Here is a 53,268-nt window from a genome sequence, read left to right as displayed (position 1 = left end):
ATGAATATGAGGAACAATATCTTGAAAACATCGAGGAGAATGCAATAAAAATAGCAAGTTAAACTTCGCTCAGAACAGAGAAAATTGGTTACATTTAATTTGTACTTTTTCTTGACATAGGACCAAGGTTGTTACCGACCTCCGTATGATATTCGTCAATAAAGCGGCAGGTGTATTCCCGTTTTTCGCCCCAAGCGGTCGTTACCATAATCTTCCCACCGTCTGGGATACGGAACAGTTCTTTATACTGCGTATCAATAAAACGGATGCCCTGCTCAGCTTTTTCCATATGCTGATTCAGCCATTCCTTCACATAGCAATAACAGTAAAAGTTATAATCGCCTTTGGTGGGATTGCACCGAAATAGAAAAGCGTGCTTTCCTGTGTCCACACGAAAACCATATTCCGTACAATAATTCCCTTGCATCGCACTTTCAGGATATTTCCTTGCAAAAGCACCCATATCATAACGGTTGTGCAAAAGTCCCTTATCCTCCCGCAAAGCATTGATGACGGTATCAAGGTCTGCCTTAAATTCGTCCGTTTTCCATTGGGGTCTGGTATCAAACCAAGTGGTATAAAAGCCATAGCCTGTTGTTGCAAAATCTCCACGCAGATGTCCGATTGTACCTGTCTGCCCCTCAATCTGCATACTTTGGGCATAAGTGTATTTCTGTTCTGTCGGGGTTAATGGTCGTATCTCCATATCAGCGTTCCTCCCGACTGTGCGTTTTTTTCTCTTTCTGCTGTACTTTCAGTTTTGTGAGAGCTTCCTTTGCCCACTCTGGCATTTTTTCTGGCTTGATTTCCCCAAGCACATCATATCTTTCCCATCTGCCACGCTCACCTGTGGCAAGGCAAGTGCCAAACACCGCCTGCCCTCTGCCGCCTGTTGCACCGTGTCCACCGTCTGCCAATACAAGCTGATAGGCAGCGTGCTGATATTCATATCGTTTCGGCTCGGCGTTGATAACCACCACCTTGCCGACGATATTCGAGCTGTGATTATCGGGAATACAGTCGGAAACAGTAAACGGTGTTTTATCAAAGCGGTATTGTTCCTGCTCCGTTTTTACAAGCTCGATCTGTGCCTGTACTCGGTCTGTAAACACCTGCATCGCTTCCAGATAATCGTCCGTACCAATAGCTTCCGTACACCACGGGGCAGACAGGGGATTGTTATAAGAACAGTAACAGACCATAAAGGGATATTCTTCCGCCTTATTTACCCCAAACAGCACTTCCTTTTCGCCGATATAAATGCTCTGCTCAATCTCATAAGAGCCTGCCATTCGTTTTTCCTTACTCATTCCCATCCTCCTGTCGCTGTTTTTCTTTCTTCCTGTCTAAAATCTTCTGCATACATACATCGCAGAAAATAACCGTCCCTTCCTTATAGCGGGGATAAGGGCAGGTCGCACAATCATATTTTTTCTTAGCGTTCTCGGTCATTGTGATTCCTCTGTTTCTTTTCTGGTTGGTTATAGGGCATCCTGCACTCGTTCTGATAGCGCTCATTCAGCTTATCCCTTGCTTCGGAAAGCTGATTGCAATAATACCCCCAGAAATAATCTGATCCGTCCTTACAGTACCAACACACATAAGGGTTCGGGGCTTTGGAGTTATGCCCGATAACAAGCTCTGTACGCCCGATTTGACAGCTCTCAATAATTTCATAACCGCCGTTCATTCGTTTTTCTTCGTTCATAAGCCACCTCTCATTCTTTGGCGTAACGCCTGTAATTCTGTTCCTGCTTGGCACGGAGTTTCTGGATACGGACGCTGCCTAAAAGCTCTGGATGTTCTGCCTGCAGCTTTCGGCGTGTCCTTCCTACGCTCTCAAAGCTCGGCAGTCCCAGATAACGGTACTGCGACATCACTTCCGCAAAGGGCATCGCCCCTGCGTCCTTAAAATAGCTGTTACATACTTTCAGATACAGCACCATATCGTCATTTCTGGCTTCCTCGTCCTTTTTCAGAATGGCTCGCACCTTATCCTCAATGGTTCTCAATTTTTGCATACATACCTCCGTATATGGAAAGGGGACAGCTCGAAAAGGCTGCCCCCAAACACTTTACTTCTTCTTTCGGTTACGGATGTTCAGCCAGATTGCTCCGCCCACAATAAACATCACAAGCACAATGGCGATCACCGTCTTTGCTTCCATTCCTTAGTCCTCCTTCTTCTTTTTCAGCCCTGCGATCAAGAGCGTACCTGCACCAATGAGGGAGACTGCCGCCAGTCCTCCCCAGAGGAACGGATTGAAGTCATCCCCTGTTTTCGGGGTGTCACGCAGTTCATTGTGCATCTGGACAACCGTAGTTGATCCCACTTTGACCGTGATCTGTTTTTCGGCAGGCAGGATATAGTTTGCCGATGCCTTATCGCTGACCTCGGAAATGGTGTATTCTCCGATACGCAGGTTTTCAATCACGATTTCTCCGTTTTTGTCGGTCTTAAAAGTCTGGTCATATCCATTTGCACCTGTCACTCGGAAAGAGAAGCCTTCCACCTTGCCATCGGAAGATGTTTTGACAATTTTAAGACTGCCTGACTGCGGGGCATTGACAAAGCCTTTGCCTGCTTCATTTTCCACCACATAGGTCTTGCCATTTTCCTCAATGGATACGGTGTAGACATTTTCATCAAGGACAAAGCCCTCTGGTGCTGTCTTTTCACGGACAAAATATTTTCCGTATCGAAGCTCGCTCATCTGGTAGATGCCGCCGCCAAGCTCAGACATTTCGCCAAGCAGCTCATCTTCCTTGTCGTACTCGCCATTTTTGTTGGTATCGGCAAAGACTTCAAAAACTGCACCTGTCAGCTTATTGTCAGGATAATCCTTATCGACTTTGGTAAGCTCAATATTGCCTGTGATAAATTCATTCACAAGCTCGATTTCCACAACTTCATCCACCTTGCCGATCGTAACAGGAATTTCTTCCTCGGACAGTACAAAGCCTTTCGGACTTTCTACCTCTCGGATAATCCAAGAACCATACGGCACTTTGGCAAAAGAAAAACTACCGTCATCCTTTGATGTGGTAGTTAAAATCGCATGTTCTTTTGTAAATTCTTCTGTGCCGGTCTTAAAGATGCCAATGACAGCACCACCTAAGCCCTTGCCGTCCTCATCGGTTTTCTTTCCGCTTACAGAACCATAAATCAGCTTGTTTTCAATGGGTTCGCCGTCATTGACTGCAAGGTGGACGATGGCGGTATCCTGTCCTGCATATTCAAAGTTTACAGGGTATTTCGTATCACTTGTAAGATACGCTTCGTTTGCTGCAATCTCTTTCACATAATAATTGCCCATCGGAAGGTCGGTCTTAACCTTGCCATTTCCGTTCTCGTCAAGAGTAATAATCTCAATCAGTCCGTCAGCAGGAATGACCGTACCATCTGCGGCAGTCAGCTCCTTTTCTGCATACAGCCCAAAGGCAACATCAAAGATTTCCCCGTTATTGCCCACACCAAAATGCTCATCGGTTTCAAGGCTCTTTACAAGGTCGATTTCCACACGCTGACGCTCGTTGTAAAAGCTCGTTTCTGTTTCCGTTACCGAAATTTCCTGTCCTGCATAGACAAGCTCGACGGAGTGAATTTCATCATTCAGCACCATACCATTCGGTGCTGTCACTTCCTTCACTTCATATTTTCCAAGATATAATTCCTTTGATTTTGCCGTACCGTCTGCACCTGTGGTCAGGGTATCTACCACCTCACCTTTTTTTGCTCGGACTGTTCCCTCTAAGGTTACAATATCCTCGGCTGCGGTAATCTCATAAACCGCACCCTCCAGATTTCCTACGGCAAAGTTTGGCTGATACATTCCGTTGTTTTCCGATACACTTGAGAAAATCTCTCCAGACTTTTCTACGGTAATCGTACCTTTTTGTGCCAGATTGGATCGTACTACCTCAATCACGGTAATTCCGCTTTCTTCCTCCGAATTTTCCTGCACCACATCAAAATACACAGGTTCGGAGTCAAGCACATAGCCGTATGGGGCTTGTACTTCCACAAGGGAATAGCCTTTTCCGTATTCTAAAGCCTCTGGTGTGACCAACTCGCCATCTGCGGTCGTATAGAAAGTATCAATGGTTGTCACTTCTGAATAAGTGAAAGTCATCGTCACAAGGTTGCCGTTCGGGTCGTAAATCTGGAAGCCTGCCCCTGCATACGGGATGGTTTTCCCTGTTTCCGCATCTTTCTTCACCACCTTGATATAGCTTTCAAAGTTAGCATTGTTAATAAGATAGCGGTAGGTCTGACCGTCGGAACTGATAAACACATCAAACGGCTTCATCAGCTCACGCCCTTCCCATCCAGAAGTCTGTTTTACCGTATAAATGCCATAAGGCATATCTTTTGTCTGGGCAAAACCGTTCTCATCACAGACGAGCTTGTCACGCTCGCTTTCTTTTGCCTGCTCAAAGCTGCCTGCCGATTTAAGGAATACCTCAAAGACAGCACCTTCTTCTGGCGTTTCGATGCCTGTTTCGCCGTCATCGGTATGCTTGATAATAGCGATATTTCCCTTGATAACCTGCTCATTCACATCATTTTTTGCAGAATTATATTCCACCTCATAAAGTTCTGGTTCTGCACCGACTTTATGAATGGTCGGGTCAAGAAGATACCCCTCGGACGGACTGATTTCTCGGATTGTCCAGTCATCGCCACATACATAATACTTGGTCGTAAACTGACCATTTTCGTCGGTGGTGTAGGTGTCAATCAGTTCCTCGCCCTTGTAAATGCCATAAACCGCACCTGCCAAAGATGCGTCCCCCTGCGGTGTTCCTGTTTCTGCATCGGTCTTAGTTACCGTCACATTGAATTTCTTGAGAATATTTTGGAAACTGCGGTTTGTAACCTTATTCCATTCAATCGGTGCGGTCTGGGATGCAGGAACAACATAGCGGATTGCTGTATCCACTTCCTCAAGCACATACGGGGTGTCGCCGCTGATCAGGACATCCTCAAACTTGGCTACACCTTTTCCATCGGTGACAGCATACTCATCGACTGCAAGTCCGCTAAGAGATGTGCCGTACAAATGGAATTTCACGCCCTCCACCAGATTGTCCTCGGAAGTCTTGACTACTTCAAGGCTGCCACGCTTTAGGGTGTTGTTGAAGTTGACTGTGGTTGTCTTGCCGCCGATGAGTGTTACCGTCTGAGTCTGCTGTGGTTCATAACGGTCAATGGTCTGCTCTGTGATGGTATAAGTGGCAGGGAACAGACCTTCTACTGTGATATTTCCATTTTCATCGGTCGTTACCGTCTTATTGATACCCTCACCCTTGATGGTAAACTGAATGCCTGCTACAACGCCGTCCTCAGAAGTCTTTTTCAGGGCAATCGTGCCTGTCGGTGTTTCCACATTGAGATAGGCAGATACAGGAGAAGCGTTTTCTACACCTGTAATAACATCCTGCAAGTTCGGATCACCATAAGCAATCAGTTTGGCACTCTGACTGACCACAGGCACTCCGTTTCGGGTTGCTGTAATCCTTACAGAACCATGAAAGGCTTTCTTTGATGTGAGCGTGAGCTTATTTCCAGATTTTGCTACGCTGACTGCATCGCTGGAACTTGCAAAGGAATACTCGGACAGCACACCGTTTTTATCTGTCAGCGTTAAACTGTATTTCCCGTCTTTATAGACAAGCTCCTTTGTAATATCGTCTTTCCCGCCTGACATAAAGCTCGGAATGGTATTGTGCTTACTCATCAGCGAAACAATCTGGTCATAGACTTTCTTTGCTCCGCTGTTTGGATAATGAGAACCAAAGTGCAGGCTGTACACGGTGCTGCTTGTCTGGCGGTATGAGCCTGTGGCTTCACGGCATCCCGTAACAAACTCCCATACAAGAGTCTGGGTCGCAAGCCATTTCTCATCGTCTGATCCAGACAGATTTCCTCGGTTTCCCTGATACCCATAGAGCAGGGCAAGCCCAACTGCTTTTTTCTGGCTTCTCGAAAGAGCGTTCCATGCTTCGGAAGATGCTTCTTTCAAGGTGTTGCCCGTTTTTAGCGGCACACCTGGCTGTAAACAAAATGCTGTGTCGCCATCCACAAACATACGGTATTTATAGTTACCCGTACCGCCTGCGATATAACCGTTGATGTTGGCACTTGAATTGTACCTCATTGCATTTCCGTTCCCGTCATAAGTGTGTGAAAAGGAAATCGTACCAACATCTCCTACGGCTGCAAAGGCTGTGGTGGCAGGCAGTACGGAGAATACCGTAACCGCAGCCATCACAACAGCCGCAGCCTTTTGGAATATTTTTTTGAATTTCATCATTTACCTCCTGTTGATATTGAAAATAGATATTGCCTGCTAACCGAAAAAAGCCGCCCTCTGGCAGCTTATTGTTTTTCTTTTCTCGGATAGTAACTGGCAGTATTAAGGGGGAGAGGTGTGGAGAGGGGGAAAGCGAAAAAAAAGGCTATCCCCCCAAGCAGACAGACCTGTCCCTTGATGTGTGGCTATCGTTCCTGTGCCTTGCTTCTTTGCAGATGGCGGTTATAAAACTCCAACGCCTTGACCACAAAATCGGATTCTTTCCCTTTGGGTACAGATTTGGGAATGAGCTTGGTTATCCTTTCATCACGGAAAGCAGGCTTTTCTCTCTGGTTCGGTTTTTCTTCTTCCATAATGGAACTGATCACCCCGTCTGTCAGCTTTCCCTCCTGCATATACTTTTTCATTTTGATAGCCTGTGCAAGTGAGGGCGTGGCGTCATTATATTCCATCGCTTCAAGCAAAGTATATTGCTGTTCCTCGGAAAGATAAGAGATTTCTACCGCAGGACGAAACGCAATCTGACGCTCATCCACCATTTGCAAAATTTCAGGTACAAGCTCAGTTAAGCGGATATAGCGGCGTATCTGTTCACGACTTTCGCCAACTTTGTCGGCAAGTTCCTCGTTTGACCGTGACTTTGACACCATTGGTGTCGAAGTTAAATCTAATCTTTGTCCTTGTCTGTTCATCGCTTCCAACCGCATCTTATAGGCAAACGCCTTTTCACTCGGCAAAATGGTCGTTCTTTGCAGGTTACTTTCCACCATTACAATAATGGCTTCATCACGGGAAAACTCCTTGACCTCACATTTCAGCGTATCAAGCCCCGCAAGCTCACAAGCCTTTTTTCTCCTGTGACCGCTAATCAGCTCATATCTGCCGTCCTCCTTCAAACGGACAGTCGCAGGTGTCATTACACCGTTTCTTTTTATGCTGTCAACAAGCTGTTCCATATCCTCATCCATTAAAACCTTAAAGGGATGGTCTGGAAACTCATCAATTTCAGAAATGGGAATATCCCTTATCTTACTTAATGCCGCTTCTGCACGGCTTTCGTCTGTCTGAAAAAGGTCATCGTATGCAGTCAGCTCGATGCTGCTTTTTCTGCTTCTCGCCAATATGTGCCACCTCCTTTCCAAACTGCTCATAAGCTGCGGCAACCTTACCGCCTTTGTCGTAGGCGAAAATGCTCTTTCCCTCTGCGGTAGCTTCTACTGCACGGATAGAATGTGGTATCTGAGCATCAAAAACTTTGATATTCTGACCGTATGCACTCCTTACCAATGCAGTCACTTCCTTAGAAATGTTCGTGCGTGGCATTACCATTGTCATTAAGATACCGTCAATCCGAAGATGGGGATTGATCTGCCGTCTGACTTTTGACACAGAGCGAAGCAATAACTCCAGACCTTTTGCAGAAAGATAATGCGGCTGTGTCGGGATAACCACGCTGTCAGCCGCCGCCAATGCGTTGATTGTCAGCATACCCAAGCTCGGCATACAATCAATAAGCACATAGTCGTAATTCTTTTTGACCTCGTTAATACAGGTCGTCAGAACACGCTCACGGCTAATTGCATTGATAAGCCTTACTTCCAGACCTGATAACTCAATATTTGAGGGTAACAGATCAACACCCTCGCTGTGATGCAGGATGCCTTTTTGAACATCAAAGGGTTTATCGTCGATGATGTCCTGCATAATCGTCGCAAGGGATATGGGCAAATCATCTGGTCGTGGATAGCCAAGCGACATTGTAAGATTCGCCTGTGCGTCTGCATCCACAAGCAGGACTTTCTTTCCCTGCTTTGATAGACACACGCCCAGATTGACGGCTGTGGTGGTCTTACCCACACCGCCTTTCTGATTGGTCAGAGCGATCACTTTGCAATTTGACATATAGCGTCCTCCTTTCGCTTTTATTTAGCCGCTTTGTCAAAGGCGGCTATGTACTTCGCTCTGAACGCAAGAAAGCCGACTGGCTGTTACACCAATCGGCTATGTATCCATTTCTATATTCAGTTTTCAATTAAGGATAAGGCTTTCTGTATCTGCTCCATATCCCACCTGTCAGGGAAAATGACCGCCATGATACGGAACGCATCATATAAGCCTGCCAAATAGGAATAATCAGAATATTCCAAGCTCTGCCTATCTCTGTAATCTAAAAAAATATCACAGACCTTTCTCTGTTCCATTGTCAAATCAAGATTTTCATAGTTTCGTTCCGCCTTATCCCTTGCGTCGCTTTCTTTTTGATAATCCTCGCTGCGTGTGAGCATTTTATAAACGGTATCTTCTTTTAATTTCTCCGCTGCAATTTTCACAAGCTCGGCAAAATCTTTGTCATACATCACAACCTCCTACACCAATACTTTTAGTTTCTTCACAGGGGCGTTTATGACTTTGACAATCAGCTCGTCAACACAGTCTGTATATCTGCCTTGCTGAATAAGTTGATTTTTCAATTCCACAAGGCTATGTAAAAGGATTGTTCTTTCCTCACTATCCAGATATGCATGGTATTTTGTTTCTCTCATTGTCAGCACCTCCGTTCTTGACTTCATTATATAGAAGAATGGGTAGGGTACTCAAATGTGTAATAGGGGTAAAAAATAAGCGTACCACTATTTCTAATGATACGCTTATCTGCCCTTATACAAATGAATGTCGCCTACATTTTTGTGGCAAGGTGGACACTACATAGATAAATATATTTTAAAAAACCTTTATTTTTCGTTTGTGTTCCCACACCCGATATCTATTACCACCGAAACATCAAAATAGTTTTTTAGGTGTTTATTGCGTGAATTTTTGCCCTCTGAAGTAAAGGTAAAATGTTTCGCAAAGTGCCTAAAATAAAGGATTTCTACGAGTTTTTCTTTTGTATCAACACAATAGTCTCCACATGCACGGTCATCGGAAACTGATCCACCGCCCGCCATTTCTCCAGCCGGTATCCGCCCTCTCCGCAGAGGAACTTCAGATCCCGCGCCAACGTTGCGGAATCACAGCTCACATACACGATCCGCTCCGGTTCCATCTCAACCATCGTCCGAAGAAGCGATTCTTCACAGCCTTTCCGTGGTGGATCTACCACGATCACATCCGCATGGGCATGTTCTCCCGGATGTTCTTTCGCATAATTTTCATAATATTTTGGCAGGACTTCCTCAGCTTTTCCGACATAAAAACGTGCATTCTCAATTCCGTTGATCTCTGCATTCCGGCGCGCATCCTCGATCGCCTGCGGTACAATTTCTACACCCTGTACTTCCCGCGCCTGCTGTGCAAGAAAGAGGGAGATCGTCCCGATTCCACAGTACAGATCCCATACGGTCTCATGTCCGGACAACTGTGCATATTCCAATGCCAGCCCGTAAAGTTTCTCTGTCTGTGCCGGATTCACCTGATAAAAAGAAAGCGGCGAGATCTGGTATCTGACATCTCCGATATAATCCGTGATATATCCCTGTCCCCATAGCGTCTCATAGGTCTCTCCCATAATGACATTGGTCCTGTTCCGGTTTGGACTGATCGTAATACTTGTCATCCCTTTGATCGCCGAAAGTTTTTCCACAAGCACTTCCGCATGCGGGATCTTCTTTCCATTGATCACATAACAGACCATGATCTCCCCGGTTTTAAAACCGTGGCGGATCAGGGCATGCCGGATCAGACCCTCGCCGGTAGTTTCATTATAAGAAGCGATCTTGTACCGCTTCATAAATTCCAACGTCAACTCCAGAATTTCTTTGTTCACGGAAATTCCCAGAGCGCAATCGGTATTTTCAATAATATCATGTGTTCTGCCTGCATAGAAACCGGTGACAGGATTTCCCGCTTTATCTGTTCCGAACGGAAACTGTGCTTTATTTCGATAATAAAACGGCTCGTCCATTCCGACGATCGGATCCATCGTTTTCTCCGTCACTTCCGGTGAAAATCCGCCGATCCGTTCCAGATTGCCTTTCACTTTCGCCTGTTTAAATGCAAGCTGGCGCTCATAGGACATTTCCTGTATCTGACATCCGCCGCATCGCCTTGCATGCGGACATACCGGTTCCACACGGTCTTTGGATGGTGTGATCACACGCATCAGCCGTGCATAACCGTAGTTTTTCTTTGCCTTTGTGACTTTCACTTCCGCCACATCACCGATCACGGCGTCCTTAATAAATAGGGTATAGCCATCAACTCTGCCTATACCCTCTCCATTTACTCCGATATCTTCAATTGTTACGATCGCTGTTTCATTTTTCTGCATTCTTCTGCTCCCACTGCATTACGCATTTGTACTCTGCATCGCACATATATGCTCCGCATTACGCACCCTATGTATTTCTTCTATATAGTTCTTCTATGTATTCCCTTTTGTACACCGACACAATATCTTTCTCATCTACTTTATAAATAGTTTATACTTCGCTGGTCCGTCTCAGATTCGACTCAAAAAGCCGGTTGTATCCAAGCCAGTCCGTTCCTTTTTTATCCTTGAAAATCTCTTTCAATGTCTGCATTTTTGCGTCTGCATTATCTGCGAGGTTCAGCGCCATTGCCTCTGCAAGCGCCGGCTTCTTTGGTGAACCGAACTCCAGCTCTCCGTGATGCGCGATAATGCAGTGTTTCCACTCATTTGCAAGCACCTCCGGGAAATCCGGGATTGTACGGATCGCATCGCTCAGCATCTCCACGCCGATCACAATATGTCCGATCAACTGTCCCTCATCCGTATAGTCATTGTCCGGAAAACTTGACAACTCCTTTGTCTTTCCGATGTCGTGGCAGACTGCCGAGGCGATCAGAAGATCTTTGTTGATGATGTCGTATGCCCCCGCAAAATATTCACACAAATGTACCACGCTCAACGTATGTTCCAAAAGTCCGCCCGCAAATCCGTGATGTACGGTTTTGGCCGCCGAATGTCCTTTGAATTTCTTGATAAACGCTTCATCATTTACAAAATAATATTCCACTGCGCGGCGGAGATACTCATTGGAAATCCCTCTGATATAAGTAAGAAGCTCTTCATACATCATATCCACGCTCTTCTCGGAAGTCGGCATATAATCTGCCGGATTATAATCTCCCTCCGAAGCGATCCGAAGCTGTTTGATGTTCAACTGCAGATTGTTATTGTAAGTGATCACATCTCCGACCACCTCGATAAAGTCTTTCTCGTCGTAATCTGCGATCCCCTGTGAATTCGGATCCCAGATCTTTCCGTCCAAAGTTCCTGTTTTATCCTGAAGAAGCAGGTTATCATACGGTTTTCCGTTGCGTGTCTCCGCAGAACGTTTCCCCTTGCACAGATAAATGCTTCTGATTGTTTCACCCTCGTGTAAATCTTTAATATATTTCATATGCTGTTAAGTCCTCTTTCTGTTTCTGTTTTCATAAAAAATCTCTTGCCGTCCCACCGTTTTTCACTCCCAGCTTCCCACCGTCAGGGTAAACTGGATGTCCACATATCCGGCTGCGCCTCTTCGCTGTCCTGTGATCCCGATCTCTTTTCCCGGTTGACATTCCAGCATCGCTTTTTCATATGCCGCAAATCCGGAAATCGGTTTTCCATCCACTTCCCGGATCACATCGCCATTCTGGATCCCTGCTGCCATCGCCGGCGAATCCGCATCCACCGCCGTGATATACAATCCCTCCGGAAGCCCCTGCTCCTGCGCCGCAGCCGCGGTCACAGTCACGCCATAAATTCCCGCATAAGGTACTTTTTCCCCGTTCAAAAGCAGTTCCATTGTCGATTTCATATCCGAGATCGCAAGCGCATTCGTCGTCACCGAGATTCCGCCCTCTTCGGTCTCCGGACCGATCCCCTGACGTACGATTCCGATGACCGCTCCGTCCTGATTCAAAAGGATACCGCTGCCATCCGCTTCCAATGGAATGTCCGTGGAGATCACCCTGCAGTCTCCATCGGAAAATGTGGTCGACAATGCCGTAGAACTGACCACGCCATATCCGAGTCCATTGTCGTAACCAAACAAATTGCCAAGCGCGATCACGGGATCTCCTTTGCCAATGATATTAGAATTACCGAGATCTGCTACCTGGATCTTTCCCCACGTCTCCTCCGGAACGATACTTCTCACGATAGAAAATACCGCCAGCTTCCGGTTTTGATCCTGCACTTTGAGCGCCGCCGCACAGCGGCTTCCGTCCGCCAGTACGATTTCCCATGTATCCACATCCTTACAGACAGAATTATCCGCAAGGATCAAAAGTTCCTGTCCGTTGTCCGCGGCGATGATCCCTGTCACTCCCGGATCGGAACTGCCCGTTCCCATCCAGTCATCCGATCCGTCCGCGCTGCCAGCATGAACCGACACCACACCTTTTCCTGCCTTCTCCGCCGTCGCAGACAGGCTTTCCATCATTGCCTGATAACTTGCGACGTCCAGAACAGGTGCCTTAGCATCTTCCTGCGCCGCCTGTTCGTCTGCTTCCGCCGCGGCGCCGTCCTCTGCATCCTCGGGGATCGTAACTTTCTGCGGATCTTCCCGAAAAGTCTCTTCCGCCCACGGTTTGAGCGCAAAAAAACTACAACAGGCAAACATTCCAATGATGACGCCATAAATCGCCATCCGCAGCAACTGCATGAAAATCTTTTCCCTGCTGACAGGTTTCGGTTTGATCGTCTCTTTTAAAAAAGAAAAGGAATCTCCGGAACTGGAGTTTTCGTCCTGTTTCGGATCCGGGTTCTGATCGTACAGCATAGCCAAATTCTCCTTCTGTTCTAGTATAACCGATTCCATTTCATTGTTCAATATTTATCCTCTTTTCATTATAGTGTAAATGCGTTAAAATGGTTACAGTCCATACAATAGGAACAGGAACTTATACCGCCGTTTCCGGGCGGAAGAACGGAGATTTTTATGAACCAAAAGACATTATTAAAATTAGAATATAATAAGATCATCACACTTTTAGAAGAACAGGCGGCTTCATTCCGCGGACGGCAGCTTTGCCGCAAATTAAAACCGATGACGGATCTGAAACGGATCGACACCTTTCAGGAACAGACTGCAGCCGCATTTACAAGGATCGTTAAAAAGGGACGTCTCTCTTTCGGCGACGCATTTCCGGTTGAGGAATCTATGAAACGGCTGGAAGTAGGCGCTTCACTCGGAAGCGGAGAACTTCTTCGTATCTGCAAAGTCCTGCAGAATGCCGGACGCGCCAAAGCATACGGACGGCACGACACTCAGGATGAACTTGCGGACTGTCTCGACGCATATTTTGATCAGCTCGAACCGCTGACTCTGCTCAGCAATGAGATCGAACGTTGTATCATCGCAGAAGACGAGATCAGCGACGATGCAAGCCCTGCACTCAAACATATCCGCCGGAGCATAGCCGGGATCAACGACAAAATCCACGCAACGCTGAACAATCTGGTCAACGGAGCCCTCCGCAGCTATCTGCAGGATCCGATCATCACGATGCGCGGCGACCGCTACTGTGTTCCGGTCAAAGCCGAATACAGAAGTCAGGTAAACGGCATGATCCACGACCAGTCGTCCACCGGTTCCACTTTATTTATCGAGCCGATGGCAGTCGTCAAACTGAACAACGATCTCAAAGAGCTCTACGCAAAAGAACAGGAAGAGATCCAGGTGATCCTTGCGCGTCTGAGCGAGGACACTGCCGAATATATTGAAGAGATCCGCACCGATTACCGTGTGCTGACCGATCTCGATTTCATTTTCGCGAGAGGACAGTTGGCGCTTTCCATGAATGCCAGCCGTCCAATCTTGAACAACGAGGGACGGATCCACATCCGGGACGGGAGACATCCGCTTCTGGACGCTCGCAAAGTTGTTCCGATCACGGTCTCATTGGGAGAAGATTTTTCTCTTCTGATCGTAACCGGACCGAATACCGGCGGTAAAACCGTCTCCTTAAAAACCGTAGGTCTGTTCACCTTGATGGGGCAGGCAGGGCTGCATATCCCGGCGGCTGACCGTTCGGAACTTGCCGTATTCCATCAGGTCTATGCGGACATCGGCGACGAGCAGAGTATCGAACAAAGTTTGAGTACCTTTTCCTCCCATATGACCAACATCGTCTCATTTTTAAAAGATGTCGACGAGCAGTCGCTCGTTCTTTTTGACGAGCTGGGAGCCGGTACCGATCCGACCGAGGGAGCGGCGCTTGCCATTGCGATCCTGTCGCATCTGCATAACCGCGGGATCCGCACAATGGCGACAACCCATTACAGTGAACTGAAAGTATTTGCGCTGTCCACCGAGGGAGTGGAAAATGCCTGCTGTGAATTTGACGTGGAGAGCCTGAAACCGACGTACCGGCTTTTGATCGGTATCCCCGGAAAGAGCAACGCATTTGCCATTTCCGGCAAACTGGGGCTTCCGGATTATATTATCGAAGATGCCAAAAACCGGCTGACTGAGCAGGACGTCTCCTTTGAGGACCTGCTGACCGACCTCGAGAACAGCAAACGTATCATCGAAAAGGAACGGGATGAGATCCAGACATACAAACGGGAAGTAGAACGCCTGAAAACACAGACCCGCCAAAAACAGGAAAAACTGGACGAACAGCGGGATCGTATTTTGCGGGAAGCCACTGAAAAAGCCAACGCCATTTTGCGGGAAGCCAAAGAAATGGCAGATGAGACAATGAAAAACTTCCGCAAATTCGGCAAAGAGGGGATTTCCGCCGCCGAAATGGAACGGGAACGCGAACGTCTCCGTAAGAAGATCAAAGATACCGCAGGAAAATCCGCGCTCAAACCGCAGAAACCGAAAAAAACCTACAAACCGTCCGATTTTAAACTCGGTGAATCCGTCAAAGTCCTCAGCATGAACCTGACCGGAACGATCAGTTCGCTTCCGGATTCCCGCGGAAATGTCACCGTGCAGATGGGGATTCTCCGTTCACAGGTCAACATTTCCGATCTGGAGATCATCGAAGAAGCCAATCCATACGCGCCGAAAAATATGCGGCGCACCGGAAGCGGCAAGATCAAGATGAGTAAATCACTCTCCGTCAGACCGGAGATCAATCTGCTTGGAAAGACTGTGGATGAAGCGGTTGCCGAACTGGACAAATATTTGGATGACGCGCTTCTCTCCCACTTAAACACGGTCCGTGTTGTCCACGGAAAGGGAACCGGAGCGCTGCGCAAAGGGATCCACGAATATCTGCGCCGTCAGAAGCATGTGAAATCCTATCATCTGGCAGAATTCGGCGAGGGTGACGCCGGCGTGACGATCGTGGAACTCGGTTAAGCCGCATAACATATCCGGGAAATATATCCGGGAACACCTACATCACAGAACGGACAGAATATAAAGGAGATCATCTTATGAATAAACAAAAAATTCTTATCGTCGATGACGACGAGAATATCGCGGAACTCATTTCGCTGTACCTGACCAAAGAATGTTTCGATACAAAAATGGTCTACAACGGCGAAGACGCTCTGCGCGCATTTGATACCTATCAGCCGAACCTGATCCTTTTGGATCTGATGCTTCCGGGCATCGACGGCTATCAGGTATGCCGCGAAGTACGCGCCAAATCTTCCACGCCGATCATCATGTTATCCGCAAAAGGAGAAGTCTTTGACAAGGTGCTCGGTCTGGAACTGGGCGCCGACGACTATATCATGAAACCATTTGATTCCAAAGAGCTGGTTGCCCGCATCCGTGCCGTGCTGCGCCGTTATCAGCCTGCAAAACCGGAAGCCGCAGCAGCCCAGAGTGCTTCCCGGGAACGGATCAAATGTGTCGAGTACGATGATTTGGAGATCAATCTGACCAACTACTCCGTCGTCTGCGACGGTCATCCCGTGGAAATGCCGCCAAAGGAACTGGAATTACTCTATTTCCTTGCATCTTCCCCCAACCAGGTCTTTACGAGAGAACAGCTTCTGGATCAGATCTGGGGATATGAATACATCGGCGACACCCGCACCGTAGACGTCCATATCAAACGTCTACGCGAAAAGATCAAAGAACATCCGTCATGGCGGCTCAGTACCGTCTGGGGCATCGGCTACAAATTTGAAACCCGGTAACTACGCTGCCGATTTCTGCTTGTACAAATATTTATCTTTCAGGAGGAAACCAACATGAAAAGTACACTTTATCTTAAATTTGCCCTGCTCTATATCGTGTTTGGTTTCCTGAGCCTGTTTACAACCTCGATCCTCGGACAGCAGCTTCTTTTGAACCAGTTGGAGAACAATGCCTCCCAAAGTCTCTACAAGGAAGCAAACGTCATGGCAACCACTTATCTTCCCTCCTATTTTTCCAACAATATGACGTCCTGGTCGGTTCATTCTCAGCTCTCCGCCATGAAAATTTATCTGGAAGCAACGCTTTGGTTTGTGGAAGAGGACGGGACACTGATCACTTCCTCGAACCTCGGGACTGCAACCGCCCCTGCGATGATCGAAGATTTCGATCCGGCGGAGATCGGAAACAGCCAGTATATTGTCGGTCGCTATCACGGGTATTTTGACGAAGACGTCATCACGATCATGGCGCCGGTCATTCAGGGATTTCAGACCGAGGGCTATCTCCTGATCCACAAACCGGTCTCCACACTGGAAGAAACTTGCAACCAGCTTATGACAACCGTTCACATTATCCTTGGCGCAGTTTATGTGCTGGCATTTTTGATCCTGATCGGATTTCATTTTTTTGTCTTCCGACCGCTCCGCAAGATCACCGAAGCCGCCACACAGTACGCTTCCGGAAATCTGGATTACGAAATCCCGGTTTACACGCAGGATGAAATAGGCTACCTCTCCGCTTCCCTCAACTACATGTCGGCGCAGTTGAAAGACATGGAAGACTATCAGAAAAAGATCGTTGCCAATGTTTCCCATGATTTCCGCTCGCCGCTGACTTCAATCAAAGGCTATGTGGAAGCGATGACGGACGGAACGATCCCTCCGGAACTTCATGAAAAGTATTTGAAGATCATTTTATTTGAGACGGAGCGCTTAACCGATCTGACCAAAGATCTTCTCACATTAAATGAATTTGATACAAAAGAACTGCTGCTCGACAAGACACGCTTTGATATTCAGGAGATGATCAAAAATACGGCGGCATCTTTCGAGGGCATCTGCACCGTAAAGCATGTTTCGATCGAACTGCTCCTGCTTCCGCAGGATGTGTTCGTCTTCGCCGACGCGCGAAAGATCCATCAGGTTTTCTACAATCTTCTGGACAATGCGATCAAATTCAGTGAGCATGATTCTTCCGTCACTGTGGAAGTGACCCGCCGCAATGACAAGATCTTTGTATCGATCAAAGACCACGGGATCGGGATTCCGAAAAAAGAACTCAACAAGATCTGGGAACGATTTTACAAATCCGACCTTTCCCGCGGCAAAGATAAAAAAGGCACCGGACTCGGGCTCGCGATCGTCAAAGAAGCGATCCAGGCACATGATGAACATATCAACGTCGTCAGCACCGAAGGGGTCGGGACCGAATTTATTTTCTCTCTGACACGCGTAGACTGATGAAACCGACACATCCCGGCATTGAGGACAGACATTGCCGCAGTGTATGAGAAAAAGAGCAAGGTATGCTTCTTCCTAAGAAACTTCCCTGCTCTTTTTCTATGCTTTCCTATATCCTTATTCTGTTTTCCCGCGGTTGTTATCTCTTTCCTGTCCGGACTTTATTCATACAGCATTTTCCGGATCGATTCGGACTCCATATTCTCTTTCGTCACCCACACATAACCTGTGTTGACTTCCGCTTCATTTCCTGCCTGCAGTACCGTTCTCGCAGCCGCGATCACCGACGCATAACCGATTCCAAACGGATTCTGCACGACCAGTCCGGAAATCTCGCCATTTTTCAACGCGTCAAGCTGCGCTTTTCCGGCGTCAAATCCCATCAGAAGAATCTCATCTTCCTGCTCGTTCTCTGCTTTGTCGGCTTTATCCGTATCTTCCGCCTTTTCTGCATTTTCCGTTTTCTCTGTATTCCCGGAATGATCCGCTTTCTTTTCTGCCAGCGCGGAAACTCCAAGCTGTGTAGCCATATCATTTGTTCCAAACATTCCTTTTACATTTGGATATTTTTCCAGATAATACAAGATCACATCTTCATCCGTCAGTTCCGCACTTTTCGCCGCAAGCTCTTCCGCCGATATCTGTGTCTCTGCTGTATCGGACTCTACTGTACCGGAAGCCGCATCCGTTTCCTCTGCCGGAGTGTTCTGAGCATCCGCCACGGTTGAAGCCGCCGCTTCTGTGCCTGCTGAACCTGCCGCCGCATTCGCCGTATTTTCCGTTTCCGATGTGTTAGAAGCAGCGTACTGTTCTTCCACGATCTGCTTTTTCAACTCTTCAAACTGATCCACATAGAGGATCTCCGCCACGTTCACATCCGGATATTTTTCTTCGATCTCCGCACAAAATGCTTCCGTCCGTTCTTTTGCCGTCTCTGATTTGGAATCATGCACAAGGAGAAGAATGTCTCCCGTACGCCCCATGGCATCTGCAAGCTTATAAGCGCCGGTCTTCGCCGCCTCGGCATTATCCGTCTTCACAGTACACTGAATGCCCTGATAATTATTTCCCGAATCCAGAGCGATCACGGGAATCCCGTTCTCCGTCGCCAGATCAAACTGTACGCTGCAGGCGTCCGCATCAATACTTGCCACGCCTACAACATCCGGATACCGGGCAAGTTCCTCATCTAAAATGTTGACCTGCTCATCAATATTTTCTTTTTTCGCCGGCGCATTGTACGTCACTTTAACCTTATCGTTTCCGGTATACCCCAACGTCTTATTAAGATCTTCCTCCGCCTGCTGCACCCCTTTTTTTACATTCTTCCAGAACGCAGACGCCTCATCTTTCCCGATAATGGAAATATATGTCCCCGGTTCCAGATTCAGACCATCGGTCTCACTATATGCGATCGGAGAAATCACATCCAGATTTGCCTGATATGCCGGCTCCTCCGTCTTATCCCCTGTAAATGTTTGCCGTTCTTCTTTTGCACAGGCTGTCGCGGCAAGAACCATAGATGCCGCCAGCATAGCCGCCGTAATACGCTTTGTTTTCATTGAAATTTTCATAAAACAAACCTCTTTCTTCTTGTACCACTCCGTTTTCAGACGCCCCCTTTGGCGTTCCTTATATACACTACCATGATTCCCGTTAAAAAAAAAGAAATATTTTCTTAATTTTTCCCAAAAACAAGACGGATTATCGAAGAAAATCGCTTGTATATTTGGCACATTTGTATTAGAATGGGGTTAGCAATGAATGTTGCAATACTACATAAGGAGGATACATACTATGGCACACGTAATTAGTGATGAATGTGTAAGCTGTGGATCTTGCGAAAGCGAATGCCCGGTAGGAGCTATCTCTGAAGGCGATGGCAAATACGAAATCGACGCTGATGCTTGCGTTGATTGTGGAGCATGTGAGGCTGCCTGTCCGACAGGTGCTATCTCAGCAGAGTAATTGTATGATCCCCTTGATCTTCAAGGGATATATATCGCAAAGTGATCACAAGCAAAGATACCGTTCCGTTTTGGGACGGTATTTTTTTGTCTTGATTTGACGAACGATTATCAGGTTGCTTTTCATCCTCCTATGCTATAATGGACATATCATCAACAGCTTGAGATACGAAAAGCATACGCCCCTTGGCTGCCGATGATACTACCAATGAACATCTTAATAGGAGGTATTACATATATGGGTGAAGTCAGATTTATGATTTCCGAAGCTGCCAAACAGGTTCACGTAGAATCTCATGTGCTTCGTTACTGGGAGGAAGAACTGAACTTAAAGATCGGGCGCACGGAAATGGGACACCGATATTATACCGAAGATGACATACAACTTTTTCTCTGTATCAGAAAACTAAAGAATGAAGGCATGTTATTAAGGGACTTAAAACCATTGATCCCACAGCTTACCGCAACCCGAAAAAAATTGACCGACGCAGTACACGCCGAGGATACTCCGGAACAGACTTCGGACACAATGGAAAATACATCGATCGCCGCAGCGGACAATACCGGGACAAGCAAGGCTCACTCCGGTGCTTTGATCCCGGCAGACGCAGAAGTCATCCCGGTCACACAGTTAGAGCAGGTACGGAGCCTGATCGGCGATGTATTGACGGAAGTTGTCACCTCGAACAATACCGTGCTGGAACAGCAGATCAGCCAAAAAGTCACCACTGATGTGATCCGGGAAATGGATTTTCTCTTCCAGGCGAAAGAACGGCAGGAAGAAGAACATTACCGCAAATTGGACAGCCTGATCCGCCAGCAGCAGACACTTAGGCGCGAAACGGCTTCCCGTGAAAATCCGCTCGGACGCTTCCGGAAAATCTTTACCTGATCTACTTGTATGTCAGGAACAAACAGTCAAACGCGCGTAATGTCGCTTATATAAGGCAGCATTACGCGCGTTCTCTTACAGTTCCTTTTTTCTGTTTTAATCCGCTTTTGCGCGTTCCTCGTTTCCGAATCTCGTGTACTGCGGCATCCATGCAAGGCGTACCGTTCCGATCGGACCGTTTCTCTGCTTGGCAATGATGATCTCCGCAATATTTTTATCTTCCGTATCCGGAATATAATAATCCTCACGGTAAATAAACATACACACGTCCGCATCCTGCTCGATGGCCCCCGACTCTCGGAGGTCGGAAAGCATCGGACGTTTATCCGTTCTCGACTCCACCGCACGGCTGAGCTGGGAAAGTGCGATCACCGGCACATTCAACTCACGGGCAAGTCCTTTTAACGAACGGGAAATCTCGGAAATCTCCTGCTGACGGCTTTCGTTGCTCCGTCCGCCGCTTCCGCTCATCAACTGCAGGTAGTCGATGATGATCAGATCCAGTCCCAGTTCCAATTTATATTTTCGGCATTTTGAGCGCATCTCCGCGATCGAAATACCGGACGTGTCGTCGATGATCATTCTTGATTTTCCGATCCGTCCCGCACCCTCGATCAGCTTCTCCCATTCGGTATCTTTCAGATTACCGGTTCGAAGCGCCTGCGCGTCGACATGGGATTCCAAAGAGAACAGACGGTTCACCAACTGTTCCTTTGACATCTCGAGACTGAAGATCGCCACCGCCAGATTCTGGCGGAACGCCACATGCTGTGCAATATTCAATACGAACGCCGTTTTTCCCATCGACGGACGCGCCGCGATCAGGATCAGATCCGACCGCTGCAATCCGGACAGCTTATAATCCAGATCGATAAATCCGGTCGGGATACCGGTCACGGTTCCTTTTGTCTTTGATGCGCGCTCGATCACATCCAGCGCATTCAGAACAACCTGCTTGATCGGCACATATTCCTGCACATTTCCCCGCTCTACAAGATCAAATACCTGTTTCTCTGTCCGCTCCAGGATCACTTCCAGCGGTTCATTTTCCATATAACATGTATTGGCGATCTCTTCATTGATCTTGATCAACCGCCGCAGCGTCGCTTTCTCACTTACGATCTGCGCATAATACTTCACGTTCGCCGAAGTCTGCACTCCCGCGATCAGATCCCGGACAAACTCCAGACTGCTGACTTCCGGCGGGACATTTTTTTCTTTTAAATGTTCCTGCAGTGTGATCAGATCGACCGGATGTCCCATCTGGAACAATTCCACCATCGCGTCAAATAAAATACCGTATGCGTTCTGGTAAAAATCTTCTCCGCTGATGATCTCCGACGCCGTTGTGATCGCGTCTTTATTCATCAGCATCGCTCCGATCACCGCCTGCTCCGCCTCCTGGCTGTGCGGCAGGATCCGCTTGATTACTGCTTCATCCATTCAGACAATCCCCTTACTCTTCGCTCACGATGACCTTTAGCTCTGCGGTCACTTCCGGATGCAGTTTCACCGGGACACTGTGCGTTCCAAGTGTTTTGATCGCATCTTTCAGCTGCACTTTTTTCTTATCGATCTCCAGATCCATCTGCTCTTTCACTGCTGCAGCGATCTCTTTTCCGGTCACGGAACCAAATGCTTTTCCGCCCTCTCCCATCTTGATCGCCAGTTCGATCTTGCCTGCCTGCAGTTTTGCCGCCAATTCTTTTGCCGCTTCCAAATGCTCTTTTGCAATCTTCGCCTGATTATCTTTCTGCAGTTTCAGATCGTTTAAATTCTTTCCGTTTGCTTCCACGCCGAGCTTCTTCGGCAAAATAAAATTCCGTGCATATCCGTCATTCACATTGACGATCTCGCCTTTTTTTCCAAGTGACTTTACGTCCTGCAATAAAATTACTTTCATGTTCTGTCTTCTCCTTTATGCCATTTACTATTTTACTGTTTCTAATATATAACGAAGATTTCTAAATATCGCCCTCCTCGATCATCTGATCGATCGTCGCTTTCAGCGCATTGATCGCCTCTTCCATATCGGTATGATCGAACTGCGCGCCTGCGGCATTGATATGACCTCCGCCGCCTAATTTCTCCGCGATCACCTGTACGTTGACTTCATCGATCGAACGGGTGCTCATATAAATCTTGCCCGAATAGATCGTCAGCACAAACGACGCCTTGATGCCGCTGATATCCAGCAATTCATTCGCCGTCTGCGCCGCAAGCACCGTCGGACTGTCAATATCGCTCGGACACTCTGCGATCGCATACTCTTTCCGGTATACTTCCGCCATTCGTACCGCTTCCGCTTTTGCCCGGTAAGACGCCATATCGTCCCGGAACATCTTGCGCACCCGCGTAATGTCCGCTCCGCATCTTCTCAAAAATGCAGCCGCTTCAAACGTACGCACACCGGTACGGTTCATAAAATTCTGTGTATCGATCATTATTCCCGCATAGAGACAGTCTGCCTCTACATTCGGGAAACGGATATCATCGACAATATACTGAAGCACTTCCGCAACCATCTCGCAGCTTGACGAGGAATACGGCTCAATATAAGAAAGCACCGCATTTTCAATACCGACACTGCTCTGCCGGTGATGATCCAGCACCGCGATCGTCTTCGTCTTTTTCAGAAGCTCCGGACACTCGGTCATCTGCGGTTTATTCGTATCGACTACAACAACCATCGTATTGTCATTGATATAATCCATCGCCTGCTCCGAGGTCAGGAAAATATCCTTTTCATACGCCGGGCTTTCCGCGATCTCATCATACAGAGGGCGGACCGAACTGGTCACTTCGTTCATAACGATATGTGCTTTCTTCTCCAGCTCCTTTGCCGCGCGGTAAATTCCCATACATGCGCCGAGACAGTCCGCATCTGCGATCTTATGCCCCATGATAATGACCTGATCTTTCGCAACGATAAACTCACGGAGCGCCTCTGCCTTAACACGCGCTTTGACACGCGTATTCTTGGATGTCTGCTCTTTCTTTCCGCCGAAATATGTAATGCCGTGGCAGTCTTTCACAACCGCCTGATCTCCCCCCCGCGCCAGTGCAAGGTCGATCGCGACGCGCGCGTAGTTGTAACTCTGCGCATAAGTCGCCGTATTGAGTCCCAATCCGATACTAAGCGATGCGGAACGCGCATTTCCGATATTCACCTGTTTGACTTCTTCCAGCAAAGAGAACTTATCCGCCTCAAATTTCCGGTAACTTTCTTTACGGATCACGATAAAATACTTGTCTTTTTCCAGTTTTTTAACGATGCCGTCCACGTCTCCGATATATTTATTGATCTTCCGGTCGATCAACGCTACAAGAAGCGACTGCCGCACCTCTTCGACACTTTCCATCACTTCATCATAATTATCGATATAGATCAGTCCGGCGATCAGACGCTGATCCTCGTTCTCCTTGATGTAGGCGTTCAATTCGGTCACATCATTGAGATATACCGCAATAAAATACTCTTTTTCTTTCGGGATCTGAAGCACTTCTTCCGTATCACTGAATCCCTCCACCGAAACTTTCCGCAGTTCCGCCTGATAATCACGGTCGTTGTAATGCACTTCCAGTTCCACATGATCGACATCCCCTTTCGGGTACACGCCGCGGTTCAACTCCGGGATCAGCTTGTTCAAATATTTTTCTCTTCGCCTGTCTGCAAATAATTCTGCAAACCGGTCGTTCTTCCAGACGATCCGTCCGTCCTCCATCAGAATCGCATACGGAATCGAAAGTTCCTTTAGAAGCGTATTCTGAACTGCTTTGTATTGCGTTGAAAACTGAACCATATCCGCAAGGATCAGTGATCTGTTGTACACATAGAGCACGCCGACGATCACCATATAGATAATGACCATGACAGACATCATTCCGCCTGCTTTCCGGTCAACCATATACATCCAGATGTTCATTGCAGCCAGAAGCACCGTCATGATCACCGGCCACTGCATGTACATCCGCAGCTGTCCTTTCAAACGCACATCCTTTTTCTTCATGGATTTTTACCCTCCAAAATAACACACTTCGCTACTTACCCACTATTGTCTTAGTATAGCACTTTTCTGTCTATTATTCCACTAAGTTTTTGACTTGTTTTCCATGCTCTCGTTCTATATAATAGGATGAGAATCAGATTTATATATCCAAAAGATAATATACGAGGGGGATTTTTCCTATGAAATATCAAATGCTCGTGCTGGATCTGGACGGCACTTTAACCAATTCCAAGAAAGAGATCACAGAACCGACCAGAAAGGCTCTTCTTGAGATCCAAAAAGAGGGAAAGATCGTCGTACTTGCCAGTGGACGACCGATCAACGGCGTTGCCCCGCTTGCCGATATTCTGGAAATGGAAAAATACGGCGGATACATGCTTTCTTTCAACGGTGCCCGCATCACCAGATGTTCCACCGGCGAGATCGTCTACAACCGCACCTTGCCGCCAAGTGTGATACGCCCGATTTATGAGACGGTAAAAACATACCCCGGCGTGGATATTATTTCTTATACCGATACCGAGATCTTATCCGGAATCTGTTCGAATGAATACACGGAAAAAGAAAAATTCATCAATAATATGAAAATCGTCCCGGTCGCGGATTTCCCAGACGCGCTGGATTTCCCTGTCAACAAACTTTTGCTTCCCGGACCGCCGGAGCTCCTCGAGGAAATCATGCCGAGACTAAAAGAAGAATATCACAGTCTTCTGAACATTTATCGTTCCGAACCATATTTTCTTGAGATCATGCCGCAGAATATCGACAAAGCGCATTCTCTGCAAAAATTATTAAGCAGTATCGGACTTACCGCTGATGAAATGATCTGCTGCGGCGACGGCTACAACGACCTTTCCATGATCGAATATGCCGGACTCGGCGTCGCAATGGAGAACGCCCAGCCGGTCATCAAAGAAGCCGCAAATTTCGTCACACGTTCCAACGACGAAGACGGGATCTTGTATGTTATCGACCGATTTATGCGGTAAATAAAATGAACAAAAGAATCCCCGTAAGGTCTCCTTTATCCATTGAATAAAAGATACCCTCGGGGATTTTTCATTCTACAATATATATCCGGATGCACATCGTTCATCCTCTGAACAAAATTCCGAATATCATCTATCTGCCTTTTGCTTTATCCTCGCGGATCAGTTTGCGGATTGCCAGGACTGCCACCTCAATTGCAGGTTCCATCTCGTGCACCACAGGATTATCCAAGCCTGCTTTTTCTCTCTCCTGATTTGCCAATGCCAGGAACACAGAACCTACCCGAACTCTTCGGAATGCCCCTGCAATAAACAATGCTGCCGACTCCATTTCCGATGCCAGACATCCCATCCGTTTCCACGCCTCCCATTTGTTGAGCAATTCATAGGAAACCGGCATTTTTTCCGGGTCATGCTGCCCGTAAAATGCGTCTTTACACTGTACAACCCCTGTGTGATACACCAGCTCTTTTTCTTTTGCCGCCGCAAGCAAGGCATTTGAAATTTTAAGATCTGCCACCGCCGGATATTCGATCGGTGCATACTCCTTGGACGTCCCCTCCATTCGGACCGCTCCGGTTGCGATCACCAAATCTCCTCCTTTTACACTCAGCTCTATTCCACCGCATGTCCCCACTCTTACAAAGGTGTCAGCACCGCAATTACACAGTTCTTCCAAAGCAATCGATGCCGAAGCGCCCCCGATCCCCGTCGATGTCACTGATACTTTTTCGCCGTCCAAAAATCCGGTATATGTGACAAATTCCCGATTATCCGCTATTAATTCTGCATTTTCAAAATGCTCCGCAATTTTTTTACATCGCTTCGGATCTCCCGGCAGGATCACATATTTCCCCACATCCCCCTTTGACATATTGATATGATACTGTAGCCCCTTTTTACCTGAATACTTCTGCATAACAACCTCCTGTTCTGTATCTTTCACTCAGATTTGATACAATCGCTTATATTAAGTTATCCGGTCCAAATCCATATGGAAGCAGTTCTTCCAACATCCGGACCTCATATTTCTCCTCATTATCTGCCATCACAACTTTCAGGTCTTTTCCAAATTCATATAACATCTGTCGACACACACCGCACGGACTTACAATCTCTTCTGTCTTTTTCTCTCCGTTTTTCGGACCTCCAACCAGCGCAAGCATTTTAAATTTCCGCTCCCCCTCCGAAACCGCTTTAAATAAAGCTACGCGCTCCGCACAGATTGTCGGTGTATAAGAGGCAGATTCAATATTGCAACCGGTATAAATCTTTCCGGATTCAGACAATATCGCCGCCCCCACACTAAAGTTCGAGTATGGAGAGTACGAATATTCTCTTGCTTTCATTGCCCGTCTGATTAAGTCTTGAATCACATCTTTTTCATTTTCCAAAAAATCACCCTCCTTCTATTATCTTTATTATAATAAGTAGTAGCGTCGGTGTACAAGGGGAAATACGCCTCAAACCGCAAATATTTCGTTGGGTATTCTGATAGAACTTTGATAGAATGATAAAAGAAAATAAAGATTGGACTGGTTGAATAAAATGAATGTAAATGAAGTAATAGAAAAAGCTGCGGCTCTCTGCCGCAAATATTCCGCAAAAGAAATCATTCTCTTCGGCTCCCGCGCAAAAGGAACGGAAACCGAGCGAAGCGACATCGACATCGCCGTATCCGGTGTGCAGGATTTTGAGCAGCTCGAGGAAGAGATCGATGCTTTACCGACACTTTACACCGTAGATCTTGTCAATATAGACACATGCGGCAACCAATTATTAAAGGAGGCCATTGAAAAATATGGACCAAAAATATAAAAAACGATACGAATCTTTTCAAAAATCTTTGAAAGTGATGAAAGATATCCTGATCCAATACTACGCGATCACCGGATTCGTAACCAGCTCTCCAAGAGAAGTCCTACGGGAATCTTTTCGCGCCGACTTAATTTCCGACGATCTCTGGCTGGAAATGCTTACGATACGAAACTAACTGACACATGACTATAATAGTGAGATCATCAAACGCTCTTGCCGTCAGATCGTAGAAAAATATATCGATCTTTTCTATTGCCTTGATAAAACGATCTCTGATTTGAATATCTAGCGAAATCACCGGAAGTGCCAAAAGGCACATTCCGGGATTGTAAGCAGTCGCCAAGGTCTCGGGCAAGCCCGGACTTTGGCTCGTCGCCTATACAAAAAAAGGCTGACTCAAAGGGTTTCCCCTAAGAATCAGCCTTATATTTTTGATTAGTCCTGAACGTACGGCATCAAAGCGATATGTCTTGCTCTCTTGATTGCTACTGTAAGAGCTCTCTGATGTTTCGCACAGTTTCCTGTGATTCTTCTCGGAAGAATTTTTCCTCTCTCAGAGATATATTTCTTTAACTTTGCAACGTCTTTGTAATCGATTTCGTTATTCTCTTTACCACAGAATACGCAAACTTTTTTTCTTCTGCGAGCCGGTCCTCTTCTTTTGAAGCCGCCCTCTGGTCTGCTGCCTTTTTCAAAAGCCATCTTGCTTTACCTCCTATTTTCATCACTTGGTGATAATCGGAAGTTAGTTAAACGGTAATTCCTCGTCGATCCCGTCCGGAATATTCATGAAGCCGTCACCTGCATCCATGCTCGGAGCGGAAGCCGGTGCCTGACTTGCCGGCGCATTGTTATACTGGAAAGAACCTCTGTTCGCTTCGCTCTCCGCTCTGCTCTCAGCAAATTCCTGCTCTTCCACGATCACTTCGGTTGTATAAACGCGCACACCGTCTTTGTTCGTATAGCTTCCGGTCTGGATACGTCCGGAAACTGACACGCGCATTCCCTGACGGAAATACTTCTCTGCAAACTCGGCAGAACGACCGAATACAACACACGGAATAAAATCTGCGGTCGGTTCGTTGTCCCGTTTGAATCTGCGGTCTACGGCTACCGTATATCTCGCAACTGCTGTTGCGCTGTCTCCCTGGGAATATCTAACCTCCGGGTCTCTTGTAAGTCGACCCACCAAAACTACTTTATTCATATATACCTCTTTCTCTTATGCTTCCTGTTTCACGCATAAATATCTGAGAACATTATCCATGATGCGGATACGCTGTTCCACTTCACCCGGAACAGTAGCCTCAGCCTCGAAGTGGATGAAATAGTAGTATCCTTCTTTCATCTTCTGAATTTCGTAAGCGAATCTTCTCTTACCCCATTCATCAACGTCAGTTACGTTGCCACCGAAACGTGTCACTAAATTTTTCACTTTTTCGATCACTTCAGCTCTGGCGTCGTCTTCGATTTTTGCGCTGACAACAACAGCTAATTCATACTTGTTCATGTCTTTCGCACCTCCTTTTGGTCTCTGGCCCCCGACTCCTTCGGGAGCAAGGAATGTAAACATCCGTCGTCTTATTTCAATTCAACGGGTATGCCACGAGTACATATCATAACATAAACAATTCACGGTTTCAAGCTTTTTTTCTAATTTCTCTTGTGTTTTTTTCCACCAGTTTCCGCGGCACCATAACCTGATGTCCGCATCCTGTACATTTCAGACGAAAGTCTGCCCCCACGCGGAGGATCTCCCACTCGTATGTCCCACACGGATGCGGCTTTTTCATCCGGATAATATCTCCGACCGCAAAACGATCCGCCATCCTCTCACCTCCATTCCATCTGAAGCTTCCCGTCTCTTCCAGACCGCTTATTCTTCCGATACCAGCACGCCCTGAACGATAAAACGCTCATCGTCACGCACATTGGTACACGTTGATAACGTCACGATACTGGAGCCCGCGCCGACACTCGCATCCGTCTGGTATGCCGAACTGTTTTTACATGCTTCCAGATATGCCAGATATGTTTCATCCGATTCAAACTCCAGCGTATAGTTTTCCGCCTGATCACTCACGACACCCGCCACAAAGACCTGATACGTTCTCGTCTTCCCATCCGGTGTATAAATATAGAAATAAGGATGTTCTTTGTAAAATGCTTCGTCGCCATATGCATTCAGCTGTGAAAACATCTCGCCGCCCACTTTCAGATTGTGCCCGTAGATGATCGTATTTCTGTCTGAAAATGAAGATGCATTCCGGTAATCCATGAAAATCGCACCCAGTTTATTATCCGACGCAGAAAATGTCTTCGTCAGATAGAGATCATTATCCATCCCTTTTACAACCGGATAGCTGATCACTGCCGGTTCGTCAAATCGGATCCAGGCGACTGTATCGGAATTTTCTTCCTGCAGCGCCTCAAAATCCACCTGAAATTTTTCTTCGCCCTCCGCGGTTTTCTCTGTCGTGATCACCAGCTTTTTCACTTCATCGTACTCCTGTCCGCCGAAATAATACGGGACGAGAAGCATAGCGAGCTGATAGAGTGAAAACACAAATACACAGACCGCCACGATCAATATGGTGATCGAGATCACATCCGTTTTCTGTTGATTTCTGCGCTTTCTTTTTCGCTTCACAGTATTTTTTTGCTTCGCAGTATTTCTTCGTTTCTTTTTATCTTCCATATTAAAATCCTAAATTCTCGTCTACGAGAATGATCTTTGTCCGTTTCGGCACTTTTGAAAATCTCGTGATCAAAATCTGACAGCAGATACACTGTGGTGATTTACAATTAAAACAGCTTCCGTTTTTCACACACGGAGTGTCCACTCCGAAGCGTTGTGCATTGATCGGCGCCGCTTCATTTCTTGCGCGGCTCATCGCATCCGCCTCTGTCTTCACGACTTTGTTCATCCCTACGATCAACAGTACGTTCTTCGGTCCATAAGCAAACGCCGCCACACGGTTTGCATTTCCATCCACATTTACAAGGACTCCGTCCTCCGAAAGCGCGTTGGTGCTGCCGATAAAGAAATCGCAGTTCAATGCCTGATGCGCGATCTTTTCTTTTTCTTCTCTTGTCTCTACCTGCTCTCTGTCATACACGTCGTACTTTCCTTTATGAAGCGCATCGGTCAGTCCGATCTCCTGCGCCGACATCGTTCCGCCCCAGCTGATGCTGCTCCCCTCCGGAATCAGTTCCAACGCTTTCGCCAACGCCGCTTCCTTTGTCTTCACATAATACGCTTCCATATTCCGGGACTCCAACGCTTTGACTACACGATTTCCGAGTACCTCGTTTCTCATCTCTCTGACCTTCATATCAGACAACGCTCCTTTCTTTTCCGCTTTCCAACAGCGAGTTTACTTCCTATTATACCTTTCTTTTATTTTTCCGTAAAGTGGATTCCCCGATCCATAGCATTCTCTGCCGCATCCATTTCTGCCAGTATCACCTTCTGCCGTTCCTCAAATAAAAGCCCTTTATTATATCGATAATAAGAATCCGATCCGTTTTCCTTGATAAACCACATACTATATGAATTTGCATTTAATTCCGTGATAAAAAATACCATCTCCTGACTCTCTCCAAACGCATCTTCAAGAAAATCAAACACATTTTGCAGGATTTCTTTCACTTCTTCTGTTTTCGTCTCCAACGCTCCGGCTTCTTCTCCAAACCGTTCTTTCGTATATTCATACGCATCCATGTCAATTAAAAAGTTGCCTTTCGTGTGTTTTACCACATTTTCCATAAATGCTGTGACGCGCTTCCACATACGGAATTCTGCACGGTTCAGCATTTCCGCTCTCTCAAGTGCTTCCCAATCCGAAACTATTTTTTGCAGGATTTCCTCCGCTGTTACATGATCTCGTTCCTCCCGGTATGTCAGCATATACTCATACAGCTTCGACACAAACACATCCGTCTCATAACATTCCCTGAATAATTCGCTCAATTTTCCATTCAGAAGACTTACGATACTCAAATGTTCATCCAGAGCTGCGCTACGGATTTTCTGCAGCGTAGTCGGGCTCCATTTTCCGTTCAGGATGTCTTCTACTCCGTAGTCCGTCCGATATTTATAGTACAGTTCCAGATACCCGGCAAAATCTTTTGCGATCATCGGATGCTGGATATACTGAAAGACCACTTCCCTGTCCATCTTCGTTCCGATCGCTTCGTACGCCTGGATCAACTGGGATAAATCTTCCCATCCTCGTGCCGTCGCAAACCGTTTTCCGTCCACTGTCGTCTCCACCCGGTAGAAATTCTGCTTCCTCAATTCCAGATAAGAGATCACAGCCGGGTGGATTCCCTGCTGATAGGCATATTCTTTCCACACCTCAAAATCCGCTTCCACGTCGATCTTCTTCAGACGATCCAATGTTACCACATCAAATTCCCGGACAGATTTATTATATTCCGGCGGATTCCCCGCCGCCACGATGATCCATCCCTCCGGCACTTTCTGGTTGCCAAAGGTCTTTCCCTGAAGAAACTGCAGCATTGTCGGCGCCAACGTCTCCGACACGCAGTTGATCTCATCGATAAACAAAATCCCCTCTTTGATCCCGGTCTGCTCGATCTTCTCATAGACCGAGGCAATGATCTCGCTCATCGTATATTCAGTCACGGAATATGTCTGTCCACCGTAAACTTTTTCCTTAATAAAAGGAAGCCCCACCGCGCTTTGTCTCGTGTGGTGCGTGATCGTATATGCCACAAGCCCGATCTTACATTCTCTGGCGATCTGCTCCATGATCTGTGTCTTTCCGACTCCCGGGGGTCCCATCAGAAGCACCGGACGCTGACGCACTGCCGGGATCTTGTACTCGCCGAATTCGTCTTTCGCCAGATAAGCTTCGATGGAATTTTTGATTTCCTGTTTCGCACGCTTTATATTCATTGCTCCCGCATTCTCCTTTTCTTCTTTTTCTCTCTCAGACTTTCTTTTGTTTATTTCATTTCCTCCGATTATTCCAATGTTTCATCCAGCATGATTTTCATTGCCCACGGCGGTACCTGCCGCTCTTCTGCTTCCTCCTCAGCAAATACAAACGCGGTCTGATACCCCGGCATCTTTTCCGGATAAATGCCATAACCGTCCGTAAAATAAAGCAGCCCGCGCAGATGTTCAAATTCCCCGTCCCGGATCAGTTGATCCACATAGGAAAATGCCGGACGGAAATCCGTTCCCCCCTCCCCGTAAAGAGTCAGATTTTCCATATACGTCTCCAAATCCTCTGCGCAGGTGATCTTTACATCCGACTGCACTTCTTCGTCACACTGGATGATATGCACATTGACTTTTTTAAAAAAACTTTCGCTTCTTCCGAGCACATCATAAGTCACTTCCAGAAACTTTTTCACCAACTCCCCGGAACAGGACATCGACGTATCGATCACAACCGCAAATTCCTCAATCTTTTTGACTTCCTTTGTCTCCTGCGGTTCGATCAGTGGCATATTGCCGTAAAGCGACAATCCATAGCTGTAAAATGTATAATCAAATGTATCCGCATCGACTCCCAGTTCCTCTCTGTAAACCGAAAACTTTCTTAAGAACTCCCTGTAATCATATCGTTCCCGATTCTCCACTCGGACCTGCCCTAACAGATCCCCGCTTTTCTCAGACGCTTCCTTGGAAAACGTCTCCAGATCGGTTTCCATTTCTTCGTTGATCTCCTGCCACTTCCGGTTCAGCTCCGGGTTCGGCGGCTTCTCATCCGGACTTTTATTTTCCCAATACCGATGATCGTCCACATAAAATTCCTGCCGTAATTTCTGCCACTTTTCCTCTGTCAGATCCCATTTTCGAAGCAGGCGAAAAATACGCTCGGCATTTAAGACTTTCCCATCCGCTTCCCGCTCCAACCGTCCATAAGTGTCTCTGCGAAGCAGATTTTTCGAATACCGCACCGACCGATGGTAATTTCCGTCGATCAAACGCTCGATCGCAATATCACAACTTAAATCCCACAGAAAAAACACCGCTTCCCGCTCTGTTTCCCCGAACGAAATCTGTTTGACCATATGGCGGAACAGACAATGGTACACCATATGCAGATACCCACGGTTCACAAGAATCCGGTTTTCCCGGTACAGACCGCCCAGCTCCCTCGGATGAAAATAGATCGCCCCGCCGTCTGTACCAAATGGATGCACTTCCGAATCCATCTGATATACAAAACTGCTCAAAGCGACATCCAAAAAACGCATGCCAAGATATAGTTCATCCCGGGATGCCGCCAGAATCTGCCCGCCGATCCGCCGAAGCTTTTCTATATTCTCCTGTCCGTTTTCGTATTCCATCCCATGTTCCAACTTCTCACTCAAAATCATATTCTTCTCTATAATTCAAATTTCCTTTTTTTTGCTCCCGTTTTTTTGGGAAACAATCGTTGCCGTTCATTCATCAAAAATCCGGCGGCTTCTGCTTTCCCGAGATCTGCCGCCGAAACTGCCGCCGCTTCCAGAACATCTTCTTTCCAAAGTCCGTAGACACTGATCTGTCCAAGCCGGTCGATCCGATCTGTTTTTATCAGATGTTCCACGATCTGCCCTAACTGCCCGGAAAGATAAGTTTCATAATTCTTTCGAGCCCGCTTGCTCAGTCCGTGCGGATATTCCATCCGCCAAAACACCAGATCTTCCAACACGTCCCGAGGCTCCTGTGCTTCCGCAAGCACGAACAGTTCGTCATATTTCCGGTAATCCAATTCCCTGCTGTAAAAACACTGCCGATAATTATTCCCCGTACCGTGGTGCTGTGTAAATAAAATCCGTGCCGGCGTATTTTCCACCGCCTCCTCGTAATGCTCCGGAAAAACCAGTTTTACAACTTCCGTTTCCCGATCTGCACTCCGCTGATTTACGGTTTGCGGATCCGTACTCTGCAAATTTACATCCTGCTGATCCACAGTTTTCACATATTTTCTGTAAAAAGTCACGTCAATCCGCTGCCACAATTCTCCCAGTATTTCTTTCACACAAGATTTTTCGCCGTCCATCAGAAATACATTCAATTCCCGAAGTTTTCCGCAGCCGGTAAACGCGCCGCTGCCGATCCGGTAAAGCCGGTCAGAAAACGTAAGTTTCTTAAGCTTCCTGCATCCGTAAAAAATATAGTTCCCGATCTCCTGCACCGTTTCCGGAAACACCACCTCGGCGATCTTCTCTCCTGCCAGAAGCTGTTCCCTGTCTTCTTCCAAAAATCCGTCTTCCGTCCGGTATTCCAGCACATCTTGATCTTCCGATGATTTCTTGTCCGAAAATGTATATGCCGCCACGGCACGCACTGTGATCTCCCCGATCTTCTCCGGAACAACAACCGTTTCTCCCGTACCGAAACACCGTACAATTTCCGCATATCCATCCCGTATCCGATATTGTATCCTCATTCAAATCCCCTTGCTGTTTTTAAAAATCCATCCTCATTTTAGCCTTTACTAACCGCGCTGTCAATATCGGCTCTGCTCTGGGTAAAAAGAGGGATCTCCCATATTACATTAGAAGAAATTGGCAAAAACAGCGCCGCGTCACTGACTCTTCGGAAGAAAAATACTGAACACACTTCCCTGTCCTTTCATGGAAGTATCTCCCCCTTGGGTCTCGGCGGCTCCCTCCGTAATTTCCGCTCTCCAGACTTCCGTTCTCCAGACTTCTGCTTTCACATATCCGTTTTCCTGATTCAGGATCTTTCTCGTCAGATAAAGTCCCAGACCGACACCCTCTTTCACAAGTGCCGCATTATTTCCGCGATAAAACCGTTGATAAACCTTGCCGTATTCCGCCCGCGTAAGCGGTACTCCGTAATTTTTCACATCAATCCGGACAACCATCGGATATTCTTCCATCGACACGATAATTTTCCGACCTTTTTCCCCGTATTTCACCGCATTGTCCAACAGATTGAACAGCGCTTCCTCAGTCCATCGTCTGTCATATACGCCGCAAATATCCTGTGCTCCCTCCAGACAGATCTCCTGTCCGTTTTGCTCGGCTTTCCATGCAATCTGATCGATCGCCGCCAGCACCATCTCCAAAATCGGCTGTTCGGTCGGACGCATCTGCATCACATCTTCCTCCAGCCGGATCGCCTTTGTAAATCCGTCTCCGAACCCCCCCAGTTTCTCAACCTGGCTGTCAATGATCCGGCAGATCTTCTCCCGTTCTCCCGGGGCAAATGTGTCTCTTTCCAGAAACCCGCAGTACATCTGGATGTTTGTGAGCGGCGTATTGATCTGATGTACAAGATCCGCGATCAGACCGCTCATTTCCCGGCGCATTTTCTCTTCCCTTTCCTTTGCCCCGTTGATGATCTCATACAGCTTCCAGATCTGGTTTTGAAATTTCCCCAAAGAAGATTCTTCTTCCATTCCAAAGAACTGCTTTTTTTGCCCGTCGATCAAGTGCTGGATACATGCGTTGATGCCGTTCATCGTCCGGTTGATCGTTCTTCGGATCGCCCAATATCCGCAGCCGAATATGCACAGATTCCAGATCCCGTAGCCGGTACAGGCACTTATCCACACAAGAGGCGGTTTTTCGATCAGTTTTCCACATAGTAACACAAAAATCAGCAGGGATATCAACCATATCCCTGCCGTGATACATACAATCTTCCTGATTTTCCCCTGATTATCGTACATGTTCATCACTCCACTTATATCCGATCCCGAATACATTTTTTATCCACAAAATTCCCATCCACAGGTTCTTCCACACGTTCTCCGCCGCGAAGTACGATCAGATTCAGCGTCATTTTCTGTCCCGGCTTCATCTCCATTCCAAGATGTTCCGCCATCGTGTCGGACAACAGGATCTCTTCCGGAACTTTCGGATATTCCCCGGAGATCAGGTCCACATACTGATGTCCGTAAAAAGAATCACTGACGCCAAGCAGGCGAACCGTCAGTCCTGCGAATTCTTTATTGTGCGGAGTCCCCTCGGTACAGAGTCTCGCCAGATCCGCCCACTCTACTTCCGGCTGTTCCAGCACTTTCTCATATACTTCCACTCCGCCCATGATCGCAGCGCCGTTGCATCCCGGTCCCGGATTCATCTGTTTTTCTTTGATCGTTGCCAGAACAGTTCCGATCTCCATCCCACACAAAACGGTGATCAGGATCGCTGTCAGCGCGATCGCTACTCTCTGCTGCTGTCCTCCCGATAACTGTCCCGGAAATGCTTTTCTTTTATTTTCAATCCCAAGCATTTTCATAATTCTGGAAATATATGCTTTGTCAACCTGACTGCCGTCCAGCTTCACCGGCATCACGATATTTTTGTAGACATTCAGCACGGACACCAGATTATAATTCTGAAAAATGAATCCGATCTTTCTTCTTCGGAACACCGTCAGTTCATCCTGCGTCATCTTGGAAATGTCCTGCCCGTCGATGATCACCCGCCCCTCATCCGGCGTGTCCAGTCCGCCGACAAGATTTAAGATCGTACTTTTTCCGGATCCGCTCGTTCCGACAATCGCGACAAATTCGCCGCTCGCCACCGAAAAACTGCTGTGATCCACTGCTTTCACAAGACTTTCGCCTTTTCCGTAATATTTTACCAGATTTTCTGCTTTTAAAATTTCCATGATCGTTCCTCCTTGTTCGCTGTCTTACCTGATCTGTTCTGTCTGATGTCAGTATACAAGGAAGTTCTTACAATCCTCTTACAACTTACAACAATTTTATTTTTTGTGATTTTATTCATAGTTTATTTTCTATAAAGATATATGTTTTCATGTATTTTACACTATATATTTTTCCGGTTATCCTAAATATAAGATCATAAATATGATATTTTACGGAGGTTTCCATGAAATTTGCAATCCTGCTGTTTAATCAAAATCTTATTATGTTATTTTATCTCCTAATCGGATATTTTCTCATGCGAAGAAAACTGGTTGGTTTGCAAGGAAGTTCAGACATTGCCCGGCTTTTGCTTTATATCGTCATGCCGACGGCAATTCTCAATTCCTATCAGACTACTTTTACTATGGAGAAATTAAAAGCGCTCGGAATCTCTTTTTCTGCTGCCGCACTGGCGCTTTTCCTTTCTATCCTTTTAAGCCGTTTGTTTTTTTCAGCCGATCAGGCAACAGAACGGTTCGGCGCTGCCTTTTCCAATGCCGGATTTATCGGGATCCCGCTTGTGCAGATGACTTTTGGAAATGAAGCCGTCTTTTATGTTTCTTCTTTTGTTGCTCTGCTCAATATTTTGCAGTGGACATACGGAGTAATGCTTCTGACAGGCGACCGAAAATATCTCTCTTTCCAAAAGATCCGTACAAACCCGATCGTTCTGAGTTTCCTCGGTGGACTGCTCCTTTTTATCCTGCCGTTCTCCCTCCCGGAAATCATCAGCGGTCCAATCCGTACGCTTGCTTCCATGAACGGACCGTTGGCAATGATCGTCCTCGGGACTTACCTTGCGCAGATTCCATTGAGATCACTCTGGAGAGACCGCACCGCATATAAATGTACTTTTGTAAGACTGATTGTGATCCCACTGTTCACCATGCTGCTTTTCCTGCTGCTTCCTGCAGATTTGCATACATTAAAACTGACGATTCTGATCGCCGCCTCCGCTCCGGTCGGATCCAACGTCGCTATTTTCGCACAGCTCTATGACCAAGATTATGTAGGTGCCGTCCGTGAAGTTTGTCTGAGCACTCTGCTCTGCATTGTCACACTTCCTCTATTGATCGGAATCGCCGATTGTATTTTATAAAATAGTCTGTGATAATATTTTTACAAAGAATAAACGCTTCGGTTTGATATAAATCCGGATCCCATTCCATGATCAGGTAACGCTCCATCGGAAGATCATGAACTGCTTTCAATACCGCAGTATCTTCCGCAAACCGATACCAGGTATATTCCGGAACAAATGCACAGCCCAGATTTAATTTTAAAAACTGACGCATCATCGCCGGCGAATCTACATAAGTCGTAATTTCCGGCTCCCAGACAATTTCGCCGGTAAATATCCGTATGATCTGCGCAAGATCACTTTGAACACCCAGACTAATGAACGGCTCCCCCTTTAAGTCCTCCGCAAGAAGCGTTTCTTTCTCCGTAAGTGGATGGGACTTTGGAAGCAATAGACGGATCGGTTCTTTCATCAGAATCTGCTTTGTTTCGTCTCCTCTTTTCGCTTTGATCTTTTGCGAAAATTTTGCTGTCGAATACAACCGCAGCATCGGGAGCCCCTCCTCTGCATCCTTCGGATCTTTCACGATACGCAGATGGATATGAGGATCTGCTTTCTGAATTTGTTTTACGATTTCCGGAAGCAAAAGCGAAGCTGAGGATACGCACAATATCACTTGTTTTTCTTTTTTCTCCGTGTGCTCTGCAAGTTCCAGTTTCGCATTGTTCAAAGCTGAAAAAATCTGGTCTGTATATTTTAAGAAAATGACGCCGTTTTCATTCAGCACAAGCCTTTTTCCGATGCGGTCAAATAAGGAAATCCCAAGTTCATTTTCCAGACGTTTCAACATCTGACTCAACGACGGCTGTGCAATATGCAGTTTTTCTGCTGTCCGGGATAAATGACCACTGTGTGCAATTTCCCGGAAATACCATAATTGTAACAATTCCATATAAAAACCTCACATTCTGAATGTAAATTCTGTATGTTAAAAAATCAATTTATAAAACAATGAAAAGGAGACTTACGCAATGGACATCGAAAAAATCTTCAAAGCCAACATGAAACGGGAGCAATCAGAAAAAATCGCCAAGTACAATGTACTGAACACATTTGCACAAAAAGGAAAGATTCTGTTCACCGGTTCTTCCCTAATGGAACAATTTCCGATCAACGAACTGCTCATGACTGCGGGTATGAAACAGATCGTTTATAACCGTGGTGTCGGTGGATTTACAACTGATGATATGCTGAAATACATGGACACTCAGATTTTCGATGTTGAACCATCTAAGATTTTCATCAATATCGGAACAAATGACATCAGCAACCCTAGCGTTTCTTTTGAAACTGCCCTGACGCACATGCTTTGTAATTACACGGAAATCTTAACCCAGATCCAGACGAGACTGCCGAAAACCGATGTTTATCTAATGGCATACTATCCGGTCAATGAAACGGATAAAGTTCCGGACGGCGAATGGGGAAAAACGCTTTTCGTCAACAGAAACAACCATAATATTCCGATTGCCAACACCGAGATCCAAAAACTTGCAAAAACTTTCGGCTTCCATTACATCAACGTCAATGCCGGCTTAACGGACGAACGAGATATGCTGAAAAAAGAATATACCGTAGAGGGTGTTCATATGTATGCCAATGCTTATCAGATCATCTTGAAAAATATGAAACCATACCTGTAAAACACATATTCTTCCGGATACGTACATCATATATCAGCATGACCGCCATGTGAAATCCATCATTTTCATAAAAAGCTTCCACCAGGTAGGATTTACTCCTACAAGGTGGAAGTTTGTCTTATCCCTCGATCAGCCTCTCAATTCTTCTATCATTTTTTCCACAATTTCTTCCGACTCCCCGGTCACCTTTACGATCTCCTCAATCGGCATATTCATCTCCAAAAGATTGGAAACCACTGTTTTGACTGCTTCCATTCGCCCTTCTTTCATTCCCGCTTTTAATCCCTCGGCTCTCCCCTCTTTTAAGCCTTCGGTTCGCCCCTCTCTTCTTGCCTTTCCTCTCTCAGCTTCAAACTCTTCTTCCATTAATTCGCGCAATGCCTCGCACATCTTTTTATCCTCCCTGTTAAATTGTTGTGTATTTGCCCGCACAATCACATCCATCATCGATTGATACAGTACATTCTTTCCATGTTTTTGATATTCATCGATCAGTTTTCTCGCCATCTGGCGCTCATGCAGATTATTGGTCAGACTACGCAGCCACAGATTTTCTGACGGATCTAGTTGACTTGCCACCAAAATCTGGATCGGGATCTGATCACCATACACATAGTAAATACCTTTTTCTGATTTGTGGATTTGATATTTTTTCACTTCTCTTAAGTGCCGGATCAGTTTTCTCGGATAATTCGTACTCACAAAAGTAATCGTCAGATCTTCAATTGAAATCGAATCCACATTTGCTACATCCGATTTGTAAAAACACGCATACCCGTACACTTTATAAAAATCATCCACACTCAGGTAATCCGTCGGACTTTTATACTCGATCACGTTATGCGTTCGAAAAATACGCCCGATATTTTTACGTATCCGTCTTTCTTTTTCCTTTTTGACCAAAACATCGATCGCCATCGGTTTGGTTCCCAGTTGATGTTCCGCTTCAAACGAAAAATACTTCGCCTCATCTCCCAATTCAATCTGTATTCCTGCAAAGAATGCCGGATGCCATTGAATCGTCTGCTCCTTTTGCTCCATTTAGAACCTCCTTTTTTCTGTTGTATCAGGAGATTCCCTTTTTTCGGAAACTCCTGCTTAATAAGTGAATAAAAGCATGAATTTTCCGAAAAACCAGAAGTGGGTTTAGATGCACAGTTACCAGAATCGAAACTGCATATAGAAACTATGACTTTCGTATTTCAAATCTTTACACATTTAAAATATTTCGTCATATCGTCAAGAAAATAATGCTTTTGTATCAGTATACCATCTTCTTTTTCCAAATAAAAGATAGCGCTCTGATTTCATCATCAAATATTTTTATAAGGCGAACAGTAAAAAAAATGAAAATATAAAAAATTAAGACAGCAGCGTTGACGTGCAAAAACAGATTTGATATAATAATATTGTTGTGAGTGACTTACTCACGGTAAGGCGCAGTAGCCAAGTGGTAAGGCGTGGGTCTGCAACACCCTGATTCACCGGTTCAAATCCGGTCTGCGCCTCTTAAAAAGCCCCGGAAATCGCAAAATTTCCGGGGCTTTTCATAATGACCGTCTTATATTTTTTCATAAGTCTTCGTCCTTTGTGTACTTACTTGTTTTCCCGTACAACCCGACACGGATTCCCATATGCGATAACATCATCCGGAACATCTTTTGTGACAACGCTTCCGGCTCCGATCACCACATTATTTCCGATCGTGACCCCCGGCATTATAATAACCCCGCCGCCAATCCAAACGTTATCGCCTATGATAACCGGCGCCGTCTGCGTTTTGCAAAACTCAAACGAGCCGTCTTCTTTCGGTTCTCCGAAACGATCGAATGCATTTGTCGGGTGAAACGCCGTATATATCTGAACATTCGGTGCAATCAATGCGTTATCTCCGATGCGGATCTCATTGTCATCTAAAAAAGTACAGTTCATATTTACTTCACAGTTGTTTCCGAAATAAATATTATTGCCGTAATCCACATAAAAAGGAGCCGTTATCCACAGATTTTTGCCTTTTCCGCCGAGTAATTCACATAATATCCTTTCTTTTTCTTCAAGATCCGACGATTTTGTCTGGTTATATTCCCTGACCAAATCTTTCGCCCTATGCCATTGAGTTAATAATTCCTCGTCTCCGCAATCATAAAGCTCACCTGCTAACATTTTTTCTCGTTCTGTCATAATTACCTCCGCATAATCTTTCCACGATCCGGTACGAGTTTCTTTCCGGGATGGATAATATTTGTCACTCTACTTTCAGACTCTCGTCCAGGATCAAAAGTTCACCGTTGCGTTCTATAATCCCCGGCTGAACGACAACGATCTTCATGCCCTCCTGTAATTCCAGATACTGAGAAGCATATCCCCAGACTCTGATCTGATCGCCCTCTTCCAGCTCGACAGCCTCGCCGACTGTGCCATCCTCATTCAAATGCTGATTGGCAACACAATACAGCTGCCCTGTTTTATCCTCTGCGATATAAAGCGAAATTTCCGAAGAGAGAGGTGTACCGGATAATTTTTCATATTCTCCGACTTCTTTGCTCCAAACAGTACCCTCACTATAAAAGCCGACGCTGAGATTCTCTTCATATCCCTCAATGATCGCATCGAAATTCTCTGCGTACGGTTCCATCTCCGACTGCACTTTCTGCTGATAAGCCGCAGTTTTCTCACTGGCTTCCTGCTGCTTTACTTCCTGCGGCTGATAATCCCGATATTCAAACACATTGTCAGAAGCCAGCGTGATCGTTGTACTATCCTCCATCAGCATCACTTTATAGACGGCAAGTTCATCATCCCCTACGGTACGGGTGATTGCAATGTTCCCGGCAGTACTGAATTTGTATCCATCCACATCTTCCAGAGCTTTCTGCAGAGCATCATCTGCCATTGCACAATTGATCCCGTTCAGCGTGACAAAAAAATCCGGATCCGGCATATCTTTTTTTGCCGAATATTCCAGTTCGATCACGGTTCCGCCATCAGCCGGGCTGCACGGTTCCGTTCCATCATTAACGATCGCCGCATCCAGTTCGTGTTCATCTTTCGCAAACTCACCGTAGATACGTTCCCCCGGCTGAAGCAGCACTTCTGCCGCCTCGTACTCTTCCGTCTCCAGACTCCACCCTGCCTGAACCAATTTCGCAGTCTCCAACGGAAGAGTATAATAAGTTCCATCCAATACAAGCTCCGGTGTTCCGTCATTTTTCAACTGGGATAAAATCGCTTCATCCGTACATCCTTCTGCATTTCCGATCCCTTTCTCTTCCGGCTCCTGCGGTTTGGAACCGCATCCTGCAAGCATACTGCACACAAATACACTCCCCGCCAATAACATGATCCACTGTTTTTTCATCGCATCTCCTCCTCTTACTGCCGCACGATCCTTTTTGCAATATACAAAGGACATACGACCAAAGGGAATCTTCCTCTCTGATCGTATGTTCTCTTACACTGACATCTGCACCGATATACAAAAGGATTATGCCTTTATGTATCGATACTTTTATTTGATTATATCAACTTCCTCCGGCTTTTACAACGAAAATGCCAGATCATAAGCAATTTCACAGCCGGAATGATCACTCTGTTTTTAATTTCGCACGTTCCATATGGAATAAAGTAAATAATGCTTCATACTTTTATCCATTTTTCTTCCTCCTTGCAAAATGCTTTCGCATTACATATTAGAAGATATTGTACCACTTTCAAAAAAATTTACTTTGAAAAACAAGATATTTTATTGTTTTTTTATTTTCGCACTTACACATCACACTTACACACTTTTTACCTACGCTATAATTAATCTACGTTGCATAGGAAATCTCATTTCTTATGCGAAAGACAAACAAAAAGGACGCCGGGAACTCACGATCATGCTCCCGGCTTCTCTCACTATTTTCCCTAATCTGCCAACAACGAATAATCTTCCGTGAACACGCCGTTCAGCCCCGGAAATACATACGCATCCCCGATCACATACAGCGTATACATTTTTCCCGGTTCCACCCACTCAGTCAGATCAAAGATTTCCGCTCCGCTCTCCGCCTCCGTAACGAGGAACATCTGCTGTCCCTCCATAAACTGCCGGTACGCGGATACGCTCTTAAACCGAAGATCATCAAATACGATCCGCCCGGTGCGGTTCACCACGTCGATCGCAGGCGCATTGTAAGAAAGATTCGCCGCACGGACACAGGCGAAATTCTGCATCTGGTTTCTGCATGGAAAATCAGGAACAAGTACCATTGCGATCCCATTCATGCCATTTACAAGCACAATGGTATACACATCTCCGTCATTGAACAAAAACCGCTCCCGCGCCAGCACAGCTCCTCTTCTTCCGGCTTCGGTCACAAGGATCTGCTTAAATCCGGTCGTCTCCGTATAATAAGAAGTGACTTCGCCGTACGGCACCTGATGCGCCACTGTCTTATTCCCGATAGAAATGTTCACCGGATCAAATCCCGCCGCCGCATTCAAAAAACGGATCGTACAATAAGAGGGACGGTTGTTTGAACCTCCCGGCATATTCCCCGGGAAGACCGGGATCGGATACACCGCGATCGGCGGCCACTGTCCCCCAGGAAATCCTCCCGGTCTGTTCGGTCGATTCGGGCGGTTTGGTCGCCCTCCATTTCCACCGCCGGACGGCGGCATCGACGGAAGCGACGGGGTCGGCAGCGGATAATCCGGATTTTCCCCCGGTATAAACGGAAACTCCATGTCAGGAAATTCCATCTCCGGGAAATCCCCGTCCGGCATCCCCTCGTTTTCTCCCGGCGGCGGACCAAATTCCGGTGTTTCCGGAGATAATTCTGCTCTTCTCCTTTGATCTTCCCGCGGTTCTTCGTTTGATTTCTGCATATTTTCATTTTGGTCTGGCATGACACGATTCCCTTTCTGCACATCAGTTCTACAATACTGTATGATATGCAGATCTCGTCTGAATTGTGCCTGCCGGAATATCTTTTATTTTCCTGCTGTCGATATACAAGGCGTATACGCTTACTCACTGACGGCAGCGTCGATATACACCGCCGCTATCAAAGCATCAGTTCCGCCGCTTCCCTGTAATCCCGCACTTTCCGGTCTGCTTCGGAGACATCCTGTTTGATTCTGGAGCCGCAGTAAGCGATCACTTTACATCCCGCAGATTTTCCGGCAAGGATTCCGTTTTTAGAATCTTCGATCACAACCGTTGTCTCCACATCCGCACGCATGATCTCCAACGCTTTCAGATACAGATCCGGCGCCGGTTTTGCTTTTCCTGCCGATTCTTTTCCCAGAATGACCTTAAAATACTTCCCAAGCCCGAGATGGCTTACAATTTGTTCCACATACGATGTGCTTGACGAAGACACGACCGCCAGTTCGATATCCTGCCTGTTCATTTCTTCCAGAAATGCAGTCAGCCCCGGCATTTCGCTGATATTCTCCATTGAAAATTCTTCGTCAAACTGCCTGCGCTGTCCGTCGATCAATTCTTGAACAGAATATTGCTCCAGACCAAATTGTCTTCTCACTTTCTCCGTAATACTTTCAATATCACTGCCAACCAGATACGCCAGATCATCGATCGTTGTATCGATACCCAATAATTTCAGATAATGAACCAGACTCGTTAAGTAGATCATTTCACTGTCCACCAGAACACCATCACAGTCCATCAATATCGTCTTTATTCTCTGCTCACCCATACTTCTTTTTCACTCCTCCAACAGGTTGTAATCTCCTGCAAATCAAGACACTTTTTTCACATACACGACAGTCAAAAGGACCGTCCGAAAATGATCCGGACGGTCCCTGCATTTTTTAAAGATTTGCTCTGAACTCTTTTAATTTGTCCATAAAGCGGCGTACCCGCTCTTTGTCTACCGGATTTTCAAATACTCCGTCTTTCTTTAACGATGTCGCGATAAATGCCGCGTCTACTACGGAAAATGTCTGTTCGATCGTCTCATATTTCACGCCTGTGGAAGCGACCAGAACCATATCCGGCATGCTTTCCCTCAAGCCATTCAGCAGATCCATGTCAACCGGCTGTCCCGCGGTTGCCCCCGGCACTGCAAATCCATCCGGAAGATTCATAAAATGAGCTGCTTTTGCAGATTCCAGCGGATCTCTTCCACCGATGTCCGCACTGGATTCCGGAACAACACCGTGGATCATTTTTACATTGTCTGCATGAAGATTATGACGTAATCTTACATAATCACCGATCGACGCATTCACCAGACCGAGATTGCCCGAATAAACACCGGAAAATGTGCCTCTCGTCCACTGCGCCCCTGTGGTAGCGCAGAGTGCGATACTGTCTGTCGGACTGCTGATCACATTTGCACCGTAAGGCACTTTGATCTCCGGCTGGAGTTTTCCCATCAGGAATGCCATCGCGGAAACGATCTCTTTCGACGGATTCTGCTGATAAGGAAAACTAAATTCGTTGGAAAACTGCAGCGCGTCAATTCCGCCCTCCTGCAATGCATGGATATCGTCCACTGCCATTTCATATACTTTGTTCATGCCTCCCTCGGCATCATACAAAGGATCTCCCGGCAAAGCCTTTAAATGCACAAGTCCGATTGCTGCCTTTTCTGTTCCGATCACATCTGTCAACCATGTTTTTCTCATTTTTTTGCTTCTCCTTTTCTATCCGATTTTCTTATAAAATTCCGATTGCCGCTGCTGCCACTGAAATGACGATCAGGATCGCCATGATCTTAAAGATACTTACATTTTTCTTCATCAATCCAAAGCACAACAATACAAATCCAACGCTCAGCATGCCAGGTAAAATGGAATCCAGCAATTCCTGGATCACAACGCTCGTGTCATTGATATGTATTTCCAACGGAGTTATGATATTAACATTGTTCACCATCATCGCGCCTGCGATCGTCATACCAAGAATAGACAAGCTGTTTGTGATTTTTCTCATAATAGAGGCATCTGTAATTTTAGCAAATACGTTCTGTCCTAATTTATATCCGTTGAAGAATGTAAAATATCCCATCAGCGCAATATAAATTCCCATGATAAGCGTGTAGAAAAACGGCGCCGCGATATTTCCGTCCAATGTCATATCCACAAAAATAGCCAGAAGCACGGTGGAAACAAGACCTTGTGTGATCGTATCTCCAATTCCTGCCAACGGTCCCATCAGACCTACTTTCACACTGTTGATCGTCTCATCGGTAATATTTTCATCCCCGTTCGCTTTCTTTTCTTCCATCGAACAAACGATTCCGGGTATAAACGCTCCCCAGTTATTCTCTGTATTGAAAAATACCATATGACGTTTTAATGCCGCCGCACGTTCTTCCTTTGTTTTATACAGCCGGTTGATGATCGGAGTCATTGCATGGCAGAATCCCAAAGACATCAGACGTTCATAGCTCAGACAACTTTCCGAAGTTGACTCCCACAGCAAAAAACAGTGCCACAAATCCTTTTTTCTCAGTTTTCTATCATTATTTTCCGCATTCTGCTCAACAGCTCTTACTTTCTCTGCCATTTCTAACCCTCACTTTCTGTCAGTTTATCCAACCGCAATGTTACATACAATACTGCACAGGCAATTCCCAATACTGCACAGGCGATAATGCTCATATGCAGATAAGCAACACACAAATATCCAATTGCGATAAACGGAGCGAATTTCATATTGAATACCGTTTTCAACATCATCGCGATTCCCAATGCCGGCAGTACCATTCCAACGGTTGTCAGCGCGGTCGTCACAAATGCCGGAATGCTGTTCATGAAACTCTCCAGATACCCGGATCCGAAATATACCGCTACAAATGCCGGGATTCCGTATAACACAAATGTCAATAACTGCGGAAGCAGCCAGTTAAAGATCCAGATTTTCTTTGTTTCCCCTTTTTCGATATATTTATCAGCCATATGTACAAAGGAAACACTTACGGTCATAAAAATGTTGCTTGCGATCAGTCCCAATGTTCCAAGCGTCACTGCGATCGTAACCGCGATCTCCGGAGTCTGATGCGCACCGATACATACCGCCGTAGCGATAATGCTCGCATAGCATTTATCATAAGAAGCAATTCCTCCGACGGTTACATTTCCCATATACAACAGCTGAATGGTCGCTCCGATCATCGCGCCGGACTTCCAGTCGCCCATCAGGATTCCGGTTATCGTTCCCGTCACCAACGGCGCCCCTCTGATGATCCAGCAAAAATATTCGTTAAATACTCTACCATTCATAAATGCCCATATCGATACTAGAATTGACTGAATCAGCATGTTTTTCCCTCCTCGTACATTGTCTGCCTGTCATTCGGCGTTACCTGAAAATATACTTTTACTCCGCTTTCCTGCATTTCTTTCAGCGTTTTCTTTTCTTCTTCACTTGCCGAAATGTTTTTAAACAATTTTTTTCGCTCCGCGTTTGCTCCCATACCGCCGACATTCAGTTCACGATGCTGAAGACCCGCGTCAAACAACTGTTTTGCGACCATCGGATATTTCACAAGGATCAACGTGTTCTTATCGGATTCATCATACTCTTTTACCAGTTTCAGTATCTGATCTGTTCCTGTGATCACAAGTTCTGTGTCCGGAGGCGCTACCATTTTCATCACATTTGTGATAAATACATCTTTGGAAACCACATCGTCTACGATCCAGATTCGTTTGATCGAAAGACTCTTTGCCCACGCCGCTACAATCTGTCCATGAATCAGACGATCATCGATTCTCACCATTTTTACACTCATTTTCCTACCTCCTACACTCTCTCATCCAAGTCGATAATTCCTTCTGCTCCGCATTTGATCACGCTCTCCTTTAATTCCGAAACGCTCATATTCTGCAGGCTGTCCATTGCCTCCAACACCATGGGAAGATTCATTCCGGTGACAACAGCCATATCGATCTTACCCTGATTTTGATTATAGATCCTCGACGCCGTGATAAATGGCGTTCCGCCAAATATATCGACCAGAACCAGTATTCCCTCCGGCGATTGCTGCACTTTACTTAAAATCTCTTCTTCGTAATGTGCTAAATCCGTGCCTGAGAGAAGGGAAATACAATCAATTCCATCGACTTCCCCGTAAATCATCTGGGATGTGGCAAGCAATTCTCTTGCCAGATTCCCATGACTCAACAGTAAAACCTTACACATTTTCCTACCTCCGTGTCGCTTTTGTTTTGATGAACTGATTATATAGCCCACTTTCTCTTTGTGCAAATTATCTTATTTTTTAACACATTATCCATCCGTGTTGTGCGTTTTATCTTATGACATCATTTATTTTTTGGTTATTCTTTACACTTTATTAACTTTTTGTGTTATACTTTTTATAATTTCAACACTTTTACACAATTAAAAAACACTTATTTTCTTAGTGTGTCAGTTTTTTATATCTTTTGGCACGAAATAATGAAAGGAAATTTTATGAAACGAGATCAAAAAGTACTTGAGCGGGTACACAACTTAACTTTATCCTTTTTAGCTGCCGGTTCTCTGGACTTTCAGGGTACTGACGCCGCCTCCCTTGCGATCGACCTGAAACTGGATCGTTCCAATGTTTCGCGGATTTTAAACGACCTGTGGAAAGATAAATTGCTGATCAAAATCCTCGGCAGACCCACTTTGTTTCTGGACACTTCCGCTTTAAAAGAATACTATCCAAATCAGATCATCCCCTCTGTCATCGCGCGCGGTGAAAAGCTTTCCAACTTCCTCTCAACCGAGTCTTCCTCGGAGCAGGCAGTTTCCATTTATCCTGCTTCGCGCAACAGTCTGGACGATCTGATCTGTGCCAACGGCACGCTCAACAAAGAAATTTCACTTGCCAAGGCAGCCGCAGCCTATCCGCCGCACGGACTTCCAACTTACATTTACGGAAACGAGGGGGTCGGCAAACGTCGTTTTGCAAAATGTATCTACCAGTTTGCCCTTGAAAATGATATTCTCAAAAAAAATGCCCCTTTTATCAGCGTTTCCTGCCATACCCTCTCAAATGATCCGGGCGTGTTCCGCAAACAACTTCTCGGGGTATCGAAATCCTCCGCGTCCGCAAAATCCCAGAAAGGCTTTTTAGATCTGGCACAGAACGGGATCTTATTTTTCGAGGGAGTCGAGGCATTGCCGCCCTCCTCTTTGGATCTGCTCACTTCAGTCATCAAGAAGCTTTCCTATACACGTGTGGGAGATGTCATGACACATTCGCTGGACTGTATGCTGCTTTTTTCTTCTCATTTACCTCCGGAAGATCCGGCGCTTTCCATGCTGACCAATGTGATCCCCGCATCCTTAAAAATCCCGGATCTGAACAACTGGTCCGTCAGCGAACGGTTCCATATCGTACTGTCTGCATTTTCCAAAGAAGCGTCCGCCATCGGATGCATGATCCGGATCCATAAAGAGATTTTCTCTCTTTTTGTCACTATGAACTATGAACGGAATATTACCGAATTAAAAAATGACATCCGCAGCGTCTGTTCCAAAGCATATCTGACCAGTTTTTTGAACAAACAGAATATTGTGTACATCACATGGGAGCACCTCTCCGATAAAATGCTGAACTGGAATTCCAAAAATAATAGTCTCTCCCCTGAGATTCTGGATTTTCTTTCACATCTGGAAAGTGATTCCATTATTTTCGATAAGGATGGAACAAGTTCGATCGACTATGTACTGCAGAACACAAATTCCGTTGCACAGTCATTCACAGAACCTGATTTTCTACTGAATTCTCCGGACTCTTCCATCGAAGACGTGAAAGAATACCTGCACAGCAATATTTTGTCCTTAAATGACTGCGGACATATCCAGTTGGAAACCATTAAGAAAAATATCAACCCGGTAGTATACTCTACCGTCATCACAGAGTTAAAACTTCAGGATCGCTATCCCGACTACCACAAGCATCTTCATCTGCTTTACGGAATCCTGCTACATATCACAAATGTGATCAAACGTGAAGCCGGAACTGTTCCGGTTTCCGTCAATCTGGAAACCGATACCGCTGTTTCAAAAAAACTGATGCCGGAAGAATTTAAAGTCGTCTGCCAGATTTTAAAATCACTCAGCAGGATTTACAACATTACATTTCACTCACAGGAAATTGATTTTATCGCCTCCTACTTTTCGATTTTGAACCAGTGGAGCACCCATATATCCCCCGGGATTCTTCTGATCTGTCACGGAAATTCCACAGCAGCCGACATGGTATCCTGTGCCAGAGAAAAAATGAAAGGAGATTATGCCCTTGATTTTATCAATTTTTCACCCGATATGACGTTGGAAGACTGCCTGTCTCTTGCCTGTGTAAAAGCAAAAGAACTGAACCATGGCGCCGGCGTACTCTTTTTATGCGATCTGGAACCACTTACAACGATCGGGGAATATATTCAGAACGAAACAGATATTCCGATCCGTGTCCTCTCACCGGTCACACTGCCGCTTCTTTTGAAATGCGTCGAGATGGCGACATCAAACACATTGACATTGCAGGAACTGCCGATGGAATCCGGCACAAAAGAGTTCCTCTCCAACGAACCGTCAAATGAATTTGTCCGGAATCTGCTGGAAAAAGTATTAAAGAAAAATTGTATTTTTCTGGATATTGAAAAGGCGGTGACTATCCTGACCCATTGTCTGGAGAACACTCTTGCCGACTTAAACCGGTCACTCTCCAATGAAATCGCCGCAAAATATCTGTGTCATTGTTGTAATATGCTGGAGCGTGTCATACGAAAGGAATTCTGGAATTATTCCAATCTGAACACATTTGTCAATACAAATGCAAAAATCCTGCATATTGTGGAGCAGAATTTAGAGTATGCCGAAGCAAGTTTCGGAATCAATATTCCATCCAGCGAACTTGCTTATATTGCAGAAATCTTTCTCTGATCCCGCATTTTAATTTTGGTATTTTTCATCGACCGTATCGCACCTTGTACGCTGACACATTGCTATGAATCACCGGAAGGGGCTGTAAAAAAAGCCTTTGATTAAGAAAACGCCAGAACCGGCATTTGCCTGAACTGGCGTTTCTTTGTATGAATATTCCCATTTCTGCTCATACATACACCTTTTCGTATAAAAAATGGTGTACTTAATAAGCATCAGCCAATAACGCTTAAATTTTAAGCAACTTTCATTTGTCGCTGTTTTTTGTTGTGATGTTTATAAAGATTGAATCCGCATGAAATTAGTGTAAGTTCGAGAATTACATTTTTCTCGCCTCTCCGAAATAACCTTTTATAGGATTTATCCCACTTTAACACACCAAAGGTACCCTCGGATTGAATGCTTCAAGTCATTCTTAAAAGAGCTCCATGTATGGACTCAAGATTGTTCAGCACTTCCTGATGGATAGCGGTTAATTCTTGATTCATTCGGATTGTTCGGTTTTTGTGTGCTCTCGGGCAGCATTCCTGCTTATAGTGACACCCTTCACAAGATTCGCATTCGTACAGTTCTTCCGTTCTTCCATATTTATTATATTTCACAGGCTGTGTTCTCTTGAAGATAAATTTCTGCCCGTTTGGACATATGAGATTCCCATCTGAATCTTTTGCAAAATTTACAGCACGATATGGATTTTCACGGTATTTTTTGTCCGTCGTTTCTTTTTTGTACATGGTAAATTTCATATATTTTTCCATGCCGTGTTCTTCACAATAAAGATAATTATTGTAAGAACCGTATCCTGCATCGGCAACCGGATATTTCGGATAATGACCATATGTACGATTGAATTTTTCCATTAAAGGCACAAAACATTCCATGTCCGATGCATAAGGTTTTACATCGATTACGGCTATGTACTCATCACAGATGGCTGCCTGTAGGTTATATGCGGGGAGCAGCTGATCATTTCCCATGTAATCACGTTTCAGGCGCATAAAAGTCGCATCCTGATCAGTTTTTGAATAGCTGTTCCTTTCATCTCCGCAGATTTCTATATGACGCGCATAGGTTTTTAAACGTTTTAGATAGCCTTGCAGTTCCTGGTATTGTTTTTGCTGAATACTTTTTCTGTGTCCGCATCCGGAAACGAACAAATTTTCATCAAGTCCAGTTCCTCTTTTATACATCTCCAACAATTCAGAAACGTACTCAATTGCATACGCTTCACGCTTTTCAAGCTTTAGTCCCAGGTATCCAAGTACTTCCTGATTCATGGCATCAATCAGGATAGATATCTTAGCAAAGATTTTCTGACGATTTTTAATACAGAACTTTTTCCATACCCATGTATAACGATTGGCATTTGCTTCTATTTTTGTACCATCAATGTATGTATGCTGTAAATCCACATGATCTTTTGAAAAAATGTAAGCATTTATGTCCATGAATATCTGTTCTATGGAATCAGTCAGTTCATT

At 45.8% G+C, this 53,268-nt stretch carries 50 protein-coding genes, 1 tRNA gene and 2 pseudogenes; 12 read left to right on the top strand and 41 right to left on the bottom strand.

From position 1 onward, the window contains the following. Positions 1 to 94 precede the first annotated feature (94 nt). The 12 genes from I2H87_RS12580 to I2H87_RS12525 form a co-directional block, all read right to left on the bottom strand. Positions 95 to 706, bottom strand: a complete 612-nt coding sequence (locus I2H87_RS12580) for a hypothetical protein (protein WP_243273936.1) — start codon at positions 704 to 706, stop codon at positions 95 to 97. Between the two features lies 1 nt (position 707). After that, on the bottom strand, positions 708 to 1,310 hold the full coding sequence (locus I2H87_RS12575; RefSeq protein WP_004848352.1) for a hypothetical protein: 603 nt from the start codon (positions 1,308 to 1,310) through the stop codon (positions 708 to 710). 125 nt (positions 1,311 to 1,435) lie between these two features. Further along, positions 1,436 to 1,708 (bottom strand): hypothetical protein, encoded by a 273-nt coding sequence (locus I2H87_RS12570; protein ID WP_004848348.1) that lies wholly within the window; start codon positions 1,706 to 1,708, stop codon positions 1,436 to 1,438. A 10-nt stretch (positions 1,709 to 1,718) separates the two neighbouring features. Beyond that, complete coding sequence (locus tag I2H87_RS12565; protein WP_022008452.1) at positions 1,719 to 2,021, bottom strand: hypothetical protein; 303 nt, start codon at positions 2,019 to 2,021, stop codon at positions 1,719 to 1,721. A 150-nt stretch (positions 2,022 to 2,171) separates the two neighbouring features. After that, positions 2,172 to 6,314 (bottom strand): SpaA isopeptide-forming pilin-related protein, encoded by a 4,143-nt coding sequence (locus I2H87_RS12560; protein WP_195610189.1) that lies wholly within the window; start codon positions 6,312 to 6,314, stop codon positions 2,172 to 2,174. Between the two features lie 188 nt (positions 6,315 to 6,502). Continuing rightward, a complete protein-coding gene (locus tag I2H87_RS12555; RefSeq protein WP_009320321.1) occupies positions 6,503 to 7,438 on the bottom strand; it encodes a ParB/RepB/Spo0J family partition protein in 936 nt (311 codons plus the stop codon). Next, positions 7,392 to 8,219 (bottom strand): ParA family protein, encoded by an 828-nt coding sequence (locus tag I2H87_RS12550; RefSeq protein WP_004848340.1) that lies wholly within the window; start codon positions 8,217 to 8,219, stop codon positions 7,392 to 7,394. The genes I2H87_RS12555 and I2H87_RS12550 overlap by 47 nt, the downstream gene beginning before the upstream one ends. Before the next feature lie 119 nt (positions 8,220 to 8,338). Next, positions 8,339 to 8,674, bottom strand: a complete 336-nt coding sequence (locus I2H87_RS12545; RefSeq protein ID WP_004848338.1) for a hypothetical protein — start codon at positions 8,672 to 8,674, stop codon at positions 8,339 to 8,341. A 9-nt stretch (positions 8,675 to 8,683) separates the two neighbouring features. Beyond that, the gene (locus tag I2H87_RS12540; protein WP_009320322.1) at positions 8,684 to 8,860 is read right to left on the bottom strand and encodes a hypothetical protein; all 177 of its coding nucleotides are present in this window, start codon (positions 8,858 to 8,860) and stop codon (positions 8,684 to 8,686) included. A gap of 329 nt (positions 8,861 to 9,189) precedes the next feature. After that, complete coding sequence (gene rlmD / locus I2H87_RS12535) at positions 9,190 to 10,587, bottom strand: 23S rRNA (uracil(1939)-C(5))-methyltransferase RlmD (RefSeq protein ID WP_195610188.1); 1,398 nt, start codon at positions 10,585 to 10,587, stop codon at positions 9,190 to 9,192. Between the two features lie 151 nt (positions 10,588 to 10,738). Then, positions 10,739 to 11,683: a 3'-5' exoribonuclease YhaM family protein gene (locus I2H87_RS12530; RefSeq protein ID WP_009266940.1), complete on the bottom strand. Its 945-nt coding sequence runs from the start codon at positions 11,681 to 11,683 to the stop codon at positions 10,739 to 10,741. A gap of 63 nt (positions 11,684 to 11,746) precedes the next feature. Further along, positions 11,747 to 13,051, bottom strand: coding sequence for a S1C family serine protease (locus I2H87_RS12525; protein WP_243273934.1), 1,305 nt, complete (start codon positions 13,049 to 13,051; stop codon positions 11,747 to 11,749). Positions 13,052 to 13,210: 159 nt separating this feature from the next. On the opposite strand from I2H87_RS12525, the gene I2H87_RS12520 reads away from it, so the two are divergent. The 3 genes from I2H87_RS12520 (at position 13,211) to I2H87_RS12510 (ending at position 17,838) form a co-directional block, all read left to right on the top strand. After that, positions 13,211 to 15,586 (top strand): endonuclease MutS2, encoded by a 2,376-nt coding sequence (locus tag I2H87_RS12520; RefSeq protein WP_195610186.1) that lies wholly within the window; start codon positions 13,211 to 13,213, stop codon positions 15,584 to 15,586. Positions 15,587 to 15,663: 77 nt separating this feature from the next. Continuing rightward, positions 15,664 to 16,377, top strand: a complete 714-nt coding sequence (locus I2H87_RS12515; RefSeq protein WP_009266943.1) for a response regulator transcription factor — start codon at positions 15,664 to 15,666, stop codon at positions 16,375 to 16,377. Positions 16,378 to 16,431: 54 nt separating this feature from the next. Further along, the gene (locus I2H87_RS12510; RefSeq protein ID WP_195610184.1) at positions 16,432 to 17,838 is read left to right on the top strand and encodes a sensor histidine kinase; all 1,407 of its coding nucleotides are present in this window, start codon (positions 16,432 to 16,434) and stop codon (positions 17,836 to 17,838) included. Positions 17,839 to 17,999: 161 nt separating this feature from the next. On the opposite strand, the gene I2H87_RS12505 is transcribed toward I2H87_RS12510, so the two are convergent. Beyond that, complete coding sequence (locus tag I2H87_RS12505) at positions 18,000 to 19,412, bottom strand: substrate-binding domain-containing protein (RefSeq protein WP_195610182.1); 1,413 nt, start codon at positions 19,410 to 19,412, stop codon at positions 18,000 to 18,002. A 223-nt stretch (positions 19,413 to 19,635) separates the two neighbouring features. Between I2H87_RS12505 and I2H87_RS12500 the strand changes: the two genes are divergently transcribed. Together I2H87_RS12500 and I2H87_RS12495 are read left to right on the top strand one after the other, a co-directional pair. Next, positions 19,636 to 19,806, top strand: coding sequence for a DUF362 domain-containing protein (locus tag I2H87_RS12500; RefSeq protein WP_009266946.1), 171 nt, complete (start codon positions 19,636 to 19,638; stop codon positions 19,804 to 19,806). A 237-nt stretch (positions 19,807 to 20,043) separates the two neighbouring features. Next, complete coding sequence (locus tag I2H87_RS12495; protein WP_054703895.1) at positions 20,044 to 20,697, top strand: helix-turn-helix domain-containing protein; 654 nt, start codon at positions 20,044 to 20,046, stop codon at positions 20,695 to 20,697. A 96-nt stretch (positions 20,698 to 20,793) separates the two neighbouring features. Here the strand turns inward: I2H87_RS12495 and dnaB are convergent, their stop codons facing one another. The 3 genes from dnaB to I2H87_RS12480 form a co-directional block, all read right to left on the bottom strand. Further along, positions 20,794 to 22,140: a replicative DNA helicase gene (gene dnaB / locus I2H87_RS12490; protein ID WP_022150909.1), complete on the bottom strand. Its 1,347-nt coding sequence runs from the start codon at positions 22,138 to 22,140 to the stop codon at positions 20,794 to 20,796. A 13-nt stretch (positions 22,141 to 22,153) separates the two neighbouring features. Then, positions 22,154 to 22,600 carry a 50S ribosomal protein L9 gene (rplI, locus tag I2H87_RS12485; protein ID WP_009266950.1) on the bottom strand — a complete coding sequence of 149 codons (447 nt, stop codon included), beginning with the start codon at positions 22,598 to 22,600 and terminating at the stop codon, positions 22,154 to 22,156. Positions 22,601 to 22,661: 61 nt separating this feature from the next. After that, the gene (locus I2H87_RS12480; RefSeq protein WP_054703893.1) at positions 22,662 to 24,707 is read right to left on the bottom strand and encodes a DHH family phosphoesterase; all 2,046 of its coding nucleotides are present in this window, start codon (positions 24,705 to 24,707) and stop codon (positions 22,662 to 22,664) included. A 179-nt stretch (positions 24,708 to 24,886) separates the two neighbouring features. Between I2H87_RS12480 and I2H87_RS12475 the strand changes: the two genes are divergently transcribed. Then, positions 24,887 to 25,696, top strand: coding sequence for a Cof-type HAD-IIB family hydrolase (locus I2H87_RS12475; RefSeq protein WP_009266952.1), 810 nt, complete (start codon positions 24,887 to 24,889; stop codon positions 25,694 to 25,696). Between the two features lie 133 nt (positions 25,697 to 25,829). Here the strand turns inward: I2H87_RS12475 and udp are convergent, their stop codons facing one another. Both udp and cdd read right to left on the bottom strand, forming a co-directional pair. Further along, positions 25,830 to 26,615, bottom strand: coding sequence for a uridine phosphorylase (gene udp / locus I2H87_RS12470; protein ID WP_195610180.1), 786 nt, complete (start codon positions 26,613 to 26,615; stop codon positions 25,830 to 25,832). A 46-nt stretch (positions 26,616 to 26,661) separates the two neighbouring features. Next, the gene (cdd, locus tag I2H87_RS12465; protein WP_009266954.1) at positions 26,662 to 27,090 is read right to left on the bottom strand and encodes a cytidine deaminase; all 429 of its coding nucleotides are present in this window, start codon (positions 27,088 to 27,090) and stop codon (positions 26,662 to 26,664) included. Between the two features lie 136 nt (positions 27,091 to 27,226). On the opposite strand from cdd, the gene I2H87_RS12460 reads away from it, so the two are divergent. After that, positions 27,227 to 27,514, top strand: a complete 288-nt coding sequence (locus I2H87_RS12460; RefSeq protein WP_243273933.1) for a nucleotidyltransferase family protein — start codon at positions 27,227 to 27,229, stop codon at positions 27,512 to 27,514. Beyond that, the gene (locus tag I2H87_RS13860) at positions 27,498 to 27,689 is read left to right on the top strand and encodes a hypothetical protein (protein WP_243273932.1); all 192 of its coding nucleotides are present in this window, start codon (positions 27,498 to 27,500) and stop codon (positions 27,687 to 27,689) included. Before I2H87_RS12460 ends, I2H87_RS13860 begins: the two co-directional genes overlap by 17 nt. Positions 27,690 to 27,949: 260 nt before the next feature. Here I2H87_RS13860 and rpsR read toward each other — a convergent pair whose 3' ends face one another. From rpsR to I2H87_RS14115, 11 genes and pseudogenes are all read right to left on the bottom strand, one after another. After that, positions 27,950 to 28,216: a 30S ribosomal protein S18 gene (gene rpsR / locus I2H87_RS12450; RefSeq protein ID WP_009266957.1), complete on the bottom strand. Its 267-nt coding sequence runs from the start codon at positions 28,214 to 28,216 to the stop codon at positions 27,950 to 27,952. 43 nt (positions 28,217 to 28,259) lie between these two features. Beyond that, entirely contained in the window at positions 28,260 to 28,721 is a 462-nt protein-coding gene (locus tag I2H87_RS12445; protein WP_009266958.1) for a single-stranded DNA-binding protein, read from the bottom strand. A gap of 15 nt (positions 28,722 to 28,736) precedes the next feature. After that, positions 28,737 to 29,024: a 30S ribosomal protein S6 gene (rpsF, locus tag I2H87_RS12440; RefSeq protein ID WP_009266959.1), complete on the bottom strand. Its 288-nt coding sequence runs from the start codon at positions 29,022 to 29,024 to the stop codon at positions 28,737 to 28,739. A gap of 130 nt (positions 29,025 to 29,154) precedes the next feature. Then, on the bottom strand, positions 29,155 to 29,343 hold the full coding sequence (locus I2H87_RS12435) for a DUF951 domain-containing protein (protein WP_009266960.1): 189 nt from the start codon (positions 29,341 to 29,343) through the stop codon (positions 29,155 to 29,157). Between the two features lie 47 nt (positions 29,344 to 29,390). After that, on the bottom strand, positions 29,391 to 30,212 hold the full coding sequence (gene srtB / locus I2H87_RS12430; RefSeq protein WP_022151224.1) for a class B sortase: 822 nt from the start codon (positions 30,210 to 30,212) through the stop codon (positions 29,391 to 29,393). Position 30,213: 1 nt separating this feature from the next. Beyond that, the gene (locus I2H87_RS12425) at positions 30,214 to 30,849 is read right to left on the bottom strand and encodes a lactate utilization protein (protein WP_195610178.1); all 636 of its coding nucleotides are present in this window, start codon (positions 30,847 to 30,849) and stop codon (positions 30,214 to 30,216) included. A 65-nt stretch (positions 30,850 to 30,914) separates the two neighbouring features. Beyond that, on the bottom strand, positions 30,915 to 32,438 hold the full coding sequence (locus tag I2H87_RS12420) for an ATP-binding protein (protein WP_009266963.1): 1,524 nt from the start codon (positions 32,436 to 32,438) through the stop codon (positions 30,915 to 30,917). Positions 32,439 to 32,506: 68 nt separating this feature from the next. Next, a complete protein-coding gene (locus I2H87_RS12415; RefSeq protein WP_195610176.1) occupies positions 32,507 to 33,874 on the bottom strand; it encodes a vWA domain-containing protein in 1,368 nt (455 codons plus the stop codon). Positions 33,875 to 33,882: 8 nt separating this feature from the next. Further along, positions 33,883 to 34,932, bottom strand: a complete 1,050-nt coding sequence (locus I2H87_RS12410) for a leucine-rich repeat domain-containing protein (RefSeq protein WP_195610174.1) — start codon at positions 34,930 to 34,932, stop codon at positions 33,883 to 33,885. Positions 34,933 to 35,070: 138 nt separating this feature from the next. Beyond that, positions 35,071 to 36,183: a sensor histidine kinase gene (locus tag I2H87_RS12405; protein ID WP_195610172.1), complete on the bottom strand. Its 1,113-nt coding sequence runs from the start codon at positions 36,181 to 36,183 to the stop codon at positions 35,071 to 35,073. Between the two features lie 488 nt (positions 36,184 to 36,671). Beyond that, positions 36,672 to 37,130 (bottom strand): annotated as a pseudogene (locus I2H87_RS14115) (ABC transporter ATP-binding protein); the annotation flags it as partial. Between the two features lie 224 nt (positions 37,131 to 37,354). Between I2H87_RS14115 and I2H87_RS12395 the strand changes: the two are divergent. Further along, positions 37,355 to 38,269: an AEC family transporter gene (locus tag I2H87_RS12395; RefSeq protein ID WP_009266968.1), complete on the top strand. Its 915-nt coding sequence runs from the start codon at positions 37,355 to 37,357 to the stop codon at positions 38,267 to 38,269. Here the strand turns inward: I2H87_RS12395 and I2H87_RS12390 are convergent. Next, positions 38,226 to 39,143 (bottom strand): LysR family transcriptional regulator, encoded by a 918-nt coding sequence (locus tag I2H87_RS12390; RefSeq protein WP_195610169.1) that lies wholly within the window; start codon positions 39,141 to 39,143, stop codon positions 38,226 to 38,228. The genes I2H87_RS12395 and I2H87_RS12390 overlap by 44 nt on opposite strands. A 79-nt stretch (positions 39,144 to 39,222) precedes the next feature. On the opposite strand from I2H87_RS12390, the gene I2H87_RS12385 reads away from it, so the two are divergent. Next, positions 39,223 to 39,894 carry a GDSL-type esterase/lipase family protein gene (locus tag I2H87_RS12385; RefSeq protein ID WP_195610167.1) on the top strand — a complete coding sequence of 224 codons (672 nt, stop codon included), beginning with the start codon at positions 39,223 to 39,225 and terminating at the stop codon, positions 39,892 to 39,894. A gap of 129 nt (positions 39,895 to 40,023) precedes the next feature. Here the strand turns inward: I2H87_RS12385 and I2H87_RS12380 are convergent, their stop codons facing one another. Beyond that, positions 40,024 to 40,935 carry an RpnC/YadD family protein gene (locus I2H87_RS12380; protein WP_195610165.1) on the bottom strand — a complete coding sequence of 304 codons (912 nt, stop codon included), beginning with the start codon at positions 40,933 to 40,935 and terminating at the stop codon, positions 40,024 to 40,026. Between the two features lie 395 nt (positions 40,936 to 41,330). On the opposite strand from I2H87_RS12380, the gene I2H87_RS12375 reads away from it, so the two are divergent. Continuing rightward, a tRNA-Cys gene (locus I2H87_RS12375) sits at positions 41,331 to 41,402 on the top strand. A gap of 88 nt (positions 41,403 to 41,490) precedes the next feature. Here the strand turns inward: I2H87_RS12375 and I2H87_RS12370 are convergent. From I2H87_RS12370 to I2H87_RS12330, 9 genes are all read right to left on the bottom strand, one after another. Continuing rightward, entirely contained in the window at positions 41,491 to 42,075 is a 585-nt protein-coding gene (locus I2H87_RS12370) for a sugar O-acetyltransferase (RefSeq protein ID WP_195610163.1), read from the bottom strand. A 64-nt stretch (positions 42,076 to 42,139) separates the two neighbouring features. Next, a complete protein-coding gene (locus tag I2H87_RS12365; protein ID WP_195610162.1) occupies positions 42,140 to 43,252 on the bottom strand; it encodes a hypothetical protein in 1,113 nt (370 codons plus the stop codon). 548 nt (positions 43,253 to 43,800) lie between these two features. Next, on the bottom strand, positions 43,801 to 44,784 hold the full coding sequence (locus I2H87_RS12360; RefSeq protein ID WP_195610161.1) for a DUF4397 domain-containing protein: 984 nt from the start codon (positions 44,782 to 44,784) through the stop codon (positions 43,801 to 43,803). A 158-nt stretch (positions 44,785 to 44,942) separates the two neighbouring features. Continuing rightward, complete coding sequence (locus tag I2H87_RS12355) at positions 44,943 to 45,596, bottom strand: HAD family hydrolase (RefSeq protein WP_117549886.1); 654 nt, start codon at positions 45,594 to 45,596, stop codon at positions 44,943 to 44,945. Positions 45,597 to 45,711: 115 nt separating this feature from the next. Continuing rightward, positions 45,712 to 46,530: a BtpA/SgcQ family protein gene (locus tag I2H87_RS12350; protein ID WP_009266978.1), complete on the bottom strand. Its 819-nt coding sequence runs from the start codon at positions 46,528 to 46,530 to the stop codon at positions 45,712 to 45,714. Between the two features lie 31 nt (positions 46,531 to 46,561). Next, entirely contained in the window at positions 46,562 to 47,413 is an 852-nt protein-coding gene (locus tag I2H87_RS12345; RefSeq protein ID WP_195610159.1) for a PTS system mannose/fructose/sorbose family transporter subunit IID, read from the bottom strand. 2 nt (positions 47,414 to 47,415) lie between these two features. Further along, positions 47,416 to 48,168 carry a PTS mannose/fructose/sorbose/N-acetylgalactosamine transporter subunit IIC gene (locus I2H87_RS12340; RefSeq protein ID WP_009266980.1) on the bottom strand — a complete coding sequence of 251 codons (753 nt, stop codon included), beginning with the start codon at positions 48,166 to 48,168 and terminating at the stop codon, positions 47,416 to 47,418. Further along, on the bottom strand, positions 48,162 to 48,641 hold the full coding sequence (locus I2H87_RS12335; protein WP_009266981.1) for a PTS sugar transporter subunit IIB: 480 nt from the start codon (positions 48,639 to 48,641) through the stop codon (positions 48,162 to 48,164). Before I2H87_RS12335 ends, I2H87_RS12340 begins: the two co-directional genes overlap by 7 nt. Positions 48,642 to 48,652: 11 nt before the next feature. After that, positions 48,653 to 49,051, bottom strand: a complete 399-nt coding sequence (locus I2H87_RS12330) for a PTS sugar transporter subunit IIA (protein ID WP_009266982.1) — start codon at positions 49,049 to 49,051, stop codon at positions 48,653 to 48,655. Positions 49,052 to 49,324: 273 nt separating this feature from the next. Here I2H87_RS12330 and I2H87_RS12325 point away from each other — a divergent pair, with 273 nt between their 5' ends. Next, positions 49,325 to 51,787 carry a sigma 54-interacting transcriptional regulator gene (locus tag I2H87_RS12325; RefSeq protein ID WP_165853392.1) on the top strand — a complete coding sequence of 821 codons (2,463 nt, stop codon included), beginning with the start codon at positions 49,325 to 49,327 and terminating at the stop codon, positions 51,785 to 51,787. Positions 51,788 to 52,023: 236 nt separating this feature from the next. Here I2H87_RS12325 and I2H87_RS12320 read toward each other — a convergent pair. Continuing rightward, positions 52,024 to 53,268: pseudogene (locus I2H87_RS12320) on the bottom strand (transposase); the annotation flags it as partial.

This window comes from Mediterraneibacter glycyrrhizinilyticus (assembly GCF_015560805.1).
Taxonomy (GTDB): domain Bacteria; phylum Bacillota; class Clostridia; order Lachnospirales; family Lachnospiraceae; genus Schaedlerella; species Schaedlerella glycyrrhizinilytica_A.
This window is presented reverse-complemented; position numbering and strand designations above follow the sequence as displayed.

What these genes read in the sequence shown, in the direction of transcription:
- I2H87_RS12360 (WP_195610161.1), bottom strand. Translation starts at nt 44,784, where the DNA reads ATGCCAGACCAAAATGAAAATATGCAGAAATCAAACGAAGAACCGCGG.
- dnaB (WP_022150909.1), bottom strand. Translation starts at nt 22,140, where the DNA reads ATGGATGAAGCAGTAATCAAGCGGATCCTGCCGCACAGCCAGGAGGCG.
- I2H87_RS12530 (WP_009266940.1), bottom strand. Translation starts at nt 11,683, where the DNA reads ATGAAATATATTAAAGATTTACACGAGGGTGAAACAATCAGAAGCATT.
- I2H87_RS12345 (WP_195610159.1), bottom strand. Translation starts at nt 47,413, where the DNA reads ATGGCAGAGAAAGTAAGAGCTGTTGAGCAGAATGCGGAAAATAATGAT.
- I2H87_RS12385 (WP_195610167.1), top strand. Translation starts at nt 39,223, where the DNA reads ATGGACATCGAAAAAATCTTCAAAGCCAACATGAAACGGGAGCAATCA.
- I2H87_RS12500 (WP_009266946.1), top strand. Translation starts at nt 19,636, where the DNA reads ATGGCACACGTAATTAGTGATGAATGTGTAAGCTGTGGATCTTGCGAA.
- I2H87_RS12410 (WP_195610174.1), bottom strand. Translation starts at nt 34,932, where the DNA reads ATGAGGATACAATATCGGATACGGGATGGATATGCGGAAATTGTACGG.
- I2H87_RS12495 (WP_054703895.1), top strand. Translation starts at nt 20,044, where the DNA reads ATGGGTGAAGTCAGATTTATGATTTCCGAAGCTGCCAAACAGGTTCAC.
- I2H87_RS12475 (WP_009266952.1), top strand. Translation starts at nt 24,887, where the DNA reads ATGAAATATCAAATGCTCGTGCTGGATCTGGACGGCACTTTAACCAAT.
- I2H87_RS12340 (WP_009266980.1), bottom strand. Translation starts at nt 48,168, where the DNA reads ATGCTGATTCAGTCAATTCTAGTATCGATATGGGCATTTATGAATGGT.
- I2H87_RS12350 (WP_009266978.1), bottom strand. Translation starts at nt 46,530, where the DNA reads ATGAGAAAAACATGGTTGACAGATGTGATCGGAACAGAAAAGGCAGCA.
- I2H87_RS12525 (WP_243273934.1), bottom strand. Translation starts at nt 13,051, where the DNA reads ATGCTGTACGATCAGAACCCGGATCCGAAACAGGACGAAAACTCCAGT.
- I2H87_RS12415 (WP_195610176.1), bottom strand. Translation starts at nt 33,874, where the DNA reads ATGATTTTGAGTGAGAAGTTGGAACATGGGATGGAATACGAAAACGGA.
- I2H87_RS12515 (WP_009266943.1), top strand. Translation starts at nt 15,664, where the DNA reads ATGAATAAACAAAAAATTCTTATCGTCGATGACGACGAGAATATCGCG.
- I2H87_RS12405 (WP_195610172.1), bottom strand. Translation starts at nt 36,183, where the DNA reads ATGTACGATAATCAGGGGAAAATCAGGAAGATTGTATGTATCACGGCA.
- I2H87_RS13860 (WP_243273932.1), top strand. Translation starts at nt 27,498, where the DNA reads ATGGACCAAAAATATAAAAAACGATACGAATCTTTTCAAAAATCTTTG.
- srtB (WP_022151224.1), bottom strand. Translation starts at nt 30,212, where the DNA reads ATGGAAGATAAAAAGAAACGAAGAAATACTGCGAAGCAAAAAAATACT.
- I2H87_RS12420 (WP_009266963.1), bottom strand. Translation starts at nt 32,438, where the DNA reads ATGAATATAAAGCGTGCGAAACAGGAAATCAAAAATTCCATCGAAGCT.
- I2H87_RS12505 (WP_195610182.1), bottom strand. Translation starts at nt 19,412, where the DNA reads ATGAAAATTTCAATGAAAACAAAGCGTATTACGGCGGCTATGCTGGCG.
- I2H87_RS12395 (WP_009266968.1), top strand. Translation starts at nt 37,355, where the DNA reads ATGAAATTTGCAATCCTGCTGTTTAATCAAAATCTTATTATGTTATTT.
- udp (WP_195610180.1), bottom strand. Translation starts at nt 26,615, where the DNA reads ATGCAGAAGTATTCAGGTAAAAAGGGGCTACAGTATCATATCAATATG.
- I2H87_RS12565 (WP_022008452.1), bottom strand. Translation starts at nt 2,021, where the DNA reads ATGCAAAAATTGAGAACCATTGAGGATAAGGTGCGAGCCATTCTGAAA.
- I2H87_RS12365 (WP_195610162.1), bottom strand. Translation starts at nt 43,252, where the DNA reads ATGAAAAAACAGTGGATCATGTTATTGGCGGGGAGTGTATTTGTGTGC.
- I2H87_RS12425 (WP_195610178.1), bottom strand. Translation starts at nt 30,849, where the DNA reads ATGAAGGTCAGAGAGATGAGAAACGAGGTACTCGGAAATCGTGTAGTC.
- I2H87_RS12445 (WP_009266958.1), bottom strand. Translation starts at nt 28,721, where the DNA reads ATGAATAAAGTAGTTTTGGTGGGTCGACTTACAAGAGACCCGGAGGTT.
- I2H87_RS12560 (WP_195610189.1), bottom strand. Translation starts at nt 6,314, where the DNA reads ATGAAATTCAAAAAAATATTCCAAAAGGCTGCGGCTGTTGTGATGGCT.
- I2H87_RS12370 (WP_195610163.1), bottom strand. Translation starts at nt 42,075, where the DNA reads ATGACAGAACGAGAAAAAATGTTAGCAGGTGAGCTTTATGATTGCGGA.
- I2H87_RS12520 (WP_195610186.1), top strand. Translation starts at nt 13,211, where the DNA reads ATGAACCAAAAGACATTATTAAAATTAGAATATAATAAGATCATCACA.
- I2H87_RS12335 (WP_009266981.1), bottom strand. Translation starts at nt 48,641, where the DNA reads ATGAGTGTAAAAATGGTGAGAATCGATGATCGTCTGATTCATGGACAG.
- rplI (WP_009266950.1), bottom strand. Translation starts at nt 22,600, where the DNA reads ATGAAAGTAATTTTATTGCAGGACGTAAAGTCACTTGGAAAAAAAGGC.
- I2H87_RS12390 (WP_195610169.1), bottom strand. Translation starts at nt 39,143, where the DNA reads ATGGAATTGTTACAATTATGGTATTTCCGGGAAATTGCACACAGTGGT.
- I2H87_RS12575 (WP_004848352.1), bottom strand. Translation starts at nt 1,310, where the DNA reads ATGAGTAAGGAAAAACGAATGGCAGGCTCTTATGAGATTGAGCAGAGC.
- I2H87_RS12545 (WP_004848338.1), bottom strand. Translation starts at nt 8,674, where the DNA reads ATGTATGACAAAGATTTTGCCGAGCTTGTGAAAATTGCAGCGGAGAAA.
- rpsF (WP_009266959.1), bottom strand. Translation starts at nt 29,024, where the DNA reads ATGAACAAGTATGAATTAGCTGTTGTTGTCAGCGCAAAAATCGAAGAC.
- rlmD (WP_195610188.1), bottom strand. Translation starts at nt 10,587, where the DNA reads ATGCAGAAAAATGAAACAGCGATCGTAACAATTGAAGATATCGGAGTA.
- I2H87_RS12380 (WP_195610165.1), bottom strand. Translation starts at nt 40,935, where the DNA reads ATGGAGCAAAAGGAGCAGACGATTCAATGGCATCCGGCATTCTTTGCA.
- I2H87_RS12580 (WP_243273936.1), bottom strand. Translation starts at nt 706, where the DNA reads ATGGAGATACGACCATTAACCCCGACAGAACAGAAATACACTTATGCC.
- I2H87_RS12355 (WP_117549886.1), bottom strand. Translation starts at nt 45,596, where the DNA reads ATGGGTGAGCAGAGAATAAAGACGATATTGATGGACTGTGATGGTGTT.
- I2H87_RS12540 (WP_009320322.1), bottom strand. Translation starts at nt 8,860, where the DNA reads ATGAGAGAAACAAAATACCATGCATATCTGGATAGTGAGGAAAGAACA.
- rpsR (WP_009266957.1), bottom strand. Translation starts at nt 28,216, where the DNA reads ATGGCTTTTGAAAAAGGCAGCAGACCAGAGGGCGGCTTCAAAAGAAGA.
- I2H87_RS12550 (WP_004848340.1), bottom strand. Translation starts at nt 8,219, where the DNA reads ATGTCAAATTGCAAAGTGATCGCTCTGACCAATCAGAAAGGCGGTGTG.
- I2H87_RS12325 (WP_165853392.1), top strand. Translation starts at nt 49,325, where the DNA reads ATGAAACGAGATCAAAAAGTACTTGAGCGGGTACACAACTTAACTTTA.
- I2H87_RS12330 (WP_009266982.1), bottom strand. Translation starts at nt 49,051, where the DNA reads ATGTGTAAGGTTTTACTGTTGAGTCATGGGAATCTGGCAAGAGAATTG.
- I2H87_RS12570 (WP_004848348.1), bottom strand. Translation starts at nt 1,708, where the DNA reads ATGAACGAAGAAAAACGAATGAACGGCGGTTATGAAATTATTGAGAGC.
- I2H87_RS12480 (WP_054703893.1), bottom strand. Translation starts at nt 24,707, where the DNA reads ATGAAGAAAAAGGATGTGCGTTTGAAAGGACAGCTGCGGATGTACATG.
- I2H87_RS12435 (WP_009266960.1), bottom strand. Translation starts at nt 29,343, where the DNA reads ATGGCGGATCGTTTTGCGGTCGGAGATATTATCCGGATGAAAAAGCCG.
- I2H87_RS12510 (WP_195610184.1), top strand. Translation starts at nt 16,432, where the DNA reads ATGAAAAGTACACTTTATCTTAAATTTGCCCTGCTCTATATCGTGTTT.